General features: G+C 64.5%; 53 protein-coding genes (1 of these 53 running past the window's edge). 41 read left to right on the top strand and 12 right to left on the bottom strand.

What is annotated here, in order from left to right:
• Both HV786_RS00265 and tssH read right to left on the bottom strand, forming a co-directional pair.
• Positions 1-734 carry the 5' portion of a sigma 54-interacting transcriptional regulator gene (locus HV786_RS00265; protein ID WP_175209673.1) on the bottom strand. The gene continues 829 nt to the left of window position 1, outside the view, so 734 of the gene's 1563 nt are visible here — the first part of the coding sequence; it begins with the start codon at positions 732-734; its stop codon lies beyond the left edge, outside the window.
• Positions 734-3310, bottom strand: a complete 2577-nt coding sequence (tssH, locus tag HV786_RS00260; protein ID WP_175209671.1) for a type VI secretion system ATPase TssH — start codon at positions 3308-3310, stop codon at positions 734-736. The genes HV786_RS00265 and tssH overlap by 1 nt, the downstream gene beginning before the upstream one ends.
• Before the next feature lie 474 nt (positions 3311-3784).
• Between tssH and tssB the strand changes: the two genes are divergently transcribed.
• From tssB to HV786_RS00195, 13 genes are read left to right on the top strand one after another with little or no spacing between them, the layout of a single operon-like run.
• Positions 3785-4291, top strand: coding sequence for a type VI secretion system contractile sheath small subunit (gene tssB, locus HV786_RS00255; RefSeq protein WP_128829842.1), 507 nt, complete (start codon positions 3785-3787; stop codon positions 4289-4291).
• Positions 4292-4341: 50 nt separating this feature from the next.
• Positions 4342-5826, top strand: a complete 1485-nt coding sequence (gene tssC, locus HV786_RS00250; RefSeq protein WP_128829841.1) for a type VI secretion system contractile sheath large subunit — start codon at positions 4342-4344, stop codon at positions 5824-5826.
• 14 nt (positions 5827-5840) lie between these two features.
• On the top strand, positions 5841-6269 hold the full coding sequence (tssE, locus tag HV786_RS00245) for a type VI secretion system baseplate subunit TssE (RefSeq protein ID WP_128829840.1): 429 nt from the start codon (positions 5841-5843) through the stop codon (positions 6267-6269).
• 25 nt (positions 6270-6294) lie between these two features.
• The gene (gene tssF / locus HV786_RS00240; protein WP_128829839.1) at positions 6295-8061 is read left to right on the top strand and encodes a type VI secretion system baseplate subunit TssF; all 1767 of its coding nucleotides are present in this window, start codon (positions 6295-6297) and stop codon (positions 8059-8061) included.
• Complete coding sequence (gene tssG / locus HV786_RS00235; protein ID WP_128829838.1) at positions 8025-9044, top strand: type VI secretion system baseplate subunit TssG; 1020 nt, start codon at positions 8025-8027, stop codon at positions 9042-9044. The genes tssF and tssG overlap by 37 nt, the downstream gene beginning before the upstream one ends.
• Entirely contained in the window at positions 9041-10405 is a 1365-nt protein-coding gene (gene tagH / locus HV786_RS00230; protein ID WP_128829837.1) for a type VI secretion system-associated FHA domain protein TagH, read from the top strand. The genes tssG and tagH overlap by 4 nt, the downstream gene beginning before the upstream one ends.
• Positions 10402-11409, top strand: a complete 1008-nt coding sequence (tssJ, locus tag HV786_RS00225; RefSeq protein ID WP_128829836.1) for a type VI secretion system lipoprotein TssJ — start codon at positions 10402-10404, stop codon at positions 11407-11409. The genes tagH and tssJ overlap by 4 nt, the downstream gene beginning before the upstream one ends.
• Positions 11406-12743, top strand: a complete 1338-nt coding sequence (tssK, locus tag HV786_RS00220) for a type VI secretion system baseplate subunit TssK (protein ID WP_128829835.1) — start codon at positions 11406-11408, stop codon at positions 12741-12743. Before tssJ ends, tssK begins: the two co-directional genes overlap by 4 nt.
• A gap of 1 nt (position 12744) precedes the next feature.
• On the top strand, positions 12745-13620 hold the full coding sequence (icmH, locus tag HV786_RS00215) for a type IVB secretion system protein IcmH/DotU (protein ID WP_128829834.1): 876 nt from the start codon (positions 12745-12747) through the stop codon (positions 13618-13620).
• A 32-nt stretch (positions 13621-13652) separates the two neighbouring features.
• Entirely contained in the window at positions 13653-15779 is a 2127-nt protein-coding gene (locus HV786_RS00210) for a type VI secretion system Vgr family protein (RefSeq protein WP_128829833.1), read from the top strand.
• A gap of 32 nt (positions 15780-15811) precedes the next feature.
• Positions 15812-16726 (top strand): DUF4123 domain-containing protein, encoded by a 915-nt coding sequence (locus HV786_RS00205; protein WP_252870386.1) that lies wholly within the window; start codon positions 15812-15814, stop codon positions 16724-16726.
• Positions 16719-19730, top strand: a complete 3012-nt coding sequence (locus HV786_RS00200) for a T6SS effector BTH_I2691 family protein (protein WP_128829831.1) — start codon at positions 16719-16721, stop codon at positions 19728-19730. The genes HV786_RS00205 and HV786_RS00200 overlap by 8 nt, the downstream gene beginning before the upstream one ends.
• Before the next feature lie 3 nt (positions 19731-19733).
• On the top strand, positions 19734-20597 hold the full coding sequence (locus HV786_RS00195; protein WP_252870385.1) for a DUF6708 domain-containing protein: 864 nt from the start codon (positions 19734-19736) through the stop codon (positions 20595-20597).
• 55 nt (positions 20598-20652) lie between these two features.
• On the opposite strand, the gene HV786_RS00190 is transcribed toward HV786_RS00195, so the two are convergent.
• Together HV786_RS00190 and HV786_RS00185 are read right to left on the bottom strand one after the other, a co-directional pair.
• Positions 20653-21201 carry a hypothetical protein gene (locus tag HV786_RS00190; protein WP_128829830.1) on the bottom strand — a complete coding sequence of 183 codons (549 nt, stop codon included), beginning with the start codon at positions 21199-21201 and terminating at the stop codon, positions 20653-20655.
• A complete protein-coding gene (locus HV786_RS00185; RefSeq protein ID WP_056320529.1) occupies positions 21198-22133 on the bottom strand; it encodes a LysR family transcriptional regulator in 936 nt (311 codons plus the stop codon). Before HV786_RS00185 ends, HV786_RS00190 begins: the two co-directional genes overlap by 4 nt.
• Before the next feature lie 184 nt (positions 22134-22317).
• Between HV786_RS00185 and gtdA the strand changes: the two genes are divergently transcribed.
• The 12 genes from gtdA to HV786_RS00125 all read left to right on the top strand — a co-directional run bounded on the left by gtdA (position 22318) and on the right by HV786_RS00125 (position 33671).
• On the top strand, positions 22318-23385 hold the full coding sequence (gene gtdA, locus HV786_RS00180) for a gentisate 1,2-dioxygenase (RefSeq protein WP_128829386.1): 1068 nt from the start codon (positions 22318-22320) through the stop codon (positions 23383-23385).
• A gap of 74 nt (positions 23386-23459) precedes the next feature.
• The gene (locus HV786_RS00175) at positions 23460-24158 is read left to right on the top strand and encodes a fumarylacetoacetate hydrolase family protein (RefSeq protein WP_128829387.1); all 699 of its coding nucleotides are present in this window, start codon (positions 23460-23462) and stop codon (positions 24156-24158) included.
• A gap of 15 nt (positions 24159-24173) precedes the next feature.
• Entirely contained in the window at positions 24174-24812 is a 639-nt protein-coding gene (gene maiA / locus HV786_RS00170; RefSeq protein ID WP_128829388.1) for a maleylacetoacetate isomerase, read from the top strand.
• A gap of 2 nt (positions 24813-24814) precedes the next feature.
• On the top strand, positions 24815-25192 hold the full coding sequence (locus HV786_RS00165) for a chorismate mutase (RefSeq protein WP_175209661.1): 378 nt from the start codon (positions 24815-24817) through the stop codon (positions 25190-25192).
• On the top strand, positions 25185-26210 hold the full coding sequence (locus HV786_RS00160) for a Bug family tripartite tricarboxylate transporter substrate binding protein (protein ID WP_254599424.1): 1026 nt from the start codon (positions 25185-25187) through the stop codon (positions 26208-26210). Before HV786_RS00165 ends, HV786_RS00160 begins: the two co-directional genes overlap by 8 nt.
• Positions 26211-26262: 52 nt before the next feature.
• Positions 26263-27615 (top strand): FAD-dependent oxidoreductase, encoded by a 1353-nt coding sequence (locus HV786_RS00155; protein WP_128829967.1) that lies wholly within the window; start codon positions 26263-26265, stop codon positions 27613-27615.
• Positions 27616-27632: 17 nt separating this feature from the next.
• Positions 27633-28856, top strand: a complete 1224-nt coding sequence (locus HV786_RS00150) for a 3-hydroxybenzoate 6-monooxygenase (protein WP_128829968.1) — start codon at positions 27633-27635, stop codon at positions 28854-28856.
• Between the two features lie 104 nt (positions 28857-28960).
• Entirely contained in the window at positions 28961-30139 is a 1179-nt protein-coding gene (locus tag HV786_RS00145) for an ABC transporter substrate-binding protein (protein ID WP_128829969.1), read from the top strand.
• A gap of 79 nt (positions 30140-30218) precedes the next feature.
• Positions 30219-31133: a branched-chain amino acid ABC transporter permease gene (locus tag HV786_RS00140; protein ID WP_082586249.1), complete on the top strand. Its 915-nt coding sequence runs from the start codon at positions 30219-30221 to the stop codon at positions 31131-31133.
• 134 nt (positions 31134-31267) lie between these two features.
• A complete protein-coding gene (locus HV786_RS00135) occupies positions 31268-32230 on the top strand; it encodes a branched-chain amino acid ABC transporter permease (protein ID WP_128830113.1) in 963 nt (320 codons plus the stop codon).
• Positions 32227-32979 carry an ABC transporter ATP-binding protein gene (locus HV786_RS00130; RefSeq protein ID WP_175209660.1) on the top strand — a complete coding sequence of 251 codons (753 nt, stop codon included), beginning with the start codon at positions 32227-32229 and terminating at the stop codon, positions 32977-32979. Before HV786_RS00135 ends, HV786_RS00130 begins: the two co-directional genes overlap by 4 nt.
• Entirely contained in the window at positions 32979-33671 is a 693-nt protein-coding gene (locus HV786_RS00125; protein ID WP_128829068.1) for an ABC transporter ATP-binding protein, read from the top strand. The genes HV786_RS00130 and HV786_RS00125 overlap by 1 nt, the downstream gene beginning before the upstream one ends.
• A gap of 10 nt (positions 33672-33681) precedes the next feature.
• Here HV786_RS00125 and HV786_RS00120 read toward each other — a convergent pair whose 3' ends face one another.
• On the bottom strand, positions 33682-34044 hold the full coding sequence (locus HV786_RS00120; RefSeq protein ID WP_128829067.1) for a glyoxalase superfamily protein: 363 nt from the start codon (positions 34042-34044) through the stop codon (positions 33682-33684).
• A 52-nt stretch (positions 34045-34096) separates the two neighbouring features.
• Between HV786_RS00120 and HV786_RS00115 the strand changes: the two genes are divergently transcribed.
• Positions 34097-34456, top strand: a complete 360-nt coding sequence (locus tag HV786_RS00115) for a hypothetical protein (protein ID WP_128829066.1) — start codon at positions 34097-34099, stop codon at positions 34454-34456.
• Between the two features lie 589 nt (positions 34457-35045).
• Here HV786_RS00115 and HV786_RS00110 read toward each other — a convergent pair.
• From HV786_RS00110 to HV786_RS00090, 5 genes are all read right to left on the bottom strand, one after another.
• Positions 35046-36062 carry a Bug family tripartite tricarboxylate transporter substrate binding protein gene (locus HV786_RS00110; RefSeq protein ID WP_056320497.1) on the bottom strand — a complete coding sequence of 339 codons (1017 nt, stop codon included), beginning with the start codon at positions 36060-36062 and terminating at the stop codon, positions 35046-35048.
• A 164-nt stretch (positions 36063-36226) separates the two neighbouring features.
• Positions 36227-36967: an amino acid ABC transporter ATP-binding protein gene (locus tag HV786_RS00105; protein WP_056320495.1), complete on the bottom strand. Its 741-nt coding sequence runs from the start codon at positions 36965-36967 to the stop codon at positions 36227-36229.
• 61 nt (positions 36968-37028) lie between these two features.
• The gene (locus HV786_RS00100; protein ID WP_128829065.1) at positions 37029-38129 is read right to left on the bottom strand and encodes an amino acid ABC transporter permease; all 1101 of its coding nucleotides are present in this window, start codon (positions 38127-38129) and stop codon (positions 37029-37031) included.
• Position 38130: 1 nt separating this feature from the next.
• Positions 38131-39321 carry an amino acid ABC transporter permease gene (locus HV786_RS00095; RefSeq protein WP_128829064.1) on the bottom strand — a complete coding sequence of 397 codons (1191 nt, stop codon included), beginning with the start codon at positions 39319-39321 and terminating at the stop codon, positions 38131-38133.
• A gap of 168 nt (positions 39322-39489) precedes the next feature.
• A complete protein-coding gene (locus HV786_RS00090) occupies positions 39490-40506 on the bottom strand; it encodes an amino acid ABC transporter substrate-binding protein (protein ID WP_128829063.1) in 1017 nt (338 codons plus the stop codon).
• A 292-nt stretch (positions 40507-40798) separates the two neighbouring features.
• On the opposite strand from HV786_RS00090, the gene HV786_RS00085 reads away from it, so the two are divergent.
• From HV786_RS00085 to HV786_RS00060, 6 genes are all read left to right on the top strand, one after another.
• Positions 40799-41554, top strand: a complete 756-nt coding sequence (locus HV786_RS00085; protein WP_128829062.1) for a cell division ATP-binding protein FtsE — start codon at positions 40799-40801, stop codon at positions 41552-41554.
• Entirely contained in the window at positions 41551-42459 is a 909-nt protein-coding gene (locus HV786_RS00080; RefSeq protein ID WP_063954607.1) for a cell division protein FtsX, read from the top strand. The genes HV786_RS00085 and HV786_RS00080 overlap by 4 nt, the downstream gene beginning before the upstream one ends.
• Before the next feature lie 363 nt (positions 42460-42822).
• Positions 42823-43704, top strand: coding sequence for a chemoreceptor glutamine deamidase CheD (gene cheD / locus HV786_RS00075; protein WP_175209658.1), 882 nt, complete (start codon positions 42823-42825; stop codon positions 43702-43704).
• A gap of 64 nt (positions 43705-43768) precedes the next feature.
• On the top strand, positions 43769-44299 hold the full coding sequence (gene thpR, locus HV786_RS00070; protein WP_128829071.1) for an RNA 2',3'-cyclic phosphodiesterase: 531 nt from the start codon (positions 43769-43771) through the stop codon (positions 44297-44299).
• A gap of 36 nt (positions 44300-44335) precedes the next feature.
• The gene (locus tag HV786_RS00065) at positions 44336-44896 is read left to right on the top strand and encodes a 5'-3'-deoxyribonucleotidase (protein ID WP_128829072.1); all 561 of its coding nucleotides are present in this window, start codon (positions 44336-44338) and stop codon (positions 44894-44896) included.
• Positions 44897-44977: 81 nt separating this feature from the next.
• A complete protein-coding gene (locus tag HV786_RS00060; RefSeq protein ID WP_056320475.1) occupies positions 44978-46315 on the top strand; it encodes an NAD(P)H-dependent oxidoreductase in 1338 nt (445 codons plus the stop codon).
• A gap of 19 nt (positions 46316-46334) precedes the next feature.
• On the opposite strand, the gene HV786_RS00055 is transcribed toward HV786_RS00060, so the two are convergent.
• Together HV786_RS00055 and HV786_RS00050 are read right to left on the bottom strand one after the other, a co-directional pair.
• Positions 46335-47081, bottom strand: a complete 747-nt coding sequence (locus HV786_RS00055) for a FadR/GntR family transcriptional regulator (protein ID WP_063954603.1) — start codon at positions 47079-47081, stop codon at positions 46335-46337.
• Positions 47082-47181: 100 nt separating this feature from the next.
• Positions 47182-47919: an SDR family NAD(P)-dependent oxidoreductase gene (locus HV786_RS00050; protein ID WP_128829073.1), complete on the bottom strand. Its 738-nt coding sequence runs from the start codon at positions 47917-47919 to the stop codon at positions 47182-47184.
• A gap of 492 nt (positions 47920-48411) precedes the next feature.
• On the opposite strand from HV786_RS00050, the gene HV786_RS00045 reads away from it, so the two are divergent.
• The 9 genes from HV786_RS00045 to HV786_RS00005 all read left to right on the top strand — a co-directional run.
• Positions 48412-49647: a branched-chain amino acid ABC transporter substrate-binding protein gene (locus HV786_RS00045; protein ID WP_175209656.1), complete on the top strand. Its 1236-nt coding sequence runs from the start codon at positions 48412-48414 to the stop codon at positions 49645-49647.
• Positions 49648-49793: 146 nt separating this feature from the next.
• The gene (locus tag HV786_RS00040; protein WP_056320465.1) at positions 49794-50735 is read left to right on the top strand and encodes a branched-chain amino acid ABC transporter permease; all 942 of its coding nucleotides are present in this window, start codon (positions 49794-49796) and stop codon (positions 50733-50735) included.
• Complete coding sequence (locus HV786_RS00035; protein ID WP_175209654.1) at positions 50732-52012, top strand: branched-chain amino acid ABC transporter permease; 1281 nt, start codon at positions 50732-50734, stop codon at positions 52010-52012. Before HV786_RS00040 ends, HV786_RS00035 begins: the two co-directional genes overlap by 4 nt.
• The gene (locus HV786_RS00030; protein ID WP_062841282.1) at positions 52009-52761 is read left to right on the top strand and encodes an ABC transporter ATP-binding protein; all 753 of its coding nucleotides are present in this window, start codon (positions 52009-52011) and stop codon (positions 52759-52761) included. The genes HV786_RS00035 and HV786_RS00030 overlap by 4 nt, the downstream gene beginning before the upstream one ends.
• Positions 52758-53477 (top strand): ABC transporter ATP-binding protein, encoded by a 720-nt coding sequence (locus HV786_RS00025; RefSeq protein WP_063954599.1) that lies wholly within the window; start codon positions 52758-52760, stop codon positions 53475-53477. Before HV786_RS00030 ends, HV786_RS00025 begins: the two co-directional genes overlap by 4 nt.
• Positions 53478-53513: 36 nt before the next feature.
• Positions 53514-54302 carry an SDR family NAD(P)-dependent oxidoreductase gene (locus HV786_RS00020; protein WP_175209652.1) on the top strand — a complete coding sequence of 263 codons (789 nt, stop codon included), beginning with the start codon at positions 53514-53516 and terminating at the stop codon, positions 54300-54302.
• A 39-nt stretch (positions 54303-54341) separates the two neighbouring features.
• Complete coding sequence (locus HV786_RS00015; protein ID WP_175209650.1) at positions 54342-56525, top strand: alpha-ketoacid dehydrogenase subunit alpha/beta; 2184 nt, start codon at positions 54342-54344, stop codon at positions 56523-56525.
• Positions 56522-57010 (top strand): VOC family protein, encoded by a 489-nt coding sequence (locus HV786_RS00010; RefSeq protein WP_128829075.1) that lies wholly within the window; start codon positions 56522-56524, stop codon positions 57008-57010. The genes HV786_RS00015 and HV786_RS00010 overlap by 4 nt, the downstream gene beginning before the upstream one ends.
• 10 nt (positions 57011-57020) lie before the next feature.
• Positions 57021-57671 (top strand): E3 binding domain-containing protein (locus HV786_RS00005; protein ID WP_175209647.1); only part of this gene is annotated, 651 nt, incomplete at its 3' end.

The raw sequence follows: 57671 nt of genomic DNA, 5'->3' as shown, positions 1-57671 counted from the left end.
CGCGCGGAGGCTTGATGTATCAGCCATGCAGCGTGGTCCTTGCCGGCGCCCGTCTCGCCTGTGACAAGCAGCGACAAGGAAGAGTCGGCGAAACGCAGCATGTCTTCGCGCAGTCGCCGTGCGGCGGGCCCGGCGCCGATGAAGCCGGCAGACAGTAGGCGGCGGCGTCCTCGCGTCTCTGACTGCTGCGCCAGCATGCCCTGACGGGTCTGCACCCGCTCGTCCAAGCCCAAGCGATCGCGCAGGCCAGTCAGCACCGCGTCAAACAACCTGCACAACTCTTGCCATGCCGGGTCTGCAGTCCATGCGTGCAGTGCGGGCGCCGCGCCGGCCAGAAGCAGCACGGCATCGGCCTTGCGGCGCGCGTCCAGAAGCGGCACGAACAGCCACGCATCAGCGGCCGCCAGCTTTTCGCGAAGCTCCTCGTACCCGCCTTCGACGCCACACAAGCTATCAACGCGCGCGACATGACGCGTATGACCGGTCGTCAGACAGTAAACGATGGGATTGTCCAGGTCCTGCAAGGGATAGGCCGGCAGCATATCGAGCGCCACGCCATGGCTGGCAATTGGCCGGATACTGTCTCCCGCCGTCTCCGGCCAATAGCAAACCCCGTAACGTATGCCTGGCGTGGAGCAAACGCCTGAGAAGAACCGGTCGGCCAGCGACGCAACGCCACTGGCCTGCACCAATGTCCGTGCGAGCGCGGCGGCGCCTTGGGCACTCAAGGACATTACGCTGACTCCAGGTCTGCGTGAAAAACAGCGCCGTCCCAGCTGACCGTGGCCTGCCGGAAACGCTGCCCGCCTGCAAGATGTTTCAATACAGCCAGCGACAGCGGCGGCAACATGTCGCCATCGATGCTGGCATCCAGCAACCGCGCGCCGTTCTGGTGACGAAGGCATCGCGCCCGCAATTCATCCCGCGCGGCGGCGTCTATCGTCAGTTGCGCCTGATAGCGGTCGTTGAACTGGCTTTCAAGACGCTCCAGGCGGCTCTCGACGATCTCGCCAAGGGTTTCCTCGTCCAGATACGAATACTTGACCACCTGCATGCGCGCCAGCAACGCGGGTTTGAAGAATTTCGTGAGGTGTGCCCGCAACGCATCGCTTCCGACATCGGAAAGCGAACCGCCGTCGTGATCGAACCCCAAGTTCGAGGTAAGGAAGAACAGCACGTTTTGACAGTCGATGCGCCGGCCCTCGCCATCGGCAAGCTCGCCTTTGTCGAAAGCCTGGTAGAAGATATTGAGCACCTCGGGGTGCGCCTTTTCAACTTCGTCCAGCAGGACCACAGAGTAAGGCCGCTTACGGATGGCCTCGGTCAATACGCCGCCTTCTCCATAACCGACGTACCCGGGCGGAGCGCCCAACAAGCGGGATACGGTGTGCTTCTCCTGATACTCAGACATATTGATGGTGGTCACAAACTGTTCGCCACCAAAGAGCGCGTCTGCGAGGGCCAAAGCTGTCTCTGTTTTCCCCACCCCGCTCGGACCGACCAGCAGAAAGGCCCCCATCGGCGTTCCGGGCCGCCGCAGATCCGCCATTGCCGTCATCAGACGCCGGTGCAAGACGTCCAGGGAGGCGTTCTGCCCCTTGACACGCTCACGCAGCGTGTCGGGCAACTTTTGCAGCCGCTGGAACTGATCGCTATTGATGGTGGCGGCTGGAATGCCTGTCCAGTCCGCGATGACCTGTGCAATCTGCTCGGGGCCGACATCCGCATGCAGCAGCGCTTTGTCGCGCTGCAGCGCGGCCAGTTGTTCGACCATCGCTTCCAGGCGCGATACGGTGTCTTCCTGCGAGTCACCCGCACGGAGCGCGACGATCTGGTCGATCAACACCTTTTGCTCGCGCCAGGCGGCCTGCAACTGCTCGATGGAATCGCGAATCTGTTGCCGCGTCACGTCCAGCGCCGCCAGCCTGCCGGTGTCGGGCTTTCGTCCGGCACGCGCATCGCGCCACAGCAGGTCGGCCTCGGCATCCACCTGCCTCAGCTCGTTTTCCAACCTGGCGATACGTCGCGGCGGCTCGGCCAACGCGGTCGCGACCCGGGCGCAAGCCGTATCCAGGACATCGATGGCCTTGTCCGGCAATTCGCGGCCCGAGAGATACCGTGAAGACAGGACAGCGGCAGCCTTCAGGGCATCGTCGGAAATGGTTACCTGATGGGCGTCTTCATAGACGCCACGCAGGCCGCGCAGAATGTGTATGGCCTGCTCCACGCTGGGCGCAGCCAGCTGCACCAATTGAAACCGCCGCGTCAGCGCCGGATCCTTCTCGAAGTACTTCTTGTATTCGGACCAGGTCGTGGCGGCGATCGTGCGCAGTTCGCCGCGCGCCAGTGCGGGTTTCAACAAGTTCGCCGCATCGCTGCCGCCAGCTGCATTGCCGGCTCCGATCAGCGTGTGAGCCTCGTCGATGAACAGGATGATCGGCCGCGCCGCGTTCTTGACCTCGTCGATGACCGCCTTCAGGCGTCTTTCGAACTCGCCTTTGACCGAGGCCCCCGCTTGCAGGGCGCCCAGATCCAGTCCCCACAACGTCACGTCGCGCAGCGGTGCGGGCACACGCTGCTCGACGATCCGTTGGGCCAGCCCTTCTACAACGGCGCTCTTTCCGACCCCCGCTTCGCCGACCACGATTGGATTGTTTTTGCGCCGGCGCGACAGGATGTCGATCATCAGGTCGATTTCGGCATCCCGGCACAGCACGGGATCGATGTTGCCCGCACGCGCCTGGGCGGTGAAATCGTGTCCGTACTTGCTCAACGCACTGTCAGCTCCAGCCGGCGCCGATTTATTAGGTGTCGAATCCGCTTGCTGGGGCGCTTCCGAAGAGTCGGCCAGCAATACGGTGAAACGCTTGCGCAGTGTCTCCCGATTAATACCCTCGAACAGCCGCATCGACGGATAAGGCAGGTAACGAGCAGGGCTGAGCAATGCCGCCAGAAGGAGCGCTCCGGTGCGGATTTCGGCTTGTGCCAATTCCAGTGAGCTCAGCAGCCAGGCGTCGTGCATCAACTCCAGCAGCAATGGCGAGAACGAAGGGTAGGCGTGGCCGTGCCCGCTATCGGGTTTGGGAAATGTGCTGGCAAGCGCCTCGCGCAGCGCATCCAGGTCGACGTCCGTGTTCGCCAGAACGCAGCGAACGTCGCACTTCGGTTGATCCAGAAACTTGTACAGCAAATGGGCAACCGTGACCTCTGCCCCGTGCTGTCGAATGCACAGACTGCCGGCTTCCTCAAGTGCGTGCCGCCCGACGGCGTGCAACCTGTCAAGCAAAGCAGCCAGATCAATGGAGATCATGCCGGAATTTCCTCGTGGCCATGGGAGTTTTCACCATTTGGTTTTGCGGGGCATGCAGACGCATGGAATATGGCTGCCATCCAGGGCATTCACTTTGAATGCCGAACCCTGCATTTATTGTTCACGCGCCAAGTCTGTAAAAGACAAGCGCATTAAGAAAACACGGCCAGTCGGAACTATCAATCGGACTAATTCGAATATTCGGCGAACGTCCTTTATTTCTTATCACAAATCATATTTTTGATAAGAGTCGGATTAATCCCTCTTATTTTTCGAACTTTTTATATGTCCAACGTTTCCGATCGCACCGCAAAATGCACAGCTCATTTTTGACTTCATCCTGTGTGTCGCTGGCGGCACCGGGTTTTGCGACACCCAGCCAGAAGACCTGATATTCCGGCGTCTACCAACGCGGACTTCCATGCCTTCCGGAGCGGACGAATAAACGGCTCGAATATTTGAAAGGAGTTACCCATGGCGTCGAAAGTTGGTTCAGTTGCACCGAAAGAGCGGATCAACATCCGCTACATCCCCGCGACGGGCGATGAGCAGCAGGAAATAGAACTGCCACTGAAAGTGATGGTGCTCGGCGACTTCAGGGGCCACGGCGACGAAACGCCGCTGGAAGACCGCCCCGCCATTCAAATCAATAAAGACACCTTCAACGAAGTCATGGCCGAAGCCGGTCTGAACTTGAAAGTGGACGTCCCGGCCACGCTCGAAGAAGGCAGCGAGAACGACACCCTCAGCGTCAACCTCCAATTCCAGAGCATCAAGGACTTCAGTCCCGACGCCATCGCCCGCCAGGTTCCCGAGTTGAAGAGCCTGCTGGAACTGCGCGAAGCGCTCGTTGCGCTCAAGGGACCCATGGGCAACATCCCCGCGTTCCGCAAGCAGATCCAGACCCTGCTGGGTGACGACAGCGCGCGCGGAAAACTGGCGCAGGAACTCGACCAACTCCTGGCGACGCCTCAGGCGTGATGCCGGGCTCCGTCTCAAACCCACTCTGATAGGTTCTCAAGGACGCACCGATGACCAAAGCCAAAACTGCCGAGTTCCAGGAACACGCCGACAGCCTGCCCCCTGGCGGATTGCTGGCCCAGATCATGGCCCAGACCCGTATCGAGCCCAGCCAGGAAGGTTATGCAGTCGCCGAGCGCGGAGTCGCAGCCTTCGTGTCCGAAATGCTCAAGTCCGAGTCTCGCGAACAGCCGATCAACAAGCATCTGGTCGACCAGATGCTTGCCGCCATTGATCGCAAGCTCAGCAAGCAGATGGATGCCATTCTGCATCAGCCCGAATTCCAACAGCTCGAATCCATCTGGCGAGCCCTCTTCGACTTCGTCCAGCGCACGGACTTCCGAGAAAATATCCAAGTTGTGTTCGTGCCAGTCACGAAAGACGAACTGCTCGAAGACTTCGATAGCGCTGCCGACATTACCCGCAGCGGTTTGTACAAGCACGTATACACGGCCGGCTACGGCCAGTTCGGCGGACAGCCGGTCGGATGCATGATCGGCAACTACAACTTCGGCCCTTCCGCGCCGGACATCAAGCTGTTGGGCTACCTCGCCTCCGTAGGCGCCATGGCGCATGCGCCTTTCCTGGGCGCTGCCGGGCCCGAAATGCTCAATCTGGAATCCTTCGAAGAGCTGCCCAACCTGAAAGAGGTCAAGGACATCTTTGAAGGCCCGCGCTTCGCCAAGTGGCGTAGCTTGCGTGAATCCGAAGACTCGCGCTATCTGGGCCTGACCATGCCCCGGTACCTGCTGCGCCAGCCGTACGATCCGCTCGAAAACCCGGTGCGCAGCTTTGCGTATGAGGAAGCCATCGACGGCGACCACCGCAACTACCTGTGGGGCAACACGGCGTTTCTGATGGGCAGCCGCGTGACGGACAGCTTCGCGAAGTTCCGCTGGTGCCCGAACATCATCGGTCCTCAATCCGGTGGCGCAGTAGAAGATCTGCCCGTGCACCTGTACGAATCGTTGGGACAATTGCAGGCCAAGATTCCCACCGAAGTCCTGGTCTCGGATCGCAAGGAGTTCGAACTTTCAAGCGAAGGTTTCATTCCGCTGACCATGCGCAAAGACAGCGATAACGCCGCATTCTTTTCGGCGAACTCCGTGCAAAAGCCCAAGGTGTTCCAGAAGACACCCGAAGGCCAGGCCGCGCAGACCAACTACATGCTGGGAACGCAACTTCCCTACATGTTCATCATCAACCGCCTGGCGCACTATATCAAAGTGCTGCAGCGCGAACAGATCGGCAGCTGGAAGGAACGCCAGGACCTGGAGCGCGAACTCAACAACTGGCTGCGCCAGTATGTCGCGGACCAGGAAAGCCCAACCAGCGACGTCCGCAGCCGCCGTCCGCTGCGGGCGGCTCGGGTCGTTGTGCAGGACGTCGACGGCAATCCTGGCTGGTACCAGGTCGCGCTTTCGGTGCGTCCGCACTTCAAGTACATGGGCGCCAGCTTCGAGCTGTCGCTGGTTGGCCGCTTGGACAAGGATTGACAGGGAGCTGACCCATGCCTCGGTCCCCTGGGCGCGGCAGCCTGTTCGAACGGCTTGATCCCGACCTTCCGCCACGGCGCAACCGCACCCGCCAGGAGATGGCGGCCGAGCGCATCCGCGCCATCAAGCGCCAACTGGAATGGATCCTCAATTCCCGCCAGGGCAGCTCGCAGAGCAGCCCTGGCTTGGGATTGCGCGATCTGAACGACGCGGCGACGGGCGCCGTGGACCTGCGCCAACAGGTCTGCCTTGACATCCACGCCGCAGTGGCCGCCTACGAGCCGCGCGCTCAAGTCGTCGACGTCAGGCCATTGGCGGGGTCCGATCCGTCATTGAATCTGGGCTTTCGGCTGATCTGCCGGGTGCCGCTGAACAATGCGGAAGAGCAGGTCGAGATAAGCCTGCTCTTTCACCATCAAGGCCGACAGGTCAGGGTGACTTAGCAAGTAGCCAAAGGAGGCTGACCGGATGCCACTGAAGGGAAAATTCCGAGAGGAACTAGATTACTTGCGCCGCTTGCGGCGCGTCTTCGCACGCAACAACCCGCAGCTGGCCCCGTTTCTGGGCGAGGAAGCCACGGACCCCGATGTGGAGCGACTGCTCGAGGGCTTTGCCTTCCTCACGGCAAAACTGCGTCTGAAGATCGAAGACGACTTTCCCGAACTGACGCACTCGCTGCTGCAAATGCTGTGGCCCAACTATCTGCGGCCCCTACCCAGCGCCACGATCATGCAGTTCGAACCCACCGACCACTCCATCACCGGCCGCCAGACCGTGCCGCGTGGAACCAGCATCCAGTCGCGGGCCGTGGACGGCGTGCAATGCCAGTTCCGCACGACTCAGGACGTGTCGATCTTCCCCTTCGAGGTCGCAGGCGTCGATGATGGCCATTCACTGGAAAAGTCGATTGTCCGCATTGACCTCGCCACCCTGAGCCAAAACCCGCCCAGTACGTTTGGCTGCGACCAACTAGACTTCTACCTGAGCGGCAGCGATTACACCGCACAGACACTGTATCTATGGCTGGCCAAGTACCTGGGCGAGATCCGCATGGAGTCCAATGGCCGGGTTCGCCACATCCCGGTCGGCCAAATCGACTTTTCCGGATTCACCCCCGACTCCGCCCTGCTGCCCTACCCCAAGAACGCCATGGATGGATACCGCATCCTCCAGGAGTACTTTCTCTTTCCTAGGCGCTTCTACTTTTTTTCACTGACGCACCTGCTTGGGCTGTGGCCCGACCTGCCCACGAAAAACATACGCATTGAGTTTCACTTCACGCGCCCCATGCCGGCGGACGTGAGGGTACGCAAGGCAGACATCGCGCTTTACTGCACGCCGGCCGTCAACCTGTTCGAACACGACGCCGAGCCTGTCCGACTGACCGGAAAGGCCGCCGAATACCGGCTCCAACCCGGCGGCCACCGGCCTGATGCGTTCGAGATCTTCAGTATCGACAAGGTCGATGGATGGAAGAACGGCGACAGCGCTCAGCCGGGGGAATGGCTACGTACCTACGAACCTTTTGAGTCGCTGCGTCATCAGATCGAACACGAACGCGGGCGGACCACACTGTACTACCGCACGCGGTTGTCGCCGTCACTCTCCGACTCGGGCATCGACCACCGCATTGCGTTCGTGCGGGGCGATGACCGCCACTACATTGGCCGAGAGGAAACGGTGTCGCTCTCGCTGACCTGCACCAACCGCGATTACCCGCTTGCGTTGGGCGTCGGCGATATCCGCGAAGGGTCGCGCGACACCCCCGCATTCGTTCGCTTCAAAAACCTGACGACACCAACGCCGCCATACCGTCCTGTACTCGCTGGCGATCTGCATTGGAGTCTGATCTCCAACCTTTCACCCACTTACCTGTCGCTGCTGTCGGCCGAACCCCTCAAAGCCATTCTTGGCAACTACGACTTCTCGGCACATCACGACATCCAGCGTGCCCGAACGACGCAAAAGCGCCTGGACGGGCTGAAGGCAGTGGTCAGTGAGCCCATCGACCGCATGTACAAGGGTCTTCCCATCCGAGGCACGCGCACCCTCTTGAAGCTCGATCAGGAAGGATTTTCCTGCGAAGGCGACCTTTATCTTTTCGGGACAGTGCTCAGCCACTTCCTGTCGCTATACGCCAGCCTGTCGTCGTTCCACGTACTGGAAGCGATCAACATGACCAATCAGGAGCACTACGCATGGCCGATGCGCAGCGGAACGCAGCCCCTGATCTGAGCGATTCATTGTTGGCCGAGGCCAAGAGACATGACTTCTTTTGCCTGCTGGAGCGGCTGCATGGGCTGCACGATGACGACCTGGAATCATCCGACACCTTCGACGCGGATCACCAGCGCATTCTCCTGAGCAATCACGCGGGGCTGGGTTTTCCGGCGTCCGACGTCGCGCTGGCCGAACGCCTTGAAAGTCAGGTTCCGCATCAGTACCGGGTGCAAGCCACGTTCTTCGGGATGCACGGCACGGATTCTCCCCTGCCGAGCTACTACCTTGACCGCCTAGCCTACGAGGCCGGCCAAGGCGTGGGCATCCGCCCCGCGTTCCTGGACTTCTTTAACCATCGCCTGTTGACGTTGTTGCACCAGGCCTGGCGCAAGTATCGCTATTACATCCGCTTCCGGCGTGGCGCGGATGACCAGTTCTCTCGCCGAATCTTCGCGCTTATCGGTCTGCAGCATGACGCGACCCGGGGCGACACGCCAATCGCCTGGAGCCCGCTGCTGAGCTTTGCCGGCGCGGTGGTTCTGCGCAGCCGCTCGCCTGCGATGCTGGCCGGGCTGATCGCGCATTGCTTCGACCTGGAGGATGTGCAGATTCGCGACTTCGCGCTTCGGCACGCCGTCATCGACGATTCCGATCGCATCAGGCTTGGCGTGAACAACGGTCAGCTTAGCCACAGCTTCCAGATCGGCGACAGCGTACGCACTCGGCACAGCAGCTTCGTCATCGTGATATCGCACTTGAGCCAGGCGCGATTTCGCGAGTTTCTGCCCCACGGCGAAAACTTCGAGCGCCTGCGCCAGCTCGTCGTTTTTCTGCTGCGCGACCCGATTCCCTGCGACCTCGAGCTTCGCCTACGGCAAGACGAAGTGCCTCCCTTCAATCTTCGGCTTGCCGGCGGCACGCAACTGGGTTGGACCAGTTTTCTTGAACAGCCGGCCTCGACCCTCCCGCCGCCCGTCAGAGTTTCCCTGCGCACATGATCCCGACATCCTCTCATCATCGCCTTGCACTCGTGGTCGACAACCCTCAGGCCCTGCAGAAAGGCAGCCAGCCCCGGTGCCTGTTCGATATCGCAGGCGGCACGATCGGCGCGCACGGGGCGGACTGGATCCTGCATGACAGGTCGGGCCGCGTCCAGTCCATCCACTGCGAGGTCCGCTACGAAGATGGCGGCTACTTTGTCATCGATCGCTGCGGACAGACGCGTGTGAACGACCAAATGGACCCGCTTGGCGCGCTTGTCAGCGTTCGACTGCGCGGGGGAGACATCCTGCACGTAGGGCCCTATCGCCTGACCGTCAACCTGGATGACGAGACATACGCCTTGCCCGACCCAGCCCGGCATCTCGCCGAGCATGAGGTCGCCGAGCTGCTTGGCACATCGAACGATCATATCGGGGCCCTGCCCCACGGCGACGGAGCGCCGGCGCCAAACCCGCCGTCAGAACGTGGCTGGCGCGATTTCAACGCCTTGTCGGAGCCCTCGACGCAAGGACAGCTGGACCCGTTGCTGGCGCTCGAAGAAGCCATCCGTCCGGACCCCGCGTCAGCCGACAACGCCGCTTCGCTGGATTCCAGGCATTACGGCCAGACGCAGTTGGCCGCACAAGCCGACCTGTCCACGACCCGATTCGAAGCCGTTTCCGGCTCCCCTTTGCATGCCTTCGGAGATCCCCCCATGTCGGGACACCCCCCTTCTTCTGCAGTCCCCCGAGCATCCGATCAATGGATCCAGAATCAGTTCAACCACGGCGGCGATGCGGCGGGCCTTTTGGCGCCCTTGGTCGAAGGGCTGGGCGCGCCTGTGGGCGCAGTGGACCCGCACGATGCGTACACCCTGCTGTTCGAGGCGGGGACCACGCTCGCCGCGCTCATTCGCGGCCTCGCCGCATTGAATCGCGCACCTCAGGGCGCACGGCTGGCACTCGCCAAACGCACACTGCAGCCCATCGAAGACAATCCGCTGCGCCTCCCGCAGACCTATCCAGACACCGTGCGCGCTCTCTTTTCCCGGGACCGCAGCATGGTCCACCTGTCTCCCACCGCCGCCGTCGAGGAAGCGCTCGAGCAGATAGCCGAACAACATCGCGCGATGCTAGACGCCGTCACCGCCGGTCTGAGTGCGCTGTTGCAAGCGTTCTCGCCGGACCAGCTTGAACGCCGGTTTGCCCGCTACCGGTCCGGCCAGCAGCACGAAGCGTTACCTGGTGACGGGGCCTGGCAGATGTACCGGCATTACTACGAAGAACTCAGATCCAGCCGCCAGCAAGGCTTCGACAAACTGTTTTGGGAGGTCTTCGACCAAGCCTACGACCAGTCGCTGCGCAAGGAAGAGCCATGAGGCCAGCCGTTGCACTTCTGTGCGCCGCATCCTTGCTGTCCGGATGCGGCACCGTGGGCAACGTCCTCACCAAGACGGGGCAGATCCTGATGGATCCGGACATCCAGGTGGGCCCGCCAGAGGATCAGCCAACGCAGGTGGCGTTGAGCCTGTACGCCGCCAACGACGTGAATCCCAATCCGGTTGCCGAACCGGACTCGGATCCGACGACGGCGCCGGTGAATGAACGGTCGTTCTCGGTCAATGTGCAGGGTGAAACCCGCGAAGACCTCGTGCATCGTCTGCAAGCCTTGCTTGAACACCTGCATCAAACGGAATCGCCGGCGGCGCCGTCAGAAGACGGCACGAGTACGGCCGTCAGGTCCGCGCTGACCAAAGTCTTCAAGTCTCGCTCCATCGTCATGAACCCCTCTTCTGAAAGCCTGTGGACGGACAGCGTGGCGACGAACCAGGCCCCCTTTCCGGTGCAGTGGCAACTGCGCCAAGGTGAAGACGAGCAAGATTCAGCCCCCGCGGCTGGCCATGCTGCCAGCCCCCATGGAGAGGACGTGGCGCTGGGCCAGTACCGCGATGGCGTTCCCCTGGCGCCCGCGCCGCTGGCGGCCCAGGATCATGCCAATGCCACGCCCGTCTCCTTTCGCGTGATCCAGCTCAAGGACGATTCGCTGCTGGAAAACGCCGATCCCGATCTGGTCCGCAGTGCCCCCAAGAAGGCGCTGGGAAGCACCTACATCACAGCCGACGACTACCTGCTCGCGCCCGGCCAATTCAAGTTCATCAACTATCGCGACCTGGACGAGGACACCCATTACGTCGCGGTCGTGGCGGTCTTTCATGCGCCCGACGCCCAACGTTGGTACGACGTGTTCCGGGTGGACCCGCGCAGCCGCAAGTATGCCTTGCTGGTGACCTTGCAAGACACTCGGGTCGCCATCACCGACGAGAGCTACCGGCCAGCCAAGACCGCTCAACGTGCCAGCAATCAAGCGAGAGAACAACAATGACCAGCCGCAATCCCGTCGTTTGGGGCGAAGGGCAATTCGTCAAACCCCAGCACTTCCAGCAGACCGACCGATACCTCGAGCACTACGTCAATGTGCGCATGGGCAGCAGGTACTGTTATGGCTTCTCGGAGCTGGAGCTGAATCAGGAGTTTCTGTCGTTCGGCAAAATCTCCATCGTGCGCGCGCGCGGCGTCATGCCTGACGGCACCGCCTTCAACATCCCCCACGACCAGCCGCCGCCCGAGCCCCTGTCGATTCCTGATGCGACCGCCGCCAATCAGACGGTATACCTGACGCTGCCGCTGCGCTCGGACGGGACATCCGAGGTTCGTTGGCCGGACACCCTGGGCAACGCCCGCTACCTTCATCACACCGAAGACATCCGCGACACGCACAGCCATCAAGGCAATCACACACCCATCGCCTTGGCCGTGCCCAATCTGCAACTGGCATTGGAACGAGACGATAGAAGCGCCTTCACGGGCTTGGCATTGAGCCGGATCCTGGACAGGCGGCCCGACGGAAGCCTGCTGCTGGACAGCGACTTTCACATCACGGGCATGTACCTGCAGGCCATCCGCCCGCTGGCGCACTTCATGGAAGAGATCGCCGCGCTGATGCTCGAGCGCGCGAAAAGCATCGCGCAGCGGATCGGGTCGCCCGGCCAGTCCGGCGTTGCAGACATTACCGACTTCAACCTGCTGCAAGCGCTCAACCGATGGCAGCATCTGTTCCGGCACCTGGCGCGCGACGCCGATGTGCGACCGGTCGATGCCTATCTGGCGTGCGGCCAAGCCTGCGGCGAACTGACCACCTTTACCGACGAGGGACGTTTACCGCAAGACTACCCCGCTTATCAGCACGACACGCCACAGACCACTTTCCGCATGCTGAAGGAGACCCTGCGCCGCGTGCTTAGCACAGTGCTGCAGCCGCGCGCCGTGTCGCTGCCGCTGGACAAGCAAGGCCATGGTGTATTCACGGCGCAAGTTCACGATCCTGACCTGCTGCAGAGCGCCGACTTCATCCTCGCCGTTCGCGCGCGAATGCCCTTGGAGCAAATGCGGCAACAGTTTGTGCGCCAGGCGAAGATGGCCTCGCACCAGTTGCTGCAGGAACTGATCCGACTGCAGTTGCCGGGAATTCCATTGATGACACTGCCGGTCGCGCCGCGCCATCTGCCTTTCCACGCCGGTTTCACCTACTTTCAGCTGGACCGGTCGCATCCCCATTGGCAGCGCCTGATGCCGCAGGGGACAACCGGATTCGGCTTCCACATTACCGGGGACTTCCCCGAGCTGGAGCTGCAGTTCTGGGCCATTCGGAGTCAATGAGATGAGCCATACCGTGATGGTCGGCAACGACCGCATTGAGACCAGTCCCTCTCCTTCCGTTCTGCCCAAGGTGCCGGACGACTTCATGCGTACCCCTCGGGAACCCAGTATCCGTGACGCGGATCGGGTTCTCTACGAAGGTGTGGACCGCATCAATGCGGACGAGGATCTGCAATTTCAGTTGCGCGGCCACAGCATCAACCCCTTGGTCGACATCGCCCAGCCGCTGTTCGGCCTGGTGATGCGGGTGCGCCGCATGAAGGACCTGCCGGAAGACGATGTGAATCGGCTATATGAGAACGTCCGGGACCATATCACCGCTCTCTCGGAAGAGGTTCGGCAGCTTGGATACGACGGGGCGACGCAGCTGTCATTCCGCTACGCCCTGTGCGCCTTCATCGATGAAGCGGTGATGGCGACGCCGTGGGGTGTGGGTTCGCGATGGAAAGGCCGGTCTCTCCTGAGCTATCACCACAACGAAACCTGGGGCGGCGAGAAGTTCTTCACGGTGCTGGCGCGAATGCAGATGGATGCCGCCAAATACCGCGATGCGCTCGAGTTCAAGTATCTCTGCCTGTGTCTGGGCTATCAGGGCAAGTATGGCCAACAGCACAACAACAAAGACACGCTGAACGCCCTCATTACCCGGCTGCATGAGCAACTTCGCCAGCTGCGGGGAGACGTGCCCGAACGTTTGGTCGACGCTCCCGCGAACATCTCCACGCTCCGTCACAGGCTGGACCGGCAGTGGCCGCTTTGGACGCCTTGGGCGCTAGCCGCGGTTGTGGTGGCCGCAGCGTTTCTGTACTTCTCCCTGAAACTGGGCGCCGCGACGCAGATGGTGCTGGATTCGCTCGAGAGCATTCTCAAACAGTGATGCGGCTAGTTTTGAACTGGAGATAAGACACCATGCCCACCCAATCGGATCTGCACTTTGCCTTCACCGTCGGCGACGCATCGTTCGACGTCGTTGAGTTCACCTTGCAGGAAGGCCTCTCCGAAACGTACGTGCTGCAAATCGAACTGGCCAGCGCCAATGCGGCCGTCGACTTTGGCAGTATTCTGGACCGAGCCGCGCTGCTTACCATCTGGCACGGCGACACGCCTGTCCGGTACGTGCACGGCGCGGTGTCTTCATTCGTCCAGGGCGAAACCGGCTTTCGCCGCACGCGGTATTCGGCGACCGTCGAGCCACGCGTGGCGCGCCTGAAACTCAGTTCCGACTGGCGGATCTTCCAGGCGCTGACCGTTCCACAGATCGCGGAGGCGGTGTTCAAGGCGCATGGCTTCAACCAGGACTACGAGCAGCGCAGCACCACCGAGCACCAGTCCCGCGAGTACTGCGTGCAAGCCGGCGATACGGACTACCACTTCGTCGAACGCATCATGCGTGAGGAAGGCTTCTTCTATTCCTTCCGTCATGGCCCCGAGGGCCATCACCTTGTCCACAGCGATCGCCTGTTCATCCACGGCCGCGTGGCCGACGAGCCGGTGCGATACAACCCCACGCCTGGCGGCGATCAACCGCAGCCGGCGCTGCGCCGCTTCGCCTACACCGAGAACGTGCGCACCGCGCGCCAGACCCAGCGCGACTACACCTTTCACCATCCGCGCTATACCCACCAGCACAGCCGCGATGGACGCGACCTGGACCATCAAGGCCGACGCTACGAGCGCTACGACTACCCCGCCCGCGCCAAGTTCGACGAGGCCGGCAAGCCCTTCGCCGAGAGTCGCCTGCGCGGACACCGACGCGATGCGCGGGTCGCCTTTGTTGAAGGCGATGACCCGCGCCTGCAGCCGGGTATTTCGTTCACCTTGGCCGGGCATCCTCGTGAAGACCTGAACCGCGGCTGGCGCCCCGTCCGCATTGTCCACCGCGGCATCCAACACACGAGCCAGGCCGAGGAAAGCGCCGATGCCTCGCGCGGCACGCATTACCACTACGAGGCCGAGCTAGTCCCGGACGACGCCGAGTGGCGTGCAGAACCGCTACCCCGGCCGCGCATCGATGGACCGCAGAACGCCGTGGTGGTCGGCCCGCCCAATGAAGAAATCTACACCGACGAATACGCCCGCGTGAAGGTCCAGTTCCCCTGGGACCGTCTCGGCAAGGAAGACGAATACAGCTCCTGCTGGATTCGCGTGTCCCAGAACATCGCCGGGGCCACGTGGGGCCACATGGCCATTCCGCGCATCGGCCAGGAGGTCATCGTCTCGTACTTCGACGGCGATCCCGACCAGCCCGTGATCACCGGCCGGGTATACAACCGCCTGCAATTACCTCCCTACGAACTGCCGCGCCACAAGACGCGGATGACCATCAAGACGAAGACCCACAAGGGCGAGGGATACAACGAACTGCGTTTCGAGGACGAGAAGGATCAGGAAGAAATCTACGTCCACGCGCAGAAGGACCAGAACATCCACGTCAACCACGACGAGTCGACGTTCGTGGGTCACGACCGCAGCGAGCAGGTCGAGAACGACGAAACCATCACCATCGGCCACGACCGCAGGGAGACGGTGGGCAATGACGAGCAGGTGAACATCGGCCAGGACCGGCGGCACGACATCGGGCGAGATGACTTTCTGACGGTGGGGCGTAATCACACCATCTGCACCGGCAAGGACCGCACCGAGGAAGTGGGCAACAACCGCCGCGACAAGACGGTGGCGAATCACTGGGTGAGCATCGGCGGGCACCAGGAACAAACTGTGGAGGGGCACGCGGAACTTCAGGCCGGTCAGGCGATCCGGCGGCGCACGAAGATTTATGAGCTTCAGGCGGCGGAGAGCGTGATCTTGAAAGGACCTGGGGGGACGATTCGTATTGATGGGTCGGGGATCACGCTTGAGGGGACCGCCATTTTGATCAAGGGGCCGATGAGCCAGAAGGGCGGTGGGGCTGGCAACCCATTTGCGATCCGGAGTGACCCGGCCACGGGCAAACCCATCGACCGCCTGTGCGGGCGCCGTCCGGACGGTACCTGCCCGTTATCCGACTGCCGCTGTCTTGGAGGGCTCGCGCGATGACACTTCCCAAAACTCCGCCTTGGATCACATCCATGGGCAAGGACATCACACAGGATGCGCTTCCTCGCACGCCGTTCCGCTATCTGTTGCTGATGACCGTGCCACTACAAAACTGGGCCTACCGCCCTGTGCCGCAAGAGGGCGAATACCGCCCCGCCTATGCGCCTGGCGTGTTGGACATGGTGAAAGAATTCGATCCCTTACCCTGGCATGCTTGGGTCTGGCAAGGCACGCCACTGGATGAGCAATTTGACCGCGGCCCGCTGCTGGTTGACGCGACGAGCCAGCCTGGGCTGATGCAAGAGGCTCTCACGCACTGGGCGCCCGCAGGTGGCGCAATGTTCATCGGTGCGGCGGCCGATCTCGGTGATTTGGCGGCACACCTCAGAGGTTTAGTGCAGCTTGATCTGTCTTGTGAGGGCGAAGCCACCTTGAACGTTCAACCGCATCACCTCGCCGCCTGGCTCGAGGCGTTGGACGAGGACCACCGCGATGCGTGGCTTGGTCCGATCAGCGCTTTGCTCTGGCGCGCTAGCTGGGGTCCAGTTCACGACTGGCGCCGCGTGGATCGCGACGTTTCCGGATATGTTGGCGGCAAGACGAGTGTACTGATGCTGCGCCCTCACGAGCTCGAACGCTTCGACGCAAACACCCGTGAGCACTTCATGCAAAGTCGCATCTACGAGGTGCATTCGATTCCCGATCACACCGGTCGCAGCCTCGAAGAGATTCGCGACTGGATAGAGCAACTCCTTCAATTGGCCGACCGTCTGAATTTTCACGAAGAAACCGTCACGGCCCAATACATAAACCTGTTCGCCCATCATCCGTGGCTGCTCCAGAACGATGAGGCACGCGAAATTCTCAATGACTTGACCGAGTCGCCTCAGGCTCGTCTGCGTCAACTGGACGCGCTCGTTCGCGCACAGGAATCCGCTGATGACTAAGACCACAGCAGGCGGCGCAAAGTCCGCACCGGCGTGCTGCCCACGCATTCCCATTCTTCCCATCCGATATGCGATTGTTCCGAATTCGGACGGTTCCGCCCAGTACCGGTACGCCGAGTCCGGCTTCAGACTGGAAATGGGCTTTCCGTTTCTGCAGTTGTCTTCGTATACCTTGCGTGCCATTCGTCCGGGCTATGTCTATGTCTTCATGAAAGGCCCAAAGGGCGAGAAGCTCGTCATTCATGAGTACGACGGTGAAGGTCATTATCAGGAATTGACATACACCGGGCTGGAGAACTACGACAGGAAGGACAGGTACAAAGCGGGCGCACGCATGGGGTGGGTGTGGGCAGACACCAGTCCCGAGACTGCCAAGGAGGTGTGGGTCGGCTATAGCCCGCACCTCTGGACCAACGACATGACGGCCAGGATCTCCGCAGATGCCACGGTGCGGCGGCTTCATATGCGGCCCCTGGACATGGCCGAACTGACCTCGGGTGTCAAATCGCCTTCTGGCCAGCCCCACGTGCTGCCGGCGGTTGCGTTGACACAGTGGGTCGAGGACTTCAAGCCGCGCCAGGAGCGTCTGCCGCTGGATTGGAGCAGCCATGCAAGCAAGGATGATCTGCCCGTTGGCACGTTTCTAGCCCATCGAAATCACTATCGGTTTACGCAACCGCGAGTGCCGGCGGTCGTGGTTCTCAATGACGCGGAGGGACTGTGCCAGGATCTCGGCCTTTCCGTCGCCGCGTATCAGCATCAGACACGCGACCTGATGCCCTCCGAACAGATTCATTCGGCCTCCGGCACGGACAACGCCGAGCTCGGCGCGAAGGATTTCCCGAGGGCATTTCGGCAGGACGTGGAGGCCTTGAGCGCTAAGAGCCAAAGCTACCATCATCGCAATCTGGTGGCGTTACTCCTTGAAAAGACCTTGCGAAACCTGTACCCACGCGACAAGCATGCGCCGGAGCATTTGGCCAAGTTGCGCTATGAGTATCAGCAAAAGCAGGTTGGTCACCACCGTCGCTTCACGCCCTCCGAGATGGTCTTCGAGGTGCTAACGAACGAGCACTTTTCGCCCGCAGGCGGCCGTTTAGGAGAGCGTATCGACAAGGCCAAGTATCACCAATTCCTGGCCGAGCGCGACGAGGTTGAGAGCCGATTGCGACGTCTCCACGCCATCGTGGCCAAGGCAAGCGAAGATCACGATCAGTGGCTTGCCACTGCCGAAACAGTATGGGAGAACGATCCGAACAGCCTAGCGGCGCCCCTAACCGCTTACGATCGCAACAACCGAATATCAGCGATAGGGCTGGAAGTGTCCCTGTCGATGCTGATTCACCCCATGAGCCAGTCGTTGCCCGGCACCGAGGACGACGACCCTCGTTTTATGCGGTTGAATGCGTGGCTCGACAAGGATGACAGCCCGATCTACACGGCGTTGGCGCCATTCAATCCCTTCAAGGAAAAGGCCGATGCGGTGGGGTCCTTGTTGGGCGCCGCGGATTACATCATTGAGGATCTGGCGGGGCGCTTTCCCGCCACAGCCGGCGTCACGGACCTGACAGCGCAAACTGTGACCACCGTGGTGCTCAAACGCATGCGAGGAAAGACTCGCTGGGACGCCAGTCGCACCCTGCGGCAGCAGGTACTTGCCGCCGCCGATGAGGCCAACGCAAGCAAGGCCATGGGCTTGATTGGCGCTCGCTACCGCATCACCGATGAGGTTGTACGCTCGGATGCCTTCAGCAGTGAAGTCGACAACCTCATTAATTCTGGCATGGCGAAGGTCGAAGAGATAAAGAAGGTGCGCGTCCACGGCAGCCGCACAGTGACCATCGAGGAAACCCTGACGCGGCGTGTGAAGCCAAATATTGCATCGCTGCTCAACACGACGGGCGGGGGAGCGTTAAACGTAGGCATGCTCTGGTTCAACATAGTGAGCCTTAGGACCGCCTACGCCAACTTGCGGAGCGATCCGTCTTTCGAATACGCGGCAGGCTTCGCGTCCGCGCTTTTCGGACTGGCGGGCGCCGCAGCGGCTGTGCTGGTCAGCGCGCGGGCTTCTCACAAGATCATTATGTTGCGAGTCAGTGCGACGGTGCCCGGCTTCGCCTTTGGCAATGGATTTGTCCGATTCATTGGCAGCAATCTGTTCACCCGACTGGCGGGCTACCCCGCAATAGCCTTCGGATTTATCCCTGATTTATTCAAGGCACATCGCCAGCGCGCAAATGGCGACAGAGTCGCCGCAGCCTTGACGGCAACTGGCGGTCTTGCAGTCGTAGCCGGCTCGGCCGCGATTCTGGAAGGTGCGCTTGCTATTGCTGGCGCAACTGCTGTCATCCCGGTAGCGGGCTGGGCGGCAGCAGCAATCGCACTGCTTGGGGCAGGGGTTCTCGCTGGCGGCTTGGCGCTACATTCTCGAGCCAAAGCTCGTATCCATCGACCAATTGAGCTATGGGCGGCGCGAAGCATATTCGGAACGCTCGAAAACGACGGAGAGGATCGGAAAAAAATCACACTGGATCAGCGCAAAAGACTTCCACCGTACTCCAGCGCAAGCGAGGAAATCAAGAATTGGTATGCCACCTACTTCGCACCGGCCTTACTAGATGAAGAACAGGCTCAAGCCCTCGGCGTACCTGGAGTAGACAGCCGTTGGCACCACAACACCGCGTGGAGATTGCCCGACTGGGGAAAGATCACCACCGACTCAGTGCCCGAAGAACCGAGCGTAGCGGAATTTACGATTCTGCTGCCCGACTACGTCTTGGGACAAAGTGATTGGGAATACGAGCTTAGCGTACCCCAGACCGATCACAATAAAGCCACTATCGCAGGCGACCCGGAAATTTACATCGTCGAGAGAGGGCTGATCGCACATTTCAAGATTGACATCAAAACCTATTCGAAGTTGGTGTTGGATGTCATCTATAAACCTAACGAAGGCCTCGACGAAAACGCCGAAGCCCCTGCGCAGTTTGTATTGGAACACTGAACGATGGCAATTACCTGGACCTATTCTCGAGAACGAAAAGCAGGGGTTGAATCGGCGATTCATGATCAGTTTGTCAGCGCTGACTGCAATCTATTGACGTTGCGAAATCCATGGGTTGGCGATTCGGTCTTCATGGCAAAGTTGTACACGTCGCTGACTATGGTTCTCATCTGCGTCAACACGTATATCTGGACTGGCTCAGATATATTCGCGTTTGCGCACGGACTCGATTATTACTTGGCTTTCATCATCCTGATCAGTTCTTTTGTCTTCACCCCATTTCTCTGGTACCGCATTTTTCTGATCAAACGCTTGACCAATTTTTACTTCAGCCGAAAACTCAAGAAAGTCATTTATCTGCGCAAAAAGACTCTTATCCAGTTCGACTGGGCGCAGACCGAGGGAGGCGTATTCGTGCGCAATGAATTTGGCGGCGCCGGAATTACCACCAACTTTGCCCTCGCCTTCGGCCCCAAGCCTGCGGCCGGTCAAGAGAAGAACCGTATCGTCCTCTGGGTCGACAGCAACCACTCCAACGACCCAGACCCCCGATACGTCGCGCAGGTGTGGGAATACATCCGGCAGTTTATGGAAGAAGGTCCCGACAGGTTGCCAGCGCCAGGCGAACCCAATTGGTGGCACGCCCCGCTCCACCGGATTTGCCTGACGCCCGCCGAAGCTTGGCGCCACTACGCGCCCTGGCGCTCAGGCGAACCCGGCGAAATGCAAGGCAAAAAGAATTGGCTGCTGCCGATGTGGCTCGTGCTCTTCCCCTACAACATGTTTTCCGCGTTGTGCTGGTACGCGGTGTGCCGCGTCTTCAACGTTCGAGGTGCGCCGCCACCGCCGGAAGCTCTGGGGCGCTAGGACATGCCGCGAATTGCAAGGTGCCCTTCCAGTACCCGCGGACAGCACGTGATCGCTATGCCCGGCGCGCCAAACACCGCAACGCCACCCGATACCCCACAAACACATAAAACCCGCCAGAGTTCATCACCAGCCAAGCCCCCAACCCGCCAAGCACCGCCACAACCGGCCCCACGGCCCTGACGTCGCCCTGCGTCCAGGCGATGCCGCCGAGTGCGCCCACGACGATCAGACCGATCGACAGGCGCTTGAGCAGCACCACGCCCTGTACCCGCCCCGCCATCATCAGCACCATCCCGATCGACAGGCCCAGCGCAGTCCCGGCGCACACCGCGACCAGCGCGAACGCGGCCATCGCGGGGCCGACGAATCGCAGCAGCAGGCTCAGCAATTCAATGCCGACGCCCAGCCCGCCCGCCATCACCAGCACGGACAGCACCAGGGGCGACCACATGCCCGGTGGCGTGCGGCCCTCGTCCATGTGGGCCACGAAGCGGTGCATCGCCGCAGACGAGGACGGGTCGTTGCCAGCCTCCAAAGCCGCTTCCAGCTTGCGGCACTGATCAATCAGGGCGTTCAGGCCGGAGGCGGGCTCGGGAGTCATAGCCGTGTCACGCCGGGGGCATGCTCGGCGACGGTGCTTCGCAGCGCCGCCATCGCCTCTTCCACGGCCACGGGCCGGAACGCATCTTCGCGCCAGTACATCGCGACCGACCCGAACCCCGATAGCCGCACCGGAATGATGCGCATCGCCCGCATCTGCGAAAAGCGCAGCGCGGCGCGGTGCGACGCGACGCCGATCATGTCGCTGTTGTTGATGAGGGTCAGGTTGACGGTTACGGAATTGGATTCGATATGGTCGGGCGGCGGCGCCTGTCCGGCCGCGGCCAGCGCGGCGTCGACCGCGTTTCGGATGGGCGTGCCCTTGGGCCACAGGATCCAGCGGTAGGACAGCAGGTCCTGCCAGCTTGGCTGCTCCACTGCGAAGAGCGGATGGCGAGGCCTCGCCACCAGGTGGATGGGTTCCAGGTACAGCGCCTCGAAGCGGATCGCGGGATCATGGTGCTCCGGCGCCGACCGTCCCACGACGATATCCAGTTCCCCCTGCGCCAGTTGGGCCAGCAGACGATCGGTCGTGCCCTCGACCAGCTTCACGCGCGCCTGCGGCATGCGTTCCAGCAGCTTCATCACCGCCAGCGGTACGGTGTCGGACGCCGACGCGCCGGACGCGCCGATCACCACGCGCCCGCCGCCGCCCTCGCGCAGGGCCGCCATGTCCGCGCTGGCGCGATCCAGTTGCGACTCCACGCGCTGCGCGTGCGCGATCAGCACGTCGCCATGCGGCGTCGGGCGCAGGCCGCGCGCGTGACGCTCGAAGAGCGGCAGGCCAATATCGTCTTCCAGATCCTTCAGCCATTTCGACAGGCCCGGTTGCGTCGTATTGAGCATCGCGGCCGAGTGGCTGATGTTGCGGGTCTGGGCCAGGCTGAGCAGCATCTTCAGATTGCGCAGCCGCAATCGGTGGGTCCAGTCCATGCAGGCCCTTTTGATGGGAGGTTTGTCTCGTATGTATATGGTTATTGGTATGGATAATAAGATAATTTCATTTCAAACCACATAGCTCCTGCTCGCATAATCGTCTCCATATCAGGACCAGCCGCGAACTTACGCGGCGGCCGCCCGTAGAAGCCGGCACCAGCCGGACATACAGGAGACAACCATGCACGACGGTCATTACGCCGGCGCGGACAGCGCCGCTTCGGACCGCGCCCGTTACTACGCGCGCATCGCCAAGAAACACATGGCCCCGCTGTGGGAATCGCTGCACGACCTGGTGCCGCGCCAACCCGCGCCGCGCTGCGTGCCGGCCCTCTGGAAATACGACGACGTGCGCGACGACGTGATGGCGTCCGGGTCGTTGATTTCCGCGGAAGAAGCCGTGCGCCGCGTGCTGATCCTGGAAAACCCGGGCCTGCCGGGTCAGGCCAGCATCACGCAAAGCCTGTACGCGGGACTGCAGCTCATCCTGCCGGGCGAGATCGCGCCCAGCCACCGCCACACGCAATCGGCCCTGCGCTTCATCGTCGAGGGCCGCGGCGCGTACACCGCCGTCAACGGCGAGCGCACGACGATGCGCCCCGGCGACTTCATCATCACGCCCTCGTGGACCTGGCATGACCACGGCAACGCCGAAACCGTGGAAGGCGGCGAGCCGGTGGTCTGGCTGGACGGCCTGGACATTCCGCTGCTGCGCTTCCTGGATGCCGGCTTTGCCGAGAACTATCCGTCCGCCACGCAGCCGGTCACGCGGCCCGAAGGCGACAGCATGGCGCGCTTTGGCCACAACATGGCGCCCGTGCGGCATCACGTTTCCAGCGGCACCTCGCCCATCTTCAACTACCCCTACGAACGCAGCCGCGAGGCGCTGGATGCGCTCTACCGGCATGGCGAGCTCGACCCCTGGGACGGCGTCAAGCTGCGCTACCTGAATCCGGCCACGGGCGGCTATCCCATGCCGACGATGGCCACCTTCATGCAGTTCCTGCCAGCAGGCTTTCAGGGCAAGACCACGCGCACGACCGATTCCACGGTGTACAGCGTGGTCGAGGGCCGGGGTACGGCGCGCATCGGCGACCAGGAGTTTCATTTTGGGCCGCGCGATGTGTTCGTCGCGCCCTCCTGGATGCCGGTGCAGCTTGCCGCGCTGGAAGACGCGACGCTCTTCAGCTATTCCGATCGGCCGGTGCAGGACGCGCTGGGCCTGTGGCGCGAAGAACGCGTCGACTGACGGTCTGATGGCCTGACGGCGGCACCGCCGCGCGGCCGCTTTCTAAATTTCCCTCCGCTCTCAAAGGGTGACCCATGTCGTTTGTGTTTGCTCCCGCCGCTCCCATTGCCGTGCCCATTGCCGGCAGCCAGGACAGTTTTCCCGTGCGCCGCGTGTACTGCGTCGGCCGCAACTACGCCGCCCACGCGCGCGAAATGGGCTTTGATCCCGACCGCGAACCGCCGTTCTTCTTCTGCAAGCCGGCCGACGCCGTCGTGCCGGTCGCGGAAGGCAGCACGCTCTCCCTGCCCTATCCGCCCGAAACGTCCAACCTGCACTACGAGATCGAACTGGTCGCCGCCATCGGCAAAGGCGGCGCCAACATCAGTGTCGACGAGGCCCTGCAGCACGTGTGGGGATACGCCGTCGGCCTGGACATGACGCGCCGCGATCTGCAGATGAAGATGCGCGAAGCCGGCCGCCCGTGGGAACTGGGCAAGGCGTTCGACCAGAGCGCGCCGATCGGCCCGCTGCATCCGGCCCAATCGGTCAAGGGCATCGAGCAGGCCGGCATCTGGCTGCAGGTCAACGGCGCCGACCGCCAGCGCAGCGACATCGGCAAGCTGATCTGGTCAATCGCGGAGACCATTGCGTATCTCTCGAAGTACTTCCGCCTGGAGGCCGGCGACCTGATCTACACCGGCACGCCCGAAGGCGTCGGCCCCGTGGTGCGCGGCGACAAAATGGTCGGCGGTGTGGACGGACTGGGCACGCTCAGCGTGCAGATGGCTTGAGGCCGGGAGACCCGCATGCAACTGCACAACTTCTTCAACAGCTCCACGTCCTACCGCGTGCGCATCGCGCTCGCGCTCAAGGGCCTGCCCTATGAATATCTGCCCGTGAACCTGCGCAAGCAGGAGCAGCGGGCGCCGGACTACGTGGCGCGCAACCCGTCCGCCGGCGTGCCGCTGCTGATCGACGGCGACGTCGCGCTGTCGCAGTCGCTTGCCATCATCGACTACCTGGACGCCACGCATCCCGAGCCGCGGCTGATTCCCGCAGACACGCTGGCGCGCGCCCGCGTGCTGGAGCTGTCGCACGCCATCTCGTGCGACATCCACCCGGTCAACAACATGCGCATCCTGCGCTACCTGCAGGAAGTGCTGGGCGCCAGCGAAGCGCAGAAGAACGCCTGGTACCACCACTGGATCCGCGAAGGCCTGACCGCGGTGGAAGCGCTGCTGGCCCGTCATGGACACGGCGCGTACTGCTTTGGCGATGCGCCCACGCTGGCGGACTGCTGCCTGGTGCCGCAGGTGGCCAACGCGCAGCGCATGGGCTGCGATCTGTCGACCTACCCGCGCATTCTGCGCGTCGTCGAACACTGCAACGCGCAACCGGCCTTCCAAGAGGCCGCGCCTGCGCAACAACCGGACTACACCAAGTGAGCATGCAAGAACCCGACACGCAAGGCGCCCCGCGGCGCGAATACACCGACCCGGCCTACCGCCCGTTGTGCGCCACCCTGGCGGACGTGCGCGCCAATATCGACCGGCTGGACGACGAGATCGTGCGGCTGATTGCCGAGCGGGCGATGTACGTGAAGGACGCCGCGCGCTTCAAGCGCGACGCCTTTCAGGTGAGCGCGCCCGCGCGCCAGGCGCAGGTTTTCGAGAAGGCCCGGGCGCTGGCCCAGCGCCACAACCAGGGATTCACGAACCTGGAGCAGGTGGTGGACGCCACCTACCGCGCGATGGTGGCCGCCTTCATTGCCAATGAACAGACCTATTTCGACACCATGAAGAACGTGGGAGACACGCATGCTTGATTCTTCGACCTCGCAGCCGGGGCGCCGCCTTTCACGCCGTTTTGCACGCCGTTTTACGACCCGCGCCGTGGCGTTTGGTCTGGCCGTGCTGGCGCCGCTGGCCGCCACCGCCGCCGACGCATGGCCCACGCAGCCGCTCAAGGCCGTGGTGCCGTTCGGCCCGGGCTCCAGCCCCGACCAGGTTGCGCGCATCGTCAGCGAGAAGGCCGGCGCGATCCTGGGCCAGACCATCGTCGTCGAGAACAAGCCCGGCGCCAGCGGCAACATCGGCACGTTCGCCATCGCCAATGCCAAGCCGGACGGCTACACGTTCGGCGTGTCGATCACCGGTCCGCTGGTGAACAACACGCTGCTGTTCGACAAGCTGCCCTACGCGCCCGCCAAGGACCTGTCGCCGCTGACGTTGGCGGTGCACCAGCCCAATGTGCTGGTGGTGCCGTCCGCGGCCGGCATCGACAACATCGGCCAGTTGCTGGAGGCATTGAAGAAGAACCCGGACAAGTACAACTTCCCGTCGCCGGGCGCGGGCACGGTCTCGCATCTGGCTGTGGAGTTGCTGTTGCAGCAGATCGGCGCGCGCGCCACGCATGTGCCCTATCCGTCGTCGCCGGCGGCGCTGACCTCGCTGCTGTCGGGCGACACGCAGTTTGCCGCGCTGCCGCCTATTGCCGTGATGCCTATGGTCAAGGACGGCCGGCTCAAGGCGCTGGCGGTGACCTCGTCCAAGCGCTCCGCCCTGCTGCCCGACATCCCGACGTTGGCCGAAGTGGGCGTGCAAGGGATCGAAGGCTCCGCGTGGATCGGCTTCGTGGTGTCGTCCAAGACGCCGGCCGATGTGCAGAAGAAGCTGTCGGACGCGCTGATCCAGGCCATTCACGACCCCGAGGTCGCCAAGCGGCTGCAGGCGCAGTTCATGGACCCCGTCGGCGATACGCCCGCGCAGTTTCGCGGCTACATGGACGACGAGTTGAAGCGCTGGGAACCGTTGATCAAGAAGCTGGGCATCAAGGGCCAGTAAGGACGTCGCGCGGCCCGGCCGCGCGCCGACAGCAACAAGCAAGGAGAGTCAGATGGTCATCACCGAACCCGCCCGCCAGGTGCCGCTTTATGGCGAGTACGAGGTCGTCGTCCTGGGCGGCGGCCCGGCCGGCGTGCTGGCGGCCGCCAGCGCCGCGCGCAATGGCGCCAGCGTGCTGCTGGTGGAGCGCTATGGATTTCTGGGCGGCATGGGCACCGCTGCCGGCGTGTCCAACTTCTGCGGCCTGCACGCCAACATCCATGGCGACATCCGGCAGGTGGTGCATGGCATGACCGATGACCTGCTCGACCGCATGCGCGCGATGGACGGGCTGAACGACCCGCATCTGATCCTGGGCAAGATCCACGCGCAGGCCTACGACATTTCGGCGTTCAAATGCGCGGCCGACGGCCTGGTGCAGGCCAGCGGTGCGCAGGTGCTGTTTCACGCGCTGGCCACCGGCGTCGCGCGTGACGTCCAGGGCCGCGTGGACGCCCTGTTTCTGGAAACCAAGTCCGGCCGCTGCGCCGTGCGCGCAAAGATCTTCATCGACTGCTCGGGCGACGCCGATATCGCGCAATGGGGCGGCCTGCCGTTTGAAAAGGGCGATGCGCACGGCCACATGCTGTATCCCACGCTGATGTTCAAGGTGGGCAACGTCGACGGCGCGCGGGCGCAGGAAGCCTGGAAGACCATTCCGGCGCTGATGGACGAGGCCACGGCCAGCGGCGAGTTCACCTTTCCCCGCAAGGGCGCCATCGTGCGCCCGCAAAAGCACGATTACGAATGGCGCGTGAACGTCACGCAGCTGGCCAACGCCGACGGCAGCGCCGCGGACGGCACCAACGCGGATTCGCTGTCGGCAGGCGAGCTTGAAGGCCGCCGGCAGATCATGAACTACCTGGCTTTCCTGCGCGCCAAGGTGCCGGGCTTCGAACAGGCCTATGTGCTGGACATCGCGCCGCAGCTTGGCATTCGCGAGACCCGCCGCATCGTCGGCGAGGCGGTGCTCAGCAAGGAAGACGTGCTGGGTTGCGCCGACTTTCCCGACAGCATCGGCGTCAATGGCTGGCCGCTGGAGATGCACACCGCCGGCGACGTCAAATGGGTCTGGCCGCCGATTCCGGAATCGCGCGGCTACAACCAGCTACCGTTTCGCATGATGGTGCCCCGGCGCGGCCCGGGCGTGGCCGACAACGTGCTGGTGGCGGGCCGCTGCGCCTCCATGACGCACGAAGGCCAATCTGCCGCCCGCGTGAGCGGCAGCTGCTTTGTCATGGGCGAGGCCGCGGGCACCGCATCCGCGATGGCGTTGCGCGAGGGCATCGCGCCCGGCGACGTGTCCATCCCCGCGCTGCAGGCGCAATTGAAAAAGCAAGGCGCCTTCCTGGGCGGCCAGGACTGATCCCGGGGGATTCCAACATGACGACAAACCAGTCTGCAAAGCCCAAGACACAAACCGTGATCGTCGTGGGCGGCGGCATCGGCGGCCTGGCCGCCGCGCTGGCGCTGACGCGGCAGGGCATCGCGGTTCAACTGCTGGAGCAGGCGGCGCACATCGGCGAGATCGGCGCCGGCATCCAGCTCGGGCCCAATGCGTTCGCGGCGCTCGATGCCCTGGGCGTGGGCCGCACGGCGCGCGAGCGGGCCGTCTTCACCGATCACATCATCATGATGGATGCCGTGGACGCCAAGGAGGTCGTGCGCATCGACACCGGCGAGGCGTTCCGCGCGCGGTTTGGCGGCCCGTATGCGGTCATTCATCGTGCCGACATTCATCTGTCGATCCTGGAGGCCGTGCAGCAGGACCCGCTGATCCAGTTCCGCACGTCCACGCAGATCGCCAGCATGTCGCAGGACGAACACGGCGTGGAGGTGGTGGACACGCAGGGCAACCGCTACCGCGCCGACGCCGTGGTGGGCGCGGACGGCGTGAAGTCCGTGATCCGCGAGCGCATGGTGGGCGACCCGGCGCGCGTAACTGGCCACGTCGTCTATCGCGCCGTGGTCGAACAGGACAACATGCCGCGAGAGCTGCGCATCAACGCGCCCGTGCTGTGGGCCGGTCCTCACTGCCATCTGGTGCACTACCCCTTGCGCGGCGGCCAGCAGTACAACCTGGTCGTCACCTTCCATAGCCGCGAAAAAGAGGAATGGGGCGTGCGCGAAGGCAGCAAGGACGAGGTGCTGTCCTACTTCCAGGGCATCCACCCGACCCCGCACCAGATGCTGGACCGGCCGACCTCGTGGAAGCGCTGGGCCACCGCCGATCGCGAACCCGTGGAACAGTGGGGCCAGGGACGCGTCACGATCCTGGGCGACGCCGCCCACCCCATGACGCAATACATGGCCCAGGGCGCCTGCATGGCGCTGGAAGACGCCGTGACGCTGGGCGAGGCGCTCCGGCAGTGCGATCACGACCTGCCGGCCGCCTTCCGGCTGTACGAATCGGTGCGCATTCCGCGCAGCGCGCGCGTGGTGTGGTCCACGCGGGAGATGGGCAGGCTTTATCACGCGCGCGGCGTGGAGCGCACGGTGCGCAACATGCTGTGGACGGGGCGCAGCCAGTCCCAGTTCTATGACGCGTTGCAGTGGCTGTACGGGTGGAAAGTGGAGAACTGTCTGGCGGCCAAGCCGCCGCAATAGCAACCGATAGCCAAGCAGCAGGACAGGAAACAGCAGGGCAAGCGGTATCAACACAGCGCAGCAAAACAAGCACGAGTGCAAGAAAAGCACCAGAGGAGACAACCATGCACAAAAGCACCATCCGCGGCGCCGCCGCCGTCATGCTGTCATTGGCCTCGTACGCGGCCAGCGCGCAGCCCAAACCGGTGGACATCGGTTTCATCGGCACCCTGTCCACGCCCGCCGGCTACATCGGCGAGGACGAGCGCGACGCCTTCATGCTGGCCGTCAAGGAAGGCGGCGGCAAGCTGGGCGGCGTGCCGGTCAACGTGCGCGTGGAAGATGACGCGCTCAAGCCCGCCAACGCCAAGCAGATCGCCGACAAGATGGTGCAGGGCGGCGTGCGCCTGTTCACCGGCATCAACTTCTCGAACGTCATGGCCGCCGTCGGCCCCACCGTGCTGAACGTGGGCGCCTTCTATGTCAGCCTGAATGCCGGCCCCTCCAACTACGCCGGCAAGGCCTGCAATCCCAACTACTTCGCGGTGGCGTTCCAGAACGACTCGTACGCCGACACCGCCGGCATGGCCGCCAACGAACTGGGCGCCAAGCGCGTCGTCATCATGGCCCCGAACTACCAGGCCGGCCGCGACGCCATTGCCGGATTCAAGCGCACCTACAAGGGCGAGATCGCAGACGAGATCTACACCAAGCTCGAACAGGCCGACTTCTCGGTGGAACTGGCGCGCATCCGCTCGCTCAACCCCGATGCCATCTTTCAGTTCCATCCTGGCGGCGCGGGCATCAACCTGACCAAGCAATTCGCCAATTCCGGGTTGGCCGACAAGATCAAGATGATTACGCCCATCTACTCGATGGACGACCGCATGCTGGCTGCCACCGGCACCGCCGGCAAGGGCTTTTACCTGAGCTCGCTGTGGAGCGCCGATCTGGACAACCCGCAGAGCAAGCACTTCGTCGACGCCTTCACCAAGGCCTACAACCGCCCGCCCACCGCGTACGCGGCCCAGGCCTACGACACCGCCAACCTGATCGGCTCCGCATTGAAAGCCGTGAATGGCGACATCACCGGCAAGCCCGATGACTTTCGAAATGCCCTGCGGCGCGCCGACTTTCCCAGCGTGCGGGGCAAGTTCAAGTTCGGCTCGAACCAGCACCCCATCCAGGACTGGTATCTGCTGCACATCGAAGCGGGTCCCGACGGCAAGCTCGTCTACAAGAACCTGAAGGTGCTGGCGCGCGACCACACCGACGTGCACGCGGCCGACTGCAAGATGCAATGACGCGGCACGGGCTGCGCGGCACCGGGCTCGCCGGCGCCGCGCAGCCTCACTACACGGACGCTCCCAAGAAGGAGTCGCAATGCTGATGTTCCTGGAGCAGGTCCTGAACGGCCTGCAATACAGCGCCTTGCTGTTTCTGTTATCGGCCGGATTGACGCTGGTGTTCGGCATCATGAACGTCATCAACCTGACGCACGGCTCTTTCTACATGGTGGGCGCGTTCTGCGCCGCCAGCGCGGCGGCGTCCACCGGGTCGTTCGCAGCTTCGCTGCTGGCCGCGCTGGCGGGCGCGGCGCTGTACGGCCTGGTGATCGAGCTGCTGGTCATCCGTCATCTGTACCGGCGCGATCACCTGGATCAGGTGCTGGCCACGCTGGGGCTGACGCTCTTCACCAATGAACTGGTCACCGTGCTGTTTGGCCGCAGCCCGCCGTTCATGGACATTCCTCCCTTCTTGTCCGGGTCTGTCGCGCTCCTGCCCGGCCTGAACTATCCCATCATGCGGCTGGCCTTCATTGGCGCCGGCGCGCTCGTCGCGCTGGGTTTGTGGCTGCTGATCTCGCGCACGCGGGTCGGCATGCTGGTGCGCGCGGGCGCCGACGATGGCGAAATGGTCGATGCGCTGGGCGTGAACATCCAGCGCCTGTTCACGCTGATCTTCACGTTGGGCGCCCTGCTCTGCGGCTTTGCCGGCGTCATGGCCGCGCCCCTGCTGGCCGTGGAGATCGGCATGGGCGAACGCATCCTCATCACCACCTTCGTCGTCATCGTGGTGGGCGGCGTGGGCTCCGTGCGCGGCGCGCTGGTCGGCTCGCTGATGATCGGCATGACCGACGCGCTGGGGCGCGCCTACATCCCCTTCTGGATGTCGCGCCTGCTGCCGCCGGAATTGTCGGACTCGGCCAGCTCCAGTCTCGTGTCCGCCAGCATCTACATCCTGATGGCCATCGTGCTGCTGTTCAAGCCGCGCGGACTGGTGCCGGCCCAGCGCTAGGAGCGATATTCATGACCAGATCAATTCCACCGTCTGCCGCAATTGCCCCGGTGTCTGACACCCCGGACGCACACGCCGCATGCCACGACCGCGCATCGGGGGTGTCAGACACCTGCGCCGCAGGCAGGCCGCGCATCACCCGCAGCGTCATCGTCAACGCCATCGGGCTGCTGCTCTTCGTCCTGGTGCCAGCCATCGCGTCGGCCACCGGCGAGAGCTTTCTCGTCAACCTCATGACGCGCTTTCTCATCTATGCCATCGCCGCCGTCAGCCTGGACCTCATCCTGGGCTACGGCGCCATGGTCAGCTTTGGCCATGCCGCGTTCTTCGGTCTGGGCGGCTACGTCATCGGCATCGCCGCCTTTCACGTCAACCAGGGCGAGACGCTGTTCGGCTGGAGCGGCAGCAACGCCGCGCTGGTCATGTGGCCCCTGGCCGTCGCCGTCGCCGCCCTGCTGGGCCTGGTGGTCGGCTTTCTGTCGCTGCGCACCTCGGGCGTGCAGTTCATCATGATCACGCTGGCGTTCGGACAGATGCTGTACTTCATCCTCGTCGGGCTCATGATCTACGGCGGCGACGACGGCCTGTCCATCGACGCGCGCAACACGCTGCCCGGCCTGAACCTGAACGACCCGTCCACCTTCTACTACGTCTGCCTGGCGCTCATGACTGCGTGGATCATCGTGTGCCGGCGCATCGTCAATTCGCCCTTCGGCATGGCCCTGCAGAGCATCAAACAGAACCCGCGCCGCAGCATCGGGCTGGGACTCGCGCCGCTGCGCTACCGCCTTACTGCATTCGTGCTGTCGGCGGCCGGCACCGGACTGGCGGGCGCGCTGTGGGCCAACTATGCGCTCTTTGTCAGCCCCGACATGTCGGCCTGGCAGAAGTCGGGCGAACTGATGGCCATGGTCATCCTGGGCGGCATGGGCTCCATCTTCGGTCCCGTGCTCGGCGTGGCCGTGTACCTGGGCCTGGAACAGGTCGCCACCGGCTGGACCGAGCACTGGATGCTGATCCTGGGACCCGTGCTGGTCCTGGTTGTGCTCTTTGGCAAGCGCGGCGTATACGGCTGGCTGGCGGGAGGCAAGCAATGACGTCACAACCCAAACTGGAAATCCGCGGCCTGAAGAAATCTTTTGGCGCCGTGCACGCCACGCAGGACGTCAACCTGGCCGTGCGGCCCGGCGAACTGCACGCCCTCATCGGCCCCAACGGCGCGGGCAAGACCACCCTGCTCTCCCAGATCAGCGGCGAGATCCTTCCCGACGCCGGCAGCATCTGGCTCGACGGCGGCGACATCACGCGCATGCCCGCCCACAAGCGCCCGGCCGCCGGACTAGCCCGTTCCTTCCAGATCAGCCAGCTCTATCCCGACTTCACCGCCGAAGACAACGTCGCCATGGCCGTGCAGGCGCATAGCCCCGGCGGCTTCAATCTCTGGCGCAACGCCCGGCGCATGGCGCGGCTGCGCGAGCCCGCGCGCGACGCCCTCGAACGCGTCGGCCTAGGCGACCGCGCCGGCGTACGCGTCTCGGCGCTGGCGCACGGCGAAAAGCGCCAGCTCGAACTGGCCATGGCGCTGTCGCTGGATGCGTCCGTCCTGCTGCTGGACGAACCCATGGCCGGAATGGGCGCCGAGGAATCGCAGCGCATGACCGCCCTGCTCCAGACCCTGAAGGGCCGCTACGCCATCCTGCTGGTCGAACACGACATGGACGCCGTCTTCGCGCTGGCCGATCGCGTCACCGTGCTGGTCTACGGCAAGACGATCTTCACCGGCACGCCCGACGAGGTGCGTCGCCATCCCGACGTGCGCGCCGCCTACCTGGGCGAGGAAAACTGATGCTGCAAGTCAAACAACTGCAAGGCGGCTACGGCGCCAGCAAAGTGCTATTCGGTGTCGACCTGGACATCGCACCGCGCCAGGTCGTCTCCCTGATCGGCCGCAACGGCATGGGCAAAAGTACCGCCGTCAAAACCCTCATGGGCATGCTGCCCGCGCAAGGCGGCAGCATATTGCTCGACGGCAAACCCATCAACGGCATGGCCCCGCACCGCATCGCCCAACTCGGCCTCGGTCTCGTCCCCGAAGGCCGCCGCGTCTTCGGATCGCTATCGGTCGAAGAAAACCTTATCGCCACCGCCCGCAACACCCGCGCCGGCTGGCACGTCGGCCGCGTCTTCGACCTCTTTCCGCGCCTGAAAGAGCGCCGCACCCAATCGGCCCGCACCCTCTCAGGCGGCGAACAACAAATGCTCGCCGTCGGCCGCGCCCTCCTCATTAACCCGCGCCTGCTCATCCTGGACGAAGCCACTGAAGGCCTCGCGCCGCTGATTCGCCAGGAAATCTGGAACTGCCTGCGCCGCTTGAAGGAAGAAGGCCAGACCATTCTCGTGATCGACAAGAACCTCAAGGAAATGGCCACCCTGGTCGACCGCCACCACGTCCTGGAAAAGGGCCGCGTCGTCTGGCAAGGCAGCCCCGCCGAACTGGCCGCGCAACCCGAACTGGCGCACCGCTACCTGGGTGTGTAATCGCACGCCGCTAATCCTGCGACTCGCAAAAGCTCAACCGGTTGCCAAACGGATCGATCACCGCCATCACGCGCCCCCAAGGCATTTCCTCCACACAAGGCCGCATGTAGGCGTACTGCTTCGCGCTGACCTCCGCGTGAAACGCATCCACGCCCTGCATCCGCACAAACACCGCCGACCCCGGCGTCGCATCGCCATGATGCTCCGACAAGTGCAGCACCAGATCGTCCCGGTGCACCTGCGCATACAGCGGAAGGCCCGCTTCGAAGCGATGCTCCCAATCCCAGGTGAAGCCCAGGAAATCCAGATAGAAATCGCGCGCCTTTTCCACTGAGAAAATGCGCAGAATCGGAATCGCGGCTTGCAGGTGCATGGCGGGTCCTTGGTAGGATGTGAAAAATCCAGCATAGAACACAAGCCCATTCATGCCCATTGCCACGCAAGACTCCTGGAAACACCTGCCCGCGCCGGCTCAACGTGAACCGCTGCATTTTCAGGGGCGTTATACCGCCGACGAGTACGCCCGCTTGCAGCAGGGCGTGATTCCGCAGGAGATGGAAGACAAATGGTTCATCTACCTGCATGACGGCTGGCTGCGTTTGCATCGCAGCTGGACCGGAAACTGGATCTACGCGCTGCGGCTGGAGCAGGACGGCGATGCGTGGACGGTGACTGATTCGTGGGTGAACCGTGATCCGGAGCAATACCGGTTGACCGATGCGGAATATGACCGGGCTTCGCTGCAAAGGATGTTGCAGTGGCTGATCAAGGGACCGGCGGTTTGAGGTAGGCGCATGGACGTTTCGCACCGTGCATAGGTTTGCGCTTCGATGGGTGTCAGACACGCGGGTCGCCTATGCCCGGGCTCGGAGCGGCGTCTCTGAGGGTGTCAGACACCTGGCAATAGCGTCATCGCCCCGACGCAAGACACTGCGTATGCCCCGCCAGGCCGCCCGCGCGGCCGACGCGGGGCGGGCCCCGCAAGATGCTTCATGCCTCGACAACGTCGGCAAGAACCTAAAGAACCCAATCCGCCCCAACGCCCGCCAAGCTGAATCCACCCGAGCCCGGTGTGGCGGCGGCCTGTGGTGCGCGGGGCGTGTAGATGCGCCCGAGGGAATCTGAAGGGAAGGCCGAAGGCCTGGACGAAGATGACGAAGGGGGAGTCCGGAGCGAAGGCTCCGGACCGCAATCGTAGCCCCGCGCGCCATAGGCCGACGACGCGCCGGGCGTCACCAGAAAGCAAAGCCCCCGACCGGAAAGCATCCACGCACCATCAGAAAACAAAACGCCCGCCAGGAAAGCATCCCGGCGGGCGGCAAAAACTGCATCGCAACAGGCATCCCGTAAAAAAGATGCCCGCTGCCAGCGCCATCAATTCAAGCTAGCACCCGAAATCTTCACGATCTCCTGATACTTCGCCTTCTCGGCCTTCACAAAATCAGCAAACGCTTCAGGCGTCATCGGGCCCGCTTCGGAGCCCATCGTCAGCAGACGCTGCTTCACATCCGCCTGCCCCATCGCCTCGGCATAGGCCTTGTTCAGCTTCGCCACCACCGGCGCCGGCGTGCCGCCCGTCGTGAACACCCCGAACCACGTGCCCAGGTCAAAACCCTTCACGCCCGATTCCTCGACGGTCGGCACGTCAGCCAGCAGCGACGAGCGCTTGGCCGTCGTCACCGCCAGCGCCTTCACCTTGCCGTCCTTGATCAGCGGCGCCGACGCCGCCAGATTGTCGAACATGAAGTCGGACTGGCCCGACAGCAGCGCCAACTGCGCCGGCGCCGCGCCCTGGTAGGGGATGTGCTCCACATTGATGCCGGCGCGCGCCTTGAGCAGCTCGCCCGACAGGTGGCCCGCGCTGCCATTGCCGCCCGAACCGTAATTCAGCTTGCCCGGATTCTTCTTCGCGTATTCGATCAAGTCCGCCAGCGTCTCGATCTTGTTCTTCTGCGCGAATTCCAGATTCATCACCAGCACGTTCGGCACCGCTGCCACGATCGTCACCGGCGCAAAGTCCTTCACCGGGTCGTACGGCAGGTTGGCGAACAGCCACGGATTGATCGCGTGCGTCGCCACCGCGCCCATCACCAGCGTGTAGCCGTCAGGCTGCGCCTTGGCCACCAGGTCCGCGCCGATATTGCCGCCCGCGCCCGAACGGTTTTCCACGATCACCGGCTGACCCAGCGAACCGCGCACCTTCTCCGCCAGCATGCGCGCCATCGTATCCAGCGGGCCGCCGGGCGGGTAAGGCACCACGAAGCGGATCGGCTTCGTCGGGAAGTCAGCGGCCTGGGCCAGGGCCGGCGCGCCGAAAGGCAGGGTGGCGGCCAGCGCCACGGCGCCCTGCAACAGGGCGCGGCGCACGGCGCTGCGGGGGGTATTCGTCATGGTGTGTTCTCCTCACTCCGTAATCAATGGCGGTCAGTAGCATACCCCACGCACGTGGCTGCCGTAACAAAGGGATACCTGGAATATCGCCCCGACTTCCCGGGTTTGCCGAACGCCACCCAAAGAAAAACCGCCCGAAGGCGGTTTGGCGGATCAGTGCGCGATCAGTGCAGGATCTGGCTCAGGAAGAGCTTGGTCCGTTCGTTCTGCGGGTTGTCGAAGAACTCGTCCGGGGTGTTCTGTTCGATGATCTCGCCGCGGTCCATGAAGATCACGCGGTTCGCGACCTTGCGCGCAAAACCCATTTCGTGCGTCACGCAGATCATCGTCATGCCGCTTTCCTGGGCCAGGCTCACCATCACGTCCAGCACTTCCTTCACCATTTCCGGATCCAGCGCCGACGTCGGCTCATCGAACAGCATGATCTTGGGGTTCATGCACAGCGACCGCGCGATCGCCACGCGCTGCTGCTGGCCGCCCGACAGCTGGCCCGGAAACTTCTTGGCCTGCTCCGGAATCCGCACGCGCTCAAGGTACTTCATTGCGGTGGCTTCCGCTTCCGCGCGCGGCTTCTTGAGCACCCACATGGGTCCCAGCGTCAGGTTTTCCAGCACCGTCAGATGCGGGAAAAGATTGAAGTGCTGGAACACCATGCCAACGTCCTTGCGGATCGTCTCGATGTGCTTCAGGTCATTGGTGAGCTCCGTGCCGTCCACGATGATGTGGCCCTTCTGGTGCTCTTCAAGGCGGTTGATGCAGCGGATCATCGTGGACTTGCCCGAACCCGAGGGTCCGCACACCACGATGCGCTCGCCTGGCGCCACGTCCAGGTTGATGTTGCGCAACACGTGGAACTGGCCGTACCACTTGTTCACGTCCTGCAAACGAATAATGGCATCCGACATGCCTGTACTCCCGTAAGTATCGCGGTGCGCGCCCGCCTGGCGGCGGACGCGCGGCAAATTGCTAGCGTGCGTGACCCGTGGCCAGGCGTTTTTCCAGCGCCTGGCTGTATTTGGACATGGAGAAGCAGAAGACGAAGTAGATGAGCGAAATGAACAGGTACGCTTCCACCCCGAAGCCGCGCCATGCCGCATCGGACAAGGCTGCCTTGGCCGCCAGCGTCAGGTCGAAAATGCCGATGATCACCACCAGCGACGTGTCCTTGAACAGCGCGATGAAGATACTGACCAGCGGCGGAATCACGATCTTGAGCGCCTGCGGCAGAATGATCTTGCGCATCTGCTGCCAGTAGTTCAGGCCCAGCGAATCCGCGCCCTCGTACTGTCCCTTCGGAATCGCCTGCAAACCGCCCCGCACCGTTTCCGCGATGTAGGCCGCGGCGAACATGATGATTGCGATCTGCGCGCGCAGCAGCTTGTCGATCGAAAAACCTTCCGGCAGGAACAGCGGCAGCATCACCGACGACATGAATAGCAGGCTGATGAGCGGCACGCCGCGGATCAGCTCGATGTACACGACGCACAGCGCCTTGATCGCCGGCATCTTCGAGCGCCGGCCCAAGGCCAGCAGCACGCCGATCGGGAACGCGAAGGCGATGCCGAACGTGGACAGGATGAGCGTCAGCGGCAGGCCGCCCCAGCGCGCGTTTTCCACGTAGGTCAGGCCGAACACGCCGCCCCACATCAGGAGCGCCACGGCCGTCAGGCCCACGGTCCAGATGACGGCAAGCTTCCAGTTCCAGAACCGGCGGATGCCGCTGCAGACGATCACGCCCACCAGGATGACGGTGGCGATCAGCGGCCGCCATTGTTCATCGTAGGGATAGGTGCCGAACAGGATCAGCCGGTGTTTTTCGATGATGAACGCCCAGCAGGCGCCGCCGGCGGCGCGGCACTCCTGCGCGTTCGTGGCATCGAAGCTGGCCTTGATGAAGGCCCATTCAACCAGCGCCGGAACCGACATCAGCAGGAACCACGCGAGCAGCACCGTGATGAGGATGTTCAGCGGCGACGAGAACAGGCGCGTCCTGAGCCACGCCCAAGCTCCCGTCTGGTTGCTGGGCGGCGGCAGGGCTTCGCTGGGGGTATGCGTAGTGCTGCTCATATCAACGCTCCACCAGCGCGATGCGCTTGTTGTACCAGTTCATGAAGATCGAGATCGACAGGCTGACCGTGAGGTACGCGCCCATGATGATGAGAATGCCCTCGATGGCCTGGCCCGTCTGGTTCAGTGTCGTGTTCACCACCGACACGATGTCGGGGTACCCGATGGCCACGGCCAGCGAGCTGTTCTTCGTCAGGTTCAGGTACTGGCTGGTCATCGGGGGGATGATCACGCGCAGCGCCTGCGGCAGGATCACCAGGCGCAGCACCTTCGAGCGCGGCAGGCCCAGCGAGCCCGCGGCTTCCCATTGGCCGTTGCTGACCGCCTGGATGCCCGAACGCACCACTTCGGCAATGAACGCCGACGTGTAGATCACCAGCCCCGCCAGCAACGCGGCGAACTCCGGCGACAGCGTCAGACCGCCCGAGAAGTTAAAGCCCTTGAGCTCCGGCATGTCCAGTGTCAGCGACGCGCCGCTGACCAGCCAGCCGATGAACGGCAGGCCAATCAGGAGGCCGATGGCCCAGCGGCCCAGCGGGAACATGTGACCGGTGGCCTCATGGCGCTTCTTGCCGTAGTGGCCCAGGACGATGATCGCGACGATCGCCAGTCCCAGCCCGGCAAGCATCCAGTCGAGCGAATTGCCTTCCAGCGCCGGCACTTTCAGGCCGCGGTTGGAAATGAACACGCCCGGCAGCGGATTGTGCGCCTGGCGCGGACCCGGCATGTTCTCGGTGATCAGCGCATACCAGAAGAAGAGCTGCAGCAGCAGCGGCACGTTGCGCATCACCTCGACATACACAGAGGTGATCTTGGCCACGAGCCAGTTCTTGGACAGGCGGCCGATGCCGATGAGCGTGCCCAGGATGGTCGCCAACACGATGCCAAGGACGGCGACGCGCAGCGTGTTGAGCAGGCCGATCACGATGGCTCGGCCGTAAGTGTCAGAGGGGGAATAGGCGATGGCGGTTTCGCCGATGGCAAAGCCCGCCTCGCGGTTCAGGAAGCCGAAGCCCGTGGCGATGTTGCGCACGGACAGGTTGTGGAGCGTGTTTGAAACCAGGAACCACACGGCCCAGGCTACCGCGGTCAGCGCAATTACCTGGTAGACCACGGAGCGTACGCCGGGATCGTTCCAGTTCAGACGCCGTGGGGGTGCCGAAATCGGGGCGTTTTTGTTGGGAGTCATCATGATGAATCTACAGAAGTCGGACACCGGGTGGCAGGCCGGTAAAGCCGCGCCACCCACTTCTGCCGCCCGCCCGAAGGCGGGTTAGGGCCTGTCCAGAATACACGTCCTGTGCAGACAGGCCCTAGGCATGACGGAGAGCCGTGCTCCGCCATGCCAGGCAGCCGCGCGTCAGCGCACCGGCCAGCCGTACATCAAGCCACCTTGCTTGTACGAAGCGTTCAAGCCGCGCTCCAGCTTCATCGCGCTGTTCTTGCCCAGCGTGTTCTCGAAGCTTTCGCCGTAGTTGCCCACGCTCTTGATGATGTTGTAGGCCCACTTGTCGTCCACGCCCAGGTTCTTGCCCATGCCCGGGGTCACGCCCAGGATGCGCTGGATGTTGGGGTTGGGGCTCTTGAGCATTTCGTCGACGTTGGCCTTGGTGATGCCGTATTCCTCGGCTTCAAGCATGGCGTTCAGCGACCAGCGCACAATGTTGAACCACTGCTCGTCGCCCTGGCGCACCATGGGACCCAGCGGTTCCTTGGAGAAGTCTTCCGGCAGGATGACGAACTTGTCGGGGTTCTCGAGCGTCGTGCGGGTCGAGGCGAGCTGCGACTTGTCGGTCGTGAACGCGTCGCAACGGCCGGCCGAGAAGGCGCGGATGATTTCGTCGTACTTGTCGATCACGACCGGCTTGAATTCGATCTTCTGGCTGCGGAACCAGTCGGCGAGGTTCAGTTCGGTGGTGGTGCCCGGCTGCACGCAGATGGTGGCGCCGTTCAGTTCCTTGGCGCTCTTGACGTTCAGGTCCTTGGAGACCATGACGCCCTGGCTGTCGTAGTAGTTCACGCCCACGCCGATCAGGCCCAGCGTCGTGTCGCGCGTCAGCGTGACGGTGGTGTTGCGCGTCAGCACGTCGACTTCGCCCGATTGCAGCGCGGTGAAGCGTTGCTGGGTGTTCAAGGGCGTGAACTTGACCTTGGTCGCGTCGCCGAACATGGTCGAGGCGATGGCGCGGCACATGTCAACGTCGATACCCTTGTATTCGCCCTTGCTGTCGGCGATGGAGAACCCCGGGATGCCCGTCGAAACCCCACACTGGACAAACCCTTTCTTCTTGACGTTATCGAAGGTTGCGCCCGCATTGGCAGCCGAGGATGCAGCAAACAGGGCAGCGCCAATGGCAGCGAGTTTCAGTACTTTCATCGTGATCTCCGTGTGGGATGAAGCGAATCCAAAGCAAGGGCCGGGTTGGGCCTACGCATGGGGCGGATGGTAGCGTCCGAAAAGCACACGGCGCATCCGGGAATTCCCTTGAAATATAGGGACACTGGATGAAATGAAACGCCGTTTTTGACTAAAAACAGGGACGCGCTTTCAGATTTGCGAACATGTGTTTCAGCCGGCCGAATGATGCGCACATCTCCCGACCGCGCCAAGAGATGTAGGCCACCTTACTGTCCCCGAGTTACTATGGCGGCTTCATCTGACAGCCGCCATGATCGAATTCCAGCACGTATTCAAATCGTATGGTCGCGGCCGCAATATTCTGGCCGACATCAACTTCCGCGTGAGCGCGGGAGAGTTCGTTTTCGTATCGGGGCCATCCGGCGCCGGCAAGTCCACGCTGCTCAAGCTGATTGGCGGTCTTGAGCCCGCCAGCCGGGGGTCCATCCAGGTGAACGGGCAGCGGCTGGACAAGCTGCCTGCGCGCGCCCGGCCCTACCTGCGCCGCGCGGTCGGCGTCATCCTGCAGGACACGCACCTGCTGTTCGATCGAAGCGCGTTCGAAAACGTAATGCTGCCGCTGGCGGTCCAGGGCCACCCCTGGGATTCCGCCGCGTCGCGCGCCCGCGCCGCCCTGGACAAGGTCGGACTGTCGGGCAAGGAAGATCTCAACCCCATCGAGCTTTCGGGCGGCGAGCAGCAGCGCCTGGCAATCGCCCGGGCCATCGTCAACCGGCCCGCCATCCTGATTGCGGACGAACCCACCGCCAACCTCGACCACGACAACGCGCAACGCATCATGAACGTGTTCCGCGACTTCAACCGCGTCGGCGTCACCACGCTGATCGCCTCGCACGACCAGGAACTCATGGCGCGCTACGCCACCCGCACCCTGCGGATCGAGCCGGGCAAGTTTGCCGACTCCCACGGCCCCGCCACGCCCACGGACAGCATGGCCGTACAGGCTGCGCCGGCACGCGCGGCCCGCACCGAGCCAGGCCTTGGACATCCGGGAGAGTCCGCATGAACGCCTGGCTGCGGCAACATCGCTACGCGCTGCTGGTCACGCTGCGCCGGCTGATCAAACAACCCTTTTCCTCGCTCGCCAACCTGCTGGTCATGGCGCTGGCGCTGGCGCTGCCGCTCTTGGGCAGCGCCATCCTGGTGTCGGTGCAACCCGTGGCGCGGGAGATGTCCGTCACGCCGGAAGTCACCGTCTTCATGCGTGTGGACGCCCCGGCGGGTGCCGCCGCGGACGTGGCCAAGCGCATCAAGGACGACTACCCGCAGGACGTGCGCGCCGTGCGCGTGGTGGGCCGCGAAAGCGCCTTGGCCGACCTGCGCGCCAACCCCGCCTGGCAGGAGGCGCTGGCCGTGCTACCCGGCAATCCGCTGCCCGATGCGGTCGTCGTCACGCTGGCCGATGGCGACAACCTGGCCGGACGCGCCGACACGCTGGCCTCGGCCTGGAAGCAATGGAACCACGTGGACCTCGTACAGCTGGACAGCGCCTGGGTCCAGCGGCTGGAAGCCATCCTGCGCTTCGCGCGGATCGGCCTGGGATTCCTGGCCGCGTGCGTGGCGGTCGTGGTGCTGGCCACCGTCTTTAACACCGTGCGCATGCAGGCGCTGTCGCAACGCGAGGAAATCGGCGTGGCGCGGCTGGTCGGCGCCACTGAATCGTTCGTGCGCCGGCCGTTCCTCTACTTGGGTGCGCTGTCCGGCGCCCTGGCCTCCTTGCTGGCCATCGGGGTCGCGGCGGTCGCGCTGTCGCCCTTGAACGAGGCCCTGCTGGGACTGGCCCGCAGCTACGGGGCGGAGTTCGCCCTGCACCTGCCGGGCGCCCCCGTCCTGATCGGCGCGGTCGTCGCCTCCGCCGCGCTCGGCGCGCTGTCGGCCCGCTGGTCGGTCACGCGCAGCACCCGATTCTGACCCCGCTGCAAGGGGGGCCCGCCCCCTCGGGTTCTGCCGTCCGCGCCCGGCCCGCCGTCTGTGTCTTATCTGCCGGCGGGTCTAAAGGTCCGTTTGACGCCCCTTCCTCCCCGTGATCCGGGGAAAGACCCCCAAAAGCCCTGTGTACGATGACTGCCTGCCATCCGTGCGGGGCGTTTTGCGTGCGGGGGACAGGTACGAGTTCCAATAAACGACGCTTTGGTCGTATTTACACAGTTTTCTTCCAAGCGCTGCCGGGATATGCAAGAATAAAGCGACATTTTTGTACATTTTTTGTCACAATTACCGCTTCCGCTCGCATTTCAGTGTCTCAATCGCCGTTTTTGCCCAGATATCCGTCCCATGGCCGCTCTTGAAGCCCGCGCAACACGTCACTACTACGACAGCGCGTTCCAATCTCAGGCAGTGAAAGTGCTCCCCAACGAGTACTACGTCACCAACGAGAACATGATGATCTCGACCGTGCTGGGGTCCTGTGTGGCGGCGTGCATCCACGATCCGGTGACGGGCGTGGGCGGCATGAACCACTTCATGCTGCCCGAGGGCGACATGCAGTCCCCCGCGTCGGCCACCATGCGCTATGGCGCCTTTGCGATGGAAGTGCTGATCAACGAGCTGCTCAAGGCCGGCGCCTCGCGCGACCGCCTGGAAGCCAAGGTGTTCGGCGGCGGCGCCGTGCTGGCGGCCATGCAGCAGATGAACATCGGCGAGCGCAACGGCCAATTCGTCCTGAACTACCTGAAGACCGAAGGCATCCCCGTCAAGGCGCAGGATCTGGGCGACGTGCACGCGCGCCGCATCAATTACTTCCCGCGCGACGGCCGGGTGATGGTGCGCAAGATGGCGCCGCACCACCAGCGCGCCGAAGAGATTATCGCCAAGCGCGAACAGGAAGCGGCGCAAAGCGCGGCGGCCAAGACCGCCACGCCGCAACGGGTCGAGCGCTTTGCGCGGCCGGGCGTCGAACGTTTCGATCGTCCAGGCGTGGAACGGCTGGATCGTCCCGGCGTCGAGCGGCTGAACCGCCCCGGCGTCGAGCGCTTCGACCGTCCTGCTGCCCGCCCCGGCGTGGAACGCTTTGACCGCCCTGCCCGGCCCGGCGTCGAGCGCTTTGACCGGCCCGCTTCGGCCGACGCCGCCCCCGCGCAAGCGGCCCGCCCCAGCACGGCGCGCCCCGGCGTCGAGCGCTTTGATACCGGACTGACCCGGCGCCCCAAGCCGTAACCCGGCCGGCCCTCCGCGCAGGGCGGGAGCGTGCAATAGCGATTGGGCGTCCTACAATCTGCGCATGTCCACCCTCCGCCTCTTCTATGCGCTATGGCCGTCCCCTTCGCTGGCGGCGTCTCTTGCCGGTTGGGCGGAGCAGGCAAGGCTGACATGCGGCGGACGCGCCATGCGCACCGAGACGCTGCATCTGACGCTGGCATTCCTGGGTCCGGTCGACAGCGCCCTGGCCGATGAACTGGCCGCCGCCACGCCCGAACGCGGGATCGCGCCGGGCGACGTGCCGCTGGAACGCTATGGGGTGTTCAGCCGCCAGCGCATCCTGTGGGTGGGCCCCGCCGAGACGCCTCCCGGCCTGCAGCAAGCCCATGACGATCTCTGGCAGTGGCTGTCAGGCTACGGGCTCACCCCGCCCACCCAGCCTTTCCGTCCGCACGTCACGCTGCTGCGCAACATCACGCAGGCCGAGCCGCCCGGCGACGCGCCCGCGCCGCTGGCCTGGCATTACGACCGCATGGTGCTGGTCGCGTCCGAGTCGCTGACCGGCGGCAGCCGCTACCGCATCGTGGCGCAATCCCGGCCGCTCGGCGGCTAGGGCACAATCGTACGGTTGCCACTTCCTGGGCCCCCCATGATCATCCTGCTGGATCAAGACGGCGTGCTGGCCGATTTTGAACACGCCTTCATCGACGCCTGGCGCGCGCGCCACCCTGACGTCGCGCCCGTGGCGTTCGAGAACCGCAAGTCCTTCTACATCCGCGAAGACTACGCCCCCGAACTACGCGGGATGGCCGAGGCGATCTACACCGCGCCGGGCTTCATCCGCAACCTGCCGCCGGTCCCGGGCGCGCTGGAGGCCTTCAACGAGTTGCTGGCGCTGGGCATGGACGTGCGGATCTGCTCGTCGCCGCTGTCGCAGTTCGAGAACTGCGTCGCCGAGAAATACCTGTGGGTGGAAAAGAACCTGGGCCGCGAGGCCACCAACCGGCTGATCCTGACCAAGGACAAGACGCTGGTGCAGGGCCATCTGCTGATCGACGACAAGCCGCATATCGAAGGCGCCGCGCGGCCGCGCTGGAAACACATTCTGTTCGATGCGCCCTATAACCGTGAGGTGACGGACAGGCCGCGCATCAACTGGCAGAACTGGCGCAACGTGCTGGCCGGCGAGCTCTATACGGCAGATGCCTGACTCCGGCTGAATCCTGTTCAGGCGTCATCGTTTGGGACTATCCTGTGGAGTCGTACGCCCCACCCGGGAGGAGCCCGCGCCATGAATCTGTACCGCCTGCTCAAGCAGCGAGAAGCCGACCACAAGCCTTTGCGAGTGGCGTTGTTGGGCGCCGGAAAATTCGGCGCCATGTTCATGAGCCAGGCCCCGCGCACGCCGGGCATCCGCCTGGTGGCGGTGGCGGACCTGGTGCCCGACCGGGCTCGCGCGGCGCTGACCCGTGTGGGCTGGCCCGCCGGCGCGCTCAACGCCAGCAGCATCAATGACGCCTACAAGAACGGCAAGGTCTATTTCTGCGACGACGCGCGCACCGTCATCGCCAGTCCCGACGTCGATATCGTCATCGACGCGACCGGCCAGGCCGCGGCCGGCATCACCCACGTGCTCACCTGCTGCGAATACGGCAAGCACATCATCATGGTCAACGTGGAGGCCGACGCGCTGGCCGGCCCGCTGCTGGCGCGCCGCGCGCGCGAAGCGGGCATCGTCTACTCGCTGGCCTACGGCGATCAGCCCGCCCTGATCTGCGAAATGGTGGACTGGGCGCGCGCCAGCGGCTTCGAGGTCATGGCCGCGGGCAAGGGCACCAAGTATCTGCCCGAATTCCACACGTCCACCCCCGACACCGTCTGGCCGTACTACGGCTTCACCGCCGAAATGGTGGCGGCGGGCGACTTCAACGCGCAGATGTTCAACAGCTTTCTGGACGGCACCAAGAGCGCCATCGAGATGGCGGCCGTCTCCAATGCCACGGGTCTTTTGCCGTCGCCCTCGGGCCTGCACTTTCCGCCTTGCGGCGTGGATGATCTGGCGCGCGTGCTGCGTCCCCGCGAAGACGGCGGCATGCTGCATCATCGCGGCCAGGTCGAGGTGATCTCGTCGCTGGAACGTGACGGACGGCCGGTGTTCCGGGATCTGCGCTGGGGCGTGTATGTCACGCTTGCGGCCGACAGCGACTACGTGCGGCGCTGCTTTCAGGAATATGGCCTGGTCACCGATCCCAGCGGCAACTTCACCGCCATGTACAAGCCCTACCACCTGATCGGCCTGGAACTGGGCATCAGCGTGGCCAGCGTGGGCCTGCGGCGCGAGCCCACCGGCGCGCCCGCGGGCTGGCACGGCGACGTCGTGGCCACTGCCAAGCGCGACCTGCAGGCCGGCCAGATCCTGGACGGCGAAGGCGGCTACACGGTGTACGGGCGCCTGATGCCTGCCCCCGATTCAGTCGAGGAAGGCTATCTGCCGCTGGGCTTGTCGAACAAGGTCAAGCTGAAGAACCCCGTACGCCAGTCGCAGGCCATCCGCTGGCGCGACGTGGAGTACGACGAACGCTCGACGGCGGTGCAGTTCCGCCGCGAAATGGAGCAGACTTTCGCGTAGGCGCGGCCCGGCCCCGCGGTCACACGGGCGCGGGGCGCTCCGCCTGGAACAACCGCAGCCGGTCGGCCGCGTTGCGCAGGTGCTGTTCGGCGGCGCGGCCCGCGGCGTCGGAATCGCCAGCTTCAATGGCGGCAAAGATGGCCTGATGCTCGCTCTGCACGGCGGCCATGCGCTCGGCATACCTGCGCGCCGTGTTGTTGCGCGCGCTGCGGATGACGCGGCGCACATTCGCTTCCAGGTAGTCGTTCAGCGCCACCAGGTGCGGGTTGTGCGTCGCCTGCACGATGGCCTGGTGGAATTGATAATCTTCCTCGTCGCCCAGCTTGTCGTTGATGAGCGCGTACTCCATGCCCACCAGCGCCTGCCGCATCTTCTTCAGGTCGGGCTCGGTGCGCCGCTGCGCCGCATAGCGCGCCGCCGTGACTTCGATGGACAGCATCAATTCCAGGATGTGCTCCAGGTCCTGGTTGTCGCCCGGCGTGGGCGCGGCGATGCGAAATGCGTTTTTCTGGAAATTCGGGTCGACGAACACGCCGCTGCCCTGCTGCGACGTGACCAGCCCTTCGGACTTGAGGCGGGCCAGAGCCTCGCGCACGACCGCGCGGCTGACCGAGTGCATCTCGGTCAGCTGCTTTTCGGTCGGCAGGCGATCACCGGGGGCCAGCACGCCTTGGCGTATCTGGTCGGCCAGGGCGTCCGCCACCGCCGCCGATAGCGAACTGCGGGGCGCGGCGCGCGCCGGATCGGGTTCTTGACTGGGCTGCATGGGGATCGTTCAAACGTGAGGGCGGCGCGCGGGCGCGTCGGCCATGGTTATAGGAATGTCTCGCGTGGGGGTTCCGGCAGGTGCGCCGCGTTCTTGAACTTTACGCGATATAGATCCCGCCATTGACCTGCATGACCTCGCCCGTCACGAAGGCCGCCAGCGGCGAACACAGGAAGGCGATGGTCCCGGCGATTTCCTCGGCCGTGCCGAAGCGGCGCAGCGGCGTGCTTTCCAGCAGCTGCGCGCCCTTCTGCCCGATCAGGTCGTGCGTCATGGAGGTGGCGATGATGCCGGGCGCCACCGCGTTCACGCGGATCTGCGGGGCCAGCTCCAGCGCCAGGCTGCGGGTAAAGCTTTGCACCGCGCCCTTGGACGCGGCGTAGGCGGCGTGCGCGTAGCTGCCGCGCTGCGCTGCCAGCGACGTCAAGAGGACGATCGAACCGTCATGGCGCAGATGGCGCTGGGCGGCGCGGCACACGTAGAACGTGCCATCCAGGTTCACGCGCATCAGCGTGCGCCAGGACTCGTCGCTGGTGTCCTTGACGAGTTGCTCGGGGTAGATGCCCGCGCAGTGGACCAGATGGTCAAGCCCGCCAAAGTGCCGGGCGGCGGCCTCGAACACCCGTTCGCAGTCGTGCGACACCGACACGTCCAGCGCGTGCGTGTAGATGCGCTGCCCGCTCGGATCGAGCTCGGCCGCCACTTCCTGCAGCCGCGCGTTGTCGATGTCGGTCAGCACCAGCCGCGCGCCATGCGCGGCCATGAGGCGCGCCGTGGCCAAGCCGATGCCATTGCCCGCGCCGGTGATGGCGGCAACCTGCCCCTCGAACGAAATCATCCTGTCTCCTGAAACTGTTTTTGGCGGCCCGCGTCGCTTTCGCGGCAGCGGCTCGAATTCAGATTGAACGCCTGAATCGGTTGCTTGACACGAGAAAAACGCTTGCCCTATGATTTATCGGACAACTTAATAAAGTTGCCTGACAACTTGTTTGGAAAGCGTAAATCAACTGCCGTTTTCAGGCAAGTCAGTCAGAAAAACACGGCGTCACGCCGCATAAACAGGCAGGGGACAACCAGGTGAACTTCACCGGCAGCATGACCGCATCCGCGCCCTCGGCACGTCCGACGGCGCATCCTCAGACGCCCCGGCGGCTTCATGCCCTGCCCGGCCGGCGCCTCGCCCCGGCGCCCCGCGCGTCCGCGGCCGGCGTCATTGCCTCGTCTTCGCGCCACATCGCCTGCCCGCCCTCGCGGCGCGCGGGCGATGCGGCGTGCGCGCCTGTCTGACCCACGCAAATCAACACACTCCCGTTCCACGGAGGAGACACGCATGAAATTGGCTTTCACCACCGGTCTGCTGTGCCTGGCCGGACTCGCCGCCACCGCCCACGCCGCACCCGTCAAGATCGGCCTGATCGAAACGCTGTCGGGCCCGCAAGCCTCGACCGGCTTGATGTTCCGCGCCGCCGTCAAATACGAGCTGGACCGCATCAACGCCGCCGGCGGCTGGAACGGCCAGCCGCTGGAGCTGGTGGAATTCGACAACCAGGGCGGCCCCGTGGGCGCCTCGGACCGTTTCCGCGCCGCGGCCGCCGAGGGCGTGCAGGTGCTGGTGCAGGGGTCGTCGTCGGCCATTTCCGGCCAGCTCACGGAAGACGTGCGCAAGCACAACCTGCGCAACCCGGGCAAGGAGATCGTGTTCCTGAACGTGGGCGGCGAAGCGCTGGAGCTGACCGGCCAGAAGTGCCACTTCTACCACTTCCGCTTCACCACCAACGCCGACCTGCGCGTGAAGGCGCTGGCATCCGTCATGTCCGCCGACGGCACGCTGGGCAAGCGCGTGTACGCGATCAACCAGAACTACTCGTGGGGCCAGGACATGGAAGGCGCGACCGAGCGCTTTGCCAAGGAGTACGGCTACGAGGTCGTGGGCAAGACGCTGCACGAGGTCAACAAGATCCAGGACTTCGCGCCCTATGTCGCGCGCATCCGCTCGGCCACGCCCGACACCGTGGTCACCGGCAACTGGTCCAACGACCTGCTGCTGCTCATGAAGGCCACGCAGGCCGCCGGCCTGAAGGTGCGCTTTGCCACGGTATTCCTGGACCAGGTCGGCAACCTGGCCAACGCCGGCGAGGTCGCGCTGGGCCATTACATCGCGCACCCGTACAACATCGAGGCCGCCGGCGAGGAAGGCGCGGCGTTCGCCGAGGACTACAAGTCCAAGACCGGCCACTACCCCAGCTACACCGAGCCGCAGACCGTGATCGGCGTGCGCTTCCTGGGCGAGGCCTTGAAGCAGGTCAAGCCGCAGGACGGCAAGCTGCCGGTGCCCGAACTGGCGCTGGCGCTGGAGAAGGTCACCTACAAATCGGCGCTGGGCGACTACACGATGCGCGCCGAAGACCATCAGGTGCAGTTGCCGATGGTGGTGTCCAAGGTGGGCAAGAACGCCAAGTACAAGGCCGACGGCACCGACATGGGCTTCGAACCGGTGAAGGTGCTGGCCGCGGCGGACGTGTCCGCGCCGGTGCAGGGCACCTGCAAGATGCAACGTCCGAAGTGATGCCCACGCGGCGGGCTGTGGGCTGAAATGCGCGCGGGCCGCCGCCGGCACATGACAAGCGCACTCCCGGCGCGGGCCGGGCAAAAACAACGTGCGCAATCGCTCGCGGGACGCCTGGCGTCCCGCGCAAGAATCCTGGAGCGGACATGGAATACTTTACCGTCTCGCTGTTGAACGGCGTGATCTACGGCCTGCTGCTATTCATGGTGTCGGCAGGCCTGACACTGATTTTCGGAATGATGGGTGTGCTGAACTTCGCGCACGCATCGTTCTACATGATCGGCGCGTATGCCGCCTACACCCTCACGCCCGTCACGGGCTTCTGGACGGCGCTGGTGCTGGCCACGATCATCGCGGGCGTGCTGGGCATGGGCGTCGAACGCTTCTTCCTGCGCCGCGTGCACAAGTTCGGCCACGCGCAGGAACTGCTGGTCACCTTCGGGCTGGCGTTCATCGTCGCCGAGCTGATCAAGCTGTTCTACGGCGACTTTCCCGTCGACTACCGCGTGCCGCCGTTCCTGAACTTCGCGGCATTCCGCGTGTTCGACGCGGACTATCCGTTCTACCGCCTGCTGATGGGCGGCGTGTCGCTGGCGATGTTCGCCGTGATCTACCTGCTCTTGTCGCGCACCCGCGTCGGCATCGTGGTGCGCTCGGCCATCTACCGGCCGCGCATGGCCGAGGCGCTGGGCCACAACGTGCCGCTGGTCTTCATGAGCGTGTTCGGCGTGGGCGCGGCGATGGCGGGTCTAGCCGGCGCGGTCGCGGGCGCCTTCTACACCACCAATCCCAACATGGCGTTGGAACTGGGCGTGCTGGTGTTCGTGGTGGTCGTGGTGGGCGGCCTGGGCTCACTGGAAGGCGCGATGATCGCGTCGCTGCTGATCGGCCTGATCAGCTCGTTCTCGGTCGGCATCGACGCCAGCCTGGCGACGCTGTTTGGTCTGTTCGGCGCGCGTGAGTGGGCCGAAAGCGTGGGTGGGCTGATGACGGTGAAGATCTCCAGCCTGGCCGCAACGCTGCCGTTTCTCTTGATGCTGGTGGTGCTGCTGGTCAAGCCGTCGGGGCTGAAGGGAGAGCAGGCATGAGCCATACCGCGACTTCCACCCGCCGCGCCACGGGCGCCCTGCTGTTGATCCTGTGCGTGGCCGCGCTGTGCGCGCTGCCGTGGCTGCTGCCTGCCGGACAGCTCGTGGCGGCCGTGCAGATGCTGATCGCCGCGCTGTTCGCCTGCGCCTTCAACCTGCTGGCCGGCCAGGGCGGCATGCTGTCCTTTGGCCATGCCGCCTACTTCGGCGTGGGCACCTTCGCCACCATCCACGCGATGAATGCGCTGGGCGGCGCGGGCCTGCTGCCCACGCCGCTGATGCCGCTGGTGGGCGGCGTGGCCGGGCTGTTGTTCGGCCTGGTCGCCGGCTGGTTCGCCACCATGCGCTCGGGCGTGTACTTCTCGATGATCACGCTGGCGCTGGCCGAACTGCTGCACGCGCTGGCGCCGCACCTCAAGAGCGTCTTCGGCGGCGAGGCGGGCGTGTCCGCGATGCGCATGCCGGCATGGGGCTTTACCTTCGGCTCCGACATCGAGGTGTACTACCTGGTGCTGGCGTGGGTGCTGGTGTCGCTGGCCGCGCTGTATGGCCTGACGCGCACGCCGCTCGGCCGGCTGACGCTGGGCCTGCGCGAGAACGCCAACCGTCTGCGCTACCTGGGCTACCGCCCGCACGCGCTCAAGACCATGGTGTTCGCGCTGTCGGCCATGTTCGCCGGCATCGCGGGCGGCTTGCAGGCGCTGAACATCGAAGCCGGCAACTACGTGCTGTTCGAGGTCAAGCTGTCCACTGACGCGGTGCTGTTCGCCTACATCGGCGGCGTCAATGCGTTCCTGGGTCCGGTGCTGGGCGCCTCCATCCTGACCTTCCTGTCGCAGACGCTGGCCGACATCACGCGGTCGTGGCTGCTGTACCAGGGCATTCTCTTCGTGCTGGTGATGCTGTTCGTGCCGGACGGCCTGGTCGGTCTGGTGCAGCGCGCGGCCAAGTCGCTGCGCGAGCGCGGGCTGGCCAACTGGCTGCCGCGCGCCGCGGTGTCGGTGGCCGGGGGCCTGCTGCTCACTGGCGCCACCGTCTTCACGGTGGAACTGCTGCAACGCATGTTTGCGCGCGATTACCGCGCTCTCCTCGCCATGAACCCCGAGGCCGGCTGGCCCGCCATCCCGCTGTTCGGCCAGGACTGGGCGCCGCTTGCGCTGTCGACCTGGCTGGTGCCGCTGGCGCTGTTTGCCGCGGGCCTTGCCGCCTGCCGCTGGGCGCTGGCCCTGTGCCGCGACACGGGCGAAGCCGCCCCCCTGCTGGAGCCCGCCCAATGAGCCACGAGATCCTGACCCTGACCGATGTGCGCAAATCCTTTGGTGAAGCGCAGATCATCCGCGGCGTGAACCTGGCGGTCGAAGCCGGCGAACGCCACGCCGTCATCGGCCCGAACGGCGCGGGCAAGTCCACGCTGTTTCACCTGATGTCGGGCTCGTTCGCGCCCACGTCGGGCGACATCAGCCTGCGCTCGCGCCCGATCGGCGGCCTGGCGCCCGAAGCCATCAACCGGCTTGGCCTGGCGCGTTCGTTCCAGATCACCAACGTGTTTCCGCGTCTGTCGGTGCGCGAAAACCTGCGTCTGGCGGTGCTGCGCATGCACGGCCTGGTCTACAACTTCTGGCGGCCCATCGCACGCAACCGCGCCGTCAACGAGGACGTGGACCGCCTGCTGGAGAAAGTGCGGCTGACGGCCCGCCAGGACACGGCGGCCGGCGACCTGAACTATTCCGAGCAGCGTTCGCTGGAAATCGGCATGACGCTCGCGTCGCGGCCCAAGGTGATCCTGCTGGATGAGCCGATGGCAGGCATGTCGCAGCACGAGGTCGACTACACGGTCGAACTCATCAAGGACGTGACGCGCGACTGCACCCTGCTGATCGTCGAGCACGACATGCAGGTGGTGTTCTCGCTGGCCGACCGCATCAGCGTGCTGGTCTACGGCGAGATCCTGGCCACCGGCACGCCCGCCGAGATCCGCGGCGATGCCCGCGTGCGCGAGGCCTACCTGGGAGAGGAAACGGTATGACGACGCAATCCCCCCTCTTGTCGCTGCAGGGCGTGCATGCCCATTACGGCAAGAGCCACATCCTGCACGGCATCGACCTGTCGATCGGGCGCGGCGAGGTCGTCAGCCTGCTGGGCCGCAACGGCGCGGGCCGCTCCACCACCATGAAAAGCATCATGGGCCTGGTGGACGTGACCGGCGGCCAGATCGCCATGGAAGGCCGCGACATCACCAACAAGCGTCCCTTCGAGATCGCCCGCGCGGGCCTGGCCTTTGTGCCCGAGGAGCGCGAGGTGTTTGCCAACCTGACGGTGGACGAGAACCTGCGCATGGGCGAGCAGCCCCGGCGCGACGATGCGCCGTACTGGACCGTGGCGCAGATGTTCGACTACTTCCCCCGCCTGAAGGAACGCAGCAATACCCGCGCCGGCAACCTGTCGGGCGGCGAGCAGCAGATGCTGACCATGTGCCGTTCGCTGCTGGGCAACCCGAAGGTCATCCTGATCGACGAGCCCACCGAAGGGCTGGCGCCAAAGATCGTCGAGGTGATCGCCGACGTCATCCGGGATATCCACAAGCAGGGCGTGTCGGTCGTGCTGGTCGAGCAGAAACTGACGATCGCGCTGAAGGTGTCCACCCGCGTCAGCGTCATGGGTCACGGCCGCATCGTGTTCGAAGGACCGCCCGCGCAGTTGCATGAACGCCAGGACGTCGTCCAGGAATGGCTGGCGGTCTGAGCCGCCTTACGTACTCACCTTTCACAGGCACACATCGTGGACAACACCACTGACGTCATTCATGCCGAGTTGCGCGGCCAGGCGGTCGTCATCACCGGCGGCGCGAAGGGCATCGGCTACAGCACGGCGCAGGCCTTTGCACGCCAGGGCGCGCGCGTCGCGCTGCTGGACATGGATGCCGGCGCGCTGGACACCGCCGTCGCGGCCCTGACCGCCGACGGCGCGCAGGCCATGGCGGTGCAGGCGTCCGTCACCGATGCCGACGCCGTCGAGCGCGCCTTTGCGCAGGTTGCGGAAACCTGGGGCAGCATCGACGTGCTGGTCAACAACGCCGGCATCTCGGCCAACAAGCCCACGCTGGAAGTCACCGTGGACGAATGGCGCCGGGCCGTCGACATCAACCTGACGGGCGTCTTCCTGTGCGCGCAGGCGGCGGGCCGGCGCATGGTGCCCGCCGGCTCGGGCAGCATCATCAACCTGGCGTCCATGTACGGCGTGGTGGCGGCGCCCGACCGCGCCGCCTACTGCGCCACCAAGGGCGCGGTGGTGCTGCTGACCGAGACGCTGGCCGTTGAATGGGGCCCGGCGGGCGTGCGCGTCAACGCGCTGGCGCCCGGCTATGTCGAAACCGACCTCGTGCGCGACCTGGCCGCGCGCGGCCGGCTGGACCCCGAACGCCTCAAGCAACGCACGCCCCTGCGCCGCATGGCGCAGCCGGCCGAAATGGCCGACCTGGCGGTTTTCCTGGCTTCGCGCCAGGCCGCCTACATCACCGGACACACCCTGGTGGCAGACGGCGGCTGGAGCCGCTACAGCTACCTCTGATTGCCCCGACGCTTAAAAAAACACACTGGAGATTCATTCATGGCCACCTACCAACCGCTCGAGCCCCAGGCGCCCTGGCGGCAACTGACGGCCGAGGCCTCGGACTGGCAGCAGGCGGACCCCGCGCTGCTCGGCACGATGCTGACCCAACTGCACTGGATCCGCGCTTTCGAGGAAGCCGTGCTGGAACTGGCCGCCGAAGGCCTGGTGCACGGTCCCGCGCACTCGTCGGTCGGGCAGGAAGGCGGCGCCGTCGGCTCGGTGCTGGCCCTGGGCGCCGGCGACCAGATCAACGGCTCGCACCGCGGCCATCACCAGTTCCTGGCCAAAGCGCTGCAGCACGTGGCGCCGCAGGGGCTGGATCCGCGCAACCCGCTCACGCCCGCCATCGACGAGGTCCTGCACAAGACGCTGGCCGAGATCATGGGATTGGCAAATGGCTACTGCCGCGGCCGTGGGGGCAGCATGCACCTGCGCTGGCTGGAAGCGGGCGCGCTGGGCACCAACGCGATCGTCGGCGGCGGCGTGCCGCTGGCCGCCGGCGCGGGCTGGGCGCACAAGCACGCGGGCACGGATCGCGTGGCCGTGACGTACTTCGGCGACGGCGCGGTGAACATCGGCTCGGTGCTGGAAACGATGAACCTGACCGCCGCGTGGAAGACGCCGCTGTGCTTTTTCATCGAGAACAACCGCTACGCCGTGTCCACGACCGTGGAAGAGTCCACCGCCGAGCCGCGCCTGTCCGCGCGCGGCCTGGCCTTCAATATTCCCGCATGGAAGGTCGACGGCATGGACCCGCTCGCCGTGCACCTGGCCATGTCGGAAGCCGTGGCGCACATGCGCGCGGGCAAGGGTCCCACCATCGTCGAGGTGGACGTCTACCGCTTCTTCCACCAGAACGGCCCCTTCCCCGGCAGCGCCTTCGGCTATCGCACCAAGGACGAAGAGGCGCAATGGCGCCTGCGCGATCCGCTGGACCGCATCGCGTCGGAAATGATTGCCCGCAAGCTCGTCACGCAGGCTGAAGTGGACGCGCTGCGCCAGCGCTGCAAGGACGTGATGAAGGACGTGTCCGGCCGCCTGACCGAAGCCGCCGAGGGCGGCAAGCGCCGGGTGCGCGCCGACCTGTGGCCCAGCCCGGATTTCCGCGACGTGGGCCTGCGCAGCGACGGTGCCGAGCTGGCCGGCCTGCGCTACCAGGAAGCCGCCGACCACACCGGCGCCAAGGTGACGCGCAAGTTCGTCGATGCGGTGGCCGACGTGCTGGACCGCCGCATGGAAACCGACCCCGGCGTCGTGGTGCTGGGCGAAGACGTGCACCGCCTGAAGGGCGGCACCAACGGCGCCACGCGCGGCCTGAAGGACAAGTATCCGGACCGCGTGCTGGGCACGCCCATTTCCGAAAACGCCTTTGCAGGACTGGGCGGCGGGCTGGCGATGGACGGCCGCTACAAGCCCGTCGTGGAATTCATGTACCCGGACTTCATGTGGGTCGCGGCCGACCAGATCTTCAACCAGATCGGCAAGGCGCGCCACATGTTCGGCGGCGACATCGACGTGCCCTTCGTGCTGCGCACCAAGGTCGCGATGGGCACGGGCTACGGCTCGCAGCATTCGATGGACCCGGCCGGCATCTTCGCCACCGCGCCCGGCTGGCGCATCGTCGCCCCGTCCACGCCGCACGATTACGTCGGCCTGATGAACACGGCGCTGGCCTCCAAGGACCCGGTACTGGTCATCGAGCACGTCGATCTGTACGCCTCGTCCGGCGAGGTGCCCGAGAATGACCTGGACTACGCCATTCCGTTTGGCCGCGCGCAGGTGCGGCGCGAGGGCGGGAAGGTCACCATCCTGACGTACCTGTCCATGGTCAGCCGCGCGCTGGCGGCGGCCGAAGCGGCCGGCGTGGATGCGGAAGTCATCGACCTGCGCACGCTGGACCGCGCCAGCCTGGACTGGGACACCATCGGCGCCAGCATCAAAAAGACCAACAACGTGCTGATCGTGGAACAAGGCGCGCGCGGCACGTCCTACGGCGCCATGCTGGCCGACGAGATCCAGCGCCGCTACTTCGACTGGCTGGACCAGCCGGTCAAGCGCGTCACAGGCGGCGAGGCCTCGCCCAGCATCTCCAAGGTGCTGGAGCGCGCGGCGTTCGCCGATACCGATGAAGTGGTGGCGGGCCTGGCCGACGTGCTGGCGGACCTGGGGGAAAAGCCATGACCACCCTGCACATGACCGTGCCGATGGAAGTCGGCATCTGCTGCGCGGATCTGGATGCGCTGGCCGCGTTCTACACCGATGTCATGGGCCTGACGCTGGTGAATCGCGTGACCGTGCCGGCCGGCAAGGCGCAGGCCACGGGGCTCACGCCGCACGGCTACGACGTGGCGCGCCTGCAGACGCCCTACGGCGAGCGCATCAAGCTGCTGCAACCGGCCGTGGCGCCCGAACCGGCCGTGCGCGGCGCGGCCATCCTGGACCGCCAGGGCGCCGCGTACCTGACCTTCATCGTGCGCGACCTGCGCGGCGTGGTGCGCGATCTGCAATCGAAGGGCGTGGTCTTTGACAGCGCGCCCGCGCCCATGGAAGTGCGGCCGGGCACGTGGCTCGCCTTCTTCCGCGACCCCGAAGGCAATGTGCTCGAACTCGTCGAATACGACGACCCCGCCGCGTACCGGCCCGACCTGGCCCGCGCCGCTGAATAGGAACAACATCGTGGCATACCTTATCAAGCTCCCCTCCGTTGCCGCTGACGCCTCCGGCGGCGTGCTGCACCAGTGGCTCAAGCAGGAAGGCGATCGCGTCGCCGTGGGCGAGGCGCTGGCGGAAGTCGAAACCGAAAAGGCCATCGTCGAGATCAACGCCGAACAGGCTGGCGTGCTGGGCCGCATCGTGGTGCAGGCCGGGCCGGCCTCGGTGCCCATCAACACCGTGATCGGCGTGCTGATCGCGGACGGCGAAGATGCGGCGGCGATCGATCGTGCGTTGGCTGAGCACGGGGGTGCGGCGGTGGCTGCCGGGTCGGCTGCTGACGCGTCGGCAGATGGAGCGGCGGCTCACGGAGCAACGGCTCACGGAGCATCGGCTTCCGGAGCGTCGGCTGCCTCGGCATCCGCTGGCGCTGGCGCTGCCTCCGCCTCGCAGCAAGCCGGCAACGCGTCCGCATCCGCCGCGCAATCCCCCTCCGCATCCTCGACCGCTGCCGTCCCCGGCGGCCGCCTCTTCGCCAGCCCCGTCGCCCGGCGCCTTGCCGCGCAATGGCACGTCGACCTGCTGGGCGTCACCGGCACCGGGCCGCATGGCCGCATCGTGCGGCGGGACGTTGAAGCCGCGCGCGACCGCGCGCCGACCTCCGCGCCCGCTGCC

Source organism: Achromobacter mucicolens, from assembly GCF_902859725.1.
GTDB lineage: Bacteria > Pseudomonadota > Gammaproteobacteria > Burkholderiales > Burkholderiaceae_B > Achromobacter > Achromobacter mucicolens.
Note: the sequence above shows the minus strand (reverse complement) of the source record. Positions and strands in the feature narration are given on the sequence as shown.

Bases quoted from the DNA above. Each gene is read 5' to 3' on its own strand.
- HV786_RS00080 (WP_063954607.1), top strand. From the start codon at position 41,551: ATGAACGCCTGGCTGCGGCAACATCGCTACGCGCTGCTGGTCACGCTG.
- tssC (WP_128829841.1), top strand. From the start codon at position 4,342: ATGACCAAAGCCAAAACTGCCGAGTTCCAGGAACACGCCGACAGCCTG.
- HV786_RS00060 (WP_056320475.1), top strand. From the start codon at position 44,978: ATGAATCTGTACCGCCTGCTCAAGCAGCGAGAAGCCGACCACAAGCCT.
- tssG (WP_128829838.1), top strand. From the start codon at position 8,025: ATGGCCGATGCGCAGCGGAACGCAGCCCCTGATCTGAGCGATTCATTG.
- HV786_RS00145 (WP_128829969.1), top strand. From the start codon at position 28,961: ATGCACAAAAGCACCATCCGCGGCGCCGCCGCCGTCATGCTGTCATTG.
- gtdA (WP_128829386.1), top strand. From the start codon at position 22,318: ATGCACGACGGTCATTACGCCGGCGCGGACAGCGCCGCTTCGGACCGC.
- HV786_RS00085 (WP_128829062.1), top strand. From the start codon at position 40,799: ATGATCGAATTCCAGCACGTATTCAAATCGTATGGTCGCGGCCGCAAT.
- HV786_RS00035 (WP_175209654.1), top strand. From the start codon at position 50,732: ATGAGCCATACCGCGACTTCCACCCGCCGCGCCACGGGCGCCCTGCTG.
- HV786_RS00050 (WP_128829073.1), bottom strand. From the start codon at position 47,919: ATGATTTCGTTCGAGGGGCAGGTTGCCGCCATCACCGGCGCGGGCAAT.
- HV786_RS00160 (WP_254599424.1), top strand. From the start codon at position 25,185: ATGCTTGATTCTTCGACCTCGCAGCCGGGGCGCCGCCTTTCACGCCGT.
- tssJ (WP_128829836.1), top strand. From the start codon at position 10,402: ATGAGGCCAGCCGTTGCACTTCTGTGCGCCGCATCCTTGCTGTCCGGA.
- HV786_RS00205 (WP_252870386.1), top strand. From the start codon at position 15,812: ATGGGCAAGGACATCACACAGGATGCGCTTCCTCGCACGCCGTTCCGC.
- tssK (WP_128829835.1), top strand. From the start codon at position 11,406: ATGACCAGCCGCAATCCCGTCGTTTGGGGCGAAGGGCAATTCGTCAAA.
- HV786_RS00040 (WP_056320465.1), top strand. From the start codon at position 49,794: ATGGAATACTTTACCGTCTCGCTGTTGAACGGCGTGATCTACGGCCTG.
- thpR (WP_128829071.1), top strand. From the start codon at position 43,769: ATGTCCACCCTCCGCCTCTTCTATGCGCTATGGCCGTCCCCTTCGCTG.
- HV786_RS00095 (WP_128829064.1), bottom strand. From the start codon at position 39,321: ATGATGACTCCCAACAAAAACGCCCCGATTTCGGCACCCCCACGGCGT.
- icmH (WP_128829834.1), top strand. From the start codon at position 12,745: ATGAGCCATACCGTGATGGTCGGCAACGACCGCATTGAGACCAGTCCC.
- HV786_RS00030 (WP_062841282.1), top strand. From the start codon at position 52,009: ATGAGCCACGAGATCCTGACCCTGACCGATGTGCGCAAATCCTTTGGT.
- HV786_RS00190 (WP_128829830.1), bottom strand. From the start codon at position 21,201: ATGACTCCCGAGCCCGCCTCCGGCCTGAACGCCCTGATTGATCAGTGC.
- HV786_RS00105 (WP_056320495.1), bottom strand. From the start codon at position 36,967: ATGTCGGATGCCATTATTCGTTTGCAGGACGTGAACAAGTGGTACGGC.
- maiA (WP_128829388.1), top strand. From the start codon at position 24,174: ATGCAACTGCACAACTTCTTCAACAGCTCCACGTCCTACCGCGTGCGC.
- HV786_RS00045 (WP_175209656.1), top strand. From the start codon at position 48,412: ATGAAATTGGCTTTCACCACCGGTCTGCTGTGCCTGGCCGGACTCGCC.
- HV786_RS00015 (WP_175209650.1), top strand. From the start codon at position 54,342: ATGGCCACCTACCAACCGCTCGAGCCCCAGGCGCCCTGGCGGCAACTG.
- HV786_RS00155 (WP_128829967.1), top strand. From the start codon at position 26,263: ATGGTCATCACCGAACCCGCCCGCCAGGTGCCGCTTTATGGCGAGTAC.
- HV786_RS00150 (WP_128829968.1), top strand. From the start codon at position 27,633: ATGACGACAAACCAGTCTGCAAAGCCCAAGACACAAACCGTGATCGTC.
- HV786_RS00210 (WP_128829833.1), top strand. From the start codon at position 13,653: ATGCCCACCCAATCGGATCTGCACTTTGCCTTCACCGTCGGCGACGCA.
- cheD (WP_175209658.1), top strand. From the start codon at position 42,823: ATGGCCGCTCTTGAAGCCCGCGCAACACGTCACTACTACGACAGCGCG.
- HV786_RS00165 (WP_175209661.1), top strand. From the start codon at position 24,815: ATGCAAGAACCCGACACGCAAGGCGCCCCGCGGCGCGAATACACCGAC.
- HV786_RS00100 (WP_128829065.1), bottom strand. From the start codon at position 38,129: ATGAGCAGCACTACGCATACCCCCAGCGAAGCCCTGCCGCCGCCCAGC.
- HV786_RS00130 (WP_175209660.1), top strand. From the start codon at position 32,227: ATGACGTCACAACCCAAACTGGAAATCCGCGGCCTGAAGAAATCTTTT.
- HV786_RS00195 (WP_252870385.1), top strand. From the start codon at position 19,734: ATGGCAATTACCTGGACCTATTCTCGAGAACGAAAAGCAGGGGTTGAA.
- HV786_RS00090 (WP_128829063.1), bottom strand. From the start codon at position 40,506: ATGAAAGTACTGAAACTCGCTGCCATTGGCGCTGCCCTGTTTGCTGCA.
- HV786_RS00010 (WP_128829075.1), top strand. From the start codon at position 56,522: ATGACCACCCTGCACATGACCGTGCCGATGGAAGTCGGCATCTGCTGC.
- HV786_RS00110 (WP_056320497.1), bottom strand. From the start codon at position 36,062: ATGACGAATACCCCCCGCAGCGCCGTGCGCCGCGCCCTGTTGCAGGGC.
- HV786_RS00115 (WP_128829066.1), top strand. From the start codon at position 34,097: ATGCCCATTGCCACGCAAGACTCCTGGAAACACCTGCCCGCGCCGGCT.
- HV786_RS00125 (WP_128829068.1), top strand. From the start codon at position 32,979: ATGCTGCAAGTCAAACAACTGCAAGGCGGCTACGGCGCCAGCAAAGTG.
- tssF (WP_128829839.1), top strand. From the start codon at position 6,295: ATGCCACTGAAGGGAAAATTCCGAGAGGAACTAGATTACTTGCGCCGC.
- tssE (WP_128829840.1), top strand. From the start codon at position 5,841: ATGCCTCGGTCCCCTGGGCGCGGCAGCCTGTTCGAACGGCTTGATCCC.
- HV786_RS00065 (WP_128829072.1), top strand. From the start codon at position 44,336: ATGATCATCCTGCTGGATCAAGACGGCGTGCTGGCCGATTTTGAACAC.
- HV786_RS00140 (WP_082586249.1), top strand. From the start codon at position 30,219: ATGCTGATGTTCCTGGAGCAGGTCCTGAACGGCCTGCAATACAGCGCC.
- HV786_RS00200 (WP_128829831.1), top strand. From the start codon at position 16,719: ATGACTAAGACCACAGCAGGCGGCGCAAAGTCCGCACCGGCGTGCTGC.
- tssB (WP_128829842.1), top strand. From the start codon at position 3,785: ATGGCGTCGAAAGTTGGTTCAGTTGCACCGAAAGAGCGGATCAACATC.
- HV786_RS00175 (WP_128829387.1), top strand. From the start codon at position 23,460: ATGTCGTTTGTGTTTGCTCCCGCCGCTCCCATTGCCGTGCCCATTGCC.
- tssH (WP_175209671.1), bottom strand. From the start codon at position 3,310: ATGATCTCCATTGATCTGGCTGCTTTGCTTGACAGGTTGCACGCCGTC.
- HV786_RS00185 (WP_056320529.1), bottom strand. From the start codon at position 22,133: ATGGACTGGACCCACCGATTGCGGCTGCGCAATCTGAAGATGCTGCTC.
- HV786_RS00025 (WP_063954599.1), top strand. From the start codon at position 52,758: ATGACGACGCAATCCCCCCTCTTGTCGCTGCAGGGCGTGCATGCCCAT.
- tagH (WP_128829837.1), top strand. From the start codon at position 9,041: ATGATCCCGACATCCTCTCATCATCGCCTTGCACTCGTGGTCGACAAC.
- HV786_RS00055 (WP_063954603.1), bottom strand. From the start codon at position 47,081: ATGCAGCCCAGTCAAGAACCCGATCCGGCGCGCGCCGCGCCCCGCAGT.
- HV786_RS00120 (WP_128829067.1), bottom strand. From the start codon at position 34,044: ATGCACCTGCAAGCCGCGATTCCGATTCTGCGCATTTTCTCAGTGGAA.